Genomic DNA, 54,184 nt, shown 5'->3' on the forward strand with positions numbered 1-54,184 from the left:
ACCGCCATGCGCAGGGGCGCCGTCCCGTTGGGGAGGGTCACGGCGCGCTCCAGCACCGACAGATGGCGCCCGGCGGGGCCGACGACGCTGTGGCGGTGGATGTCGCCGTCGGCCACCTCGTCCGGCGGCAGGGCCAGCGCCTCGTCCCACAGGGAGCGGGAGCGGAGAACCGGCGCGTCCCCCGGCCCCACCTGCCAGTAGAGTCCCGACAGCGGCCGGCGGAAGCGCGGGTCGCTGAGCGGCTGGCGCAGCAGCGGCGCGCCGTCCGCCCCCAGCTCGGTCAGCGCGGCGAGCTGGTCAAGATGGTTGGTCAGCTCCGCCTCGAAGCGGCGGGCCACATGGTCGCGGAACAGGCCGGAGAGCACCAGCCCGGCCAGCGCCAGGGCCAGCGCGATCCACACCGCCGCCCCGGCCAGCAGGCGGAAGCGCAGCGACCCGGTCAGCCGCCGCGCCCCCCCGCTCACGGCGCCTCCAGCTTGTAGCCGAGCCCGCGCACGGTCTTGATCAGGTCGGCGCCCAGCTTGCGGCGCAGGCGGCCGACGAAGACCTCGATGGTGTTGGAATCGCGGTCGAAATCCTGGGCATAGATGTGCTCGGTCAGCTCCGTGCGCGAGACCAGCTGCCCCTTGCGGTGCATCAGGTAATCGAGCACGCGGAACTCGTGCCCGGTCAGATCCACCGTCTGCCCGTCCAGCGTGACCCGGCCCGAGCGGGTGTCCAGCACCACCCCGCCGCAAGCGATCTCCGCCGAGGCGTGGCCCTTGGAGCGGCGGATCAGCGCGCGGATGCGGGCGAGAAGCTCCTCCATGCTGAAGGGCTTCGCCAGATAGTCGTCGGCCCCGGCGTCGATGCCCTGGACCTTCTCCGTCCAGGCGCCGCGGGCGGTCAGGATGATGACCGGTGCCGTGATCCCGCCCGCGCGCCAGGAGCGCAGCACCGTCAGCCCGTCCACCCGCGGCAGGCCGAGGTCGAGCACGATGGCGTCGTAGGGTTCGGTCTCGCCGAGGAACTGCCCTTCCTCGCCGTCGGCGGCGCGGTCCACGGCGTAGCCCTCGCCCTCCAGCCGTTCGGCGAGCTGGCGGGCGAGCGCCGGATCATCCTCGACGACGAGCAGACGCATGGCGCTCACCTTTTCCCATGATGGCCGCCCTCGCCTTTTCCGTTGCGCCCGCGCACCCGCAGCAGATCGCCGGTCGCGGCGTCGTACTTCAGCTTCAGGACGCGGCCTTCGGCGGTGATGGTCTTGATCTCGTAGACGATCTGCCCGTCCTCATCCTCGAACTCGACGTCCAGGATGTCACCGGGGAAATCGGCCTGCGCGCGGGCCACGATGGCCTCCAGCGGCATCGCCCGGCCCGAGCGGAACGCTTCCCGCGCCCGCTCGTGGTCGCGGTCGTCGTCGGCGCCCGCCGGCAGGGCGGAGCCGAGGAGGACCAGGGACAGCAGGATGGTGCGGACGGCGTTCATGGTCGGAACCGGCGGGCGAATGGACGTTCCCAGTTAGCACAAAGCCGGCTGAACGGCACCTGAATGGGCCGAAGGGGGCAAGAGGGATGCGGGACAAAGCGTTGCCGCGACGGTTGTCTTCGGGAGCGATCAGAGAGGGAGGAGCATCATGGACCACGACACCTTCAACATGGGCATCCGGAAATACCTGAAGGTCGTCGGCGTCACCTCGCAGCGCGAGATCGAGCGCGCCGTGACCGAAGCGATGGAAGCCGGCAAGCTGAAGGGCAACGAGACGCTCCAGGCCCGCGTCGTGCTGACCGTCGAGGGCATCGGGCTGGAGCATGAGATCAAGGGGGAGATCGCGTTGGAGTAGCGGGGGAAGCGTCGGCAGACGATTGCCCCCACCCAAACCCTCCCCCGCTTCGCAGGGGATGGCTTAACTCCTCCCCCTGCGTCAGCGGGGGGAGGTCGGGAGGGGGGCAACCGCGCCCGCACTCTCACCCCATCACCAACCCCCCATCCACATACAGCACCTGCCCCGTCATGAACCGGCTCCAGCCGGACGCCAGGAACAGCACCGGGCCGGTCACGTCCTCCGGCGTGGCGATGCGGCGCAGCGGGGTCTGGGCGACGATGGCGTCCTTCACGTCCTCCTTCGTCGCCCGGCTGGCGTCGGTGGGGTAGACCAGCCCCGGCGCCACACAGTTGACGCGGATGCCCAGCGGCCCCAACTCCGCCGCCAGATTGCGGCTGAAGCCGACCAGCGCCGCCTTGGCCGTCGTGTAGTCGTGATAGGGCACGGTGGGCCGGGCCACGAGGTCGGTCGCCATGTTCACGATGCTGCCGCCGGGCCGCTGCCGCATCACCGGCAGCACCGCCCGGCAGACGTTGTAGGTGCCGAGCAGCGCGCCATCCACCTGCCCCCGGTAGTCCGCCCACTCGGTGTCCCAGAACAGCGTGCGCTTCTCTGGGTCGAAGGCGTAGGGGCGGAAGGCGTTGTTGACCACCACGTCGATCTTGCCGAACTCCTCCGCCGTGCGCTGCACCATGCGGTTCACCGCCTCGGCGTCGGTCACGTCGGCCTGCACCGCCCAGGCGTCGCCGCCCGCCTCGCGGCCCAAATCGCGGCAGGCCGCCACCGCCGCCGCCGCCGCATCGGCGTTTTGCAGGTAGTTGACGGCGACCGCCGCCCCCTCCGCCGCGAAGGCCTTGGCGATGGCGGCGCCGATGCCGCGGCTGGCGCCGGTGACGAGGACGGTCTTGTCGCGGAAATCCATGGCGGGCTTAAGCCTTCCTTATTCGGGGATCAGGTCGGACCGGACCAGCGTGCCCATGTCGAGGTCCGCCGCGATCAGGCCGAGCTGCTTGAAGGTGTCCGCCCCCTTCTGCATCAGTTCCGGATCGAAGTGGCCGAGGCCCTTCGCCTTGGTCGTCTCCGACACGCTGGAGGCGTTGCGCAGCTTGATGATGGCGAGGTTGGTGGCCTCGTCGCGGCCGTTGATGGCACGGGTCACGGCGAGGCGGGCGGCCTCCTCCGGCTCGGCGATCATCCAGGCGGCGCTGTCGCGGTAGGCGGCGAGGAAGCGCTTCAGAACGTCCTTCTTCGTGCGGTAGGTCTCCTCCGTCACCACGAAGATGTCGCTGGGCAGGTTCAGCGTGTCCTTGACCTCGATGACGTTGATGTCCTTCAGCCCCTTCTGCATCCCGACATGCAGGCCCGTGTCGGTCGCCGCGGTGGCGTCCACCTGACCCTGGATCACGGGGGCAAAGTTCAGCAAGCCGGTCACCTCGATGGTCACGTCCTTCTCGCTCAGCCCCACCTGATGCAGCAGCACCTGGAGGTTCTGGCGGGTGCCGCTGGACAGGCTGTAGACGCCGATCCGCTTGCCCTTCAGGTCCTCGGGCTTGGTGATGTTGCGCTCCTTTGGCGACACCACGTTGAAGACGTTCTGCGGGTAGATGTTGTAGATGGCGATCAGCTTCTCGCCCTTGTCGAGCGCCAGGTAGAAGGAGGCCGGGTCCGTAAAGGCCACGTCGGCCTGACCGGTCAGCATGTTCTGGATGGCCGATCCGCCGCCGGTCCCCGGCACATAGCCGAGATCGATCCCCTTGGCCTTGAAGAAGCCCTTGTCCGGCTCGGCCAGCAGGTTGGTGATCTCGCTGATCGGCTGGCTCCAGCCCGCCACGGTCACCTTGTCGAGCGCCAGCGCGGGGGAGGACAATAGGAAGGAGGAAACGGCGACGGCACCCAGGGTGCGCAGGAACCCGAACATCGTGTGATTATCCTTTCCACGGACGGCGCAGCAGCCACCGTTCGAGCCCGGCGGCGGCCTGATAAACGATCATGCCCAGCACCGTGATGACGATGAACAGGGCGAACATCATGGTCGAATCCATCATCCCCTGCGCCGCGATGATCGAGGCGCCCAGCCCCTGCCGGCCCCCGATGAACTCGCCGACGACGGCGCCGACCAGCGCCAGCACCACGGCGACACGCAGGCCCGCCAGGATCACCGGCAGGCCGGAGGGAATCTTGAGGCGCAGCAGGGTTTGCAGGCGCGTCGCCCGCAACATCCGGAACAGCTCCCGCTTGTTGGGATCGACCTGCTGGAGACCGGTCATGGTGTTTTCCAGCAGCGGGAAGAAGCAGATCAGCGCCGTGATGACGACGGTGGAGGTCATGCCGAAGCCGAACCAGACGATGAACAGCGGCCCCAGCGCCAGCTTCGGCACCACCTGGCTGGCGAGGATGTAGGGGTAGAACAGGCGGCGCAGCACCGGCACCTCGGCCAGCAGCAGCCCGGCGAGGAAGCCGACGGTGCAGCCGGCGGCGAGGCCCATCGCCATCTCCGCCGTGGTGACCCAGAGGTGCGGCAGCAGATAGCCGCCGGCCAGCCCGTCCCACAGCGTGCGCAGAACCGCCGAGGGCAGCGGCACGACCAGCGCCGACACCCCCGCCACCCGGCAATAGACCTCCCATCCCGCCAGCAGCAGGACGAGCAGCAGGGCGGAGGCGAGGCGCACCATCACGACGCGCGCTCCAGCGCCACGTCGGACTTCGAGCCATCCATGGCGTGGCGCAGCTCCAGGCACAGGGCGTTGAAGCGCGGGCTGTAGCGGACGTCGCGCCCGCGCGGGCGGGCCAGCGGCACCGGCAGGGCGTGGCGCAATTGCCCACCCTCCATCACCGCCACCCGGTCGGCCAGATAGACCGCCTCCGCGATGTCGTGGGTGACGAACAGCACCGTCGTGCGGTGCCGGGCGCAGAGTTTCAGCAGGTCGTCCTGCAACTCCTCGCGCGTGATGGCGTCGAGCGCGGCGAAGGGCTCGTCGAGCAGGAGCAGCGGCGGCTCGGTGACCAGCGCGCGGGCCAGCGCGACGCGGCTCTGCTGCCCGCCCGACAGTTGGCTGGGGAAGCGCCCTTCGAGTCCGGACAGGCCGACGAGGTCCAGCAGCTCCTCCGCCTTGCGGCGGTCCGCTGGCTGCGGACGGCGCGTCAGCGACACCGGAAGCAGCAAATTGTCGAGCACCGTCCGCCACTCCAGCAGCGTCGGCGCCTGGAAGACGAAACCGACCTGGGCGCCCGGCCCCTGCACCGGCTGCCCCTGGACGCGGACGGCTCCGGTCGAGGGGGCGAGCAGCCCGGCGACCAGCTTCAGCAGGGTCGTCTTGCCGCAGCCGCTGCGCCCGACCAGCGCGTGGAACTCGCCCTCCCCGATGGTCCAGTCGATGCGGTCCAGGATGGTGCCGCCGCTCGGGACGCCGTAGCCGGCCTGTTCGATGCTGACGAAAGGCATGGCCGGGCGCCTCAATCCGTGTAGGGGGCGAAGATGTCTGCCGCCCGTTCCGCCGAGCCTTCGATCTCGGTCATGGTGACGAGGTCCAGCAGGTTGAACCGCCCGTCATGGTGCCAGCCCGCTTCCGGCGCGGTCATGCGGCCGAGGGCGCAGAGGCGCGTCACCCCCACGGCCCCCAGCGCCCCGGCGAGCGCGAACAGCTCTTCCGGCGCGGCGGCGATGCCCACGGTCTGGAGGAAGGCGCGGTAGGGCGCCAGCCCCGGCACCGCGTCGGCCAGCCGGTCCACCGCCACCACCGTCACCGTGCGGTTCAGCCCGCAAGGACTCAGGCCGTCCGCCGCGTCGGTGTAGGCGACCGCCCAGCTTCCCGCCGGATCGCCGAGCAGGGCGCGGCTGGCGTCGGCAAAGCCCTTCGTCTCCTCCGCGTTGCGCCAGGACGCGACGCTGCCCGCCTCGCCCATCGACAGCGGGCGGCGCGGGAACTTGCTGCCCAGCGCGTCCAGCTCGTGCGCCAGATAGCTGGCGAATTCGCGCGGCGACACCCGCCCGCCGCGTTCTACGAAAAAAGTCTGGGGCGAGTAGCAGCCCTGCTGGTCGTAGCGCGCCACGTCGTAGGCCGCCTGCCGCGCCACCGCCCCCGCCTTCCCGGCGTCGAGCGCGGAGCGGGCGACCATGCCGAAGCTGATCTTGTGGCCGTAGGGCAGGAAGCGCGCGGTGATCGGCACCCGCGCCCGGATGGCCTCCAGCGCGTCGTTGCCGCCATAGGCGACCACCGTGTCGGCGCGGCCCAGCCACGCGCGCTCCGCCGCCTCATCGCCGCCCTTCCACCAGACGATGGCGATGCAGTCGGCCAGCTCCGGGTCGATCTCCGCCAGGATCTGCGCGAACCAGCCGGCGAACAGTGGCTCGGCGCTCGGCAGCTTGCCGACCGTTCCGGCCTTGACCAGCAGGCCGGAAATCAGGCTCCACAGCGGCAGGCCCGGCACGTTGCCCGCCCAGACATGCAGCAGCAGTTCCGGCCCGAAGGCGCGGGCGAAGCCGCCCTTGGGCATCGGCTGGAAATCGTCGAGCACCGCCGGGTTGGCGAAATCCTCGGCGATGAACTTCCGAAGCTCCGGCCCGCGGAAGGTTTTCAGATAGCCGGTTAGCCCCAGCCGGACCATCTCCGCGTCGTAGCCGGTGACCAGAGGCAGCAGCCGTTCCGCCCTTTGCCGCCACGGGTCGTCGCGGTCGAGCAGCCGGGCGACGGCGCGGTCGATGGCGGCGGCGATCTCCGCGACGGTGCGGCTTCTCAAATAGGTCCGCGCGTTCGTCCGCACCCGCGTTGCCAATTCAGCGACCTGTGCCTCGCTCAGCACCGGCACCGCCACGTCGAGCGTCTCGGCGCCGCGCCGGAAGGTCAGCGTCCGCCAGTCCACCGCGTCGGCGGACAACCCCGGCAGATGCCCGGCGCGCTCCATCAAGCCAACGGCCATTGGGCCCGCGCCGCTTTGAGGAAGTCCTCGACCGCCATGGAGCAGCCCTTGGCATCCGCCCCGTCCGCCCGGCCGAGAAGCTGGAAGCCGCCGTCCACCTCCACCCCCGCATCCTCGGTCAGGATGGCCGAGGCGCAGTTGAAATGGGCCAGATCGTGATGGACCAGAACGCCGACGCTGCCGTGCGGCACCTCCTGCCCGGTCAGCGGGTTGATGACCCGGCTGCGGATCCAGTGCGGGCCGGACTTCACCGACGGGCAGGCCTCGTTGCCGTCGTCGTAAAACTGGGTGCTCAGCTCGGTCATGCCGTACATGTTGATGCACAGCCGGCGCGGCACGCCGAAGGTGGCGGACAGACGGCCATAGAACTCCTCCGCCGCCATCTCGCGCGACTGGCCCTTGAAGCCGCCGGTGTCGAGGATGCGGCTGCCCGCCGGCAGGGCGAAGCTCCGCCCCCGCTCGGCCAGCGCGTCCATCAGATGCACGACGCTGAAGCTCGCCCCCAGCAGGGCGTAGGGTTCACCGGTCGCCTCGGCGCGGGACAGCGCGTCGATGGCCCCGTCCACGTCCAGCCCGGCGTCGGAGACGAAATAGCGGCTCTCCGCCGTCCCGAATTCGCTTTTCGCCAGCGCCAGATAATGGGCGAGCGAGGAGTTGGGCATCGCCTGCTCGGTCGGGAACAGGATGCCCATGCGCAGCCGTTCAAAGTCACCCATGAAGCGGCGGCGGAAATTGACGGTCATCGAGCGGTCGTAGACCGCCAGCGTCGGATGGTGGCTCTTGCCGCGCACGCCCTTGGTGGTGCCGCTGGTCATGAAGACGTGCGGGCACTCCTCCGGCGGGCGTCCGCTCAGCGTCAGGTCCTTGAAGGCGCTGATCGGCACGGCGGGCACGTCGCGCCAGCTCTTCACCGTGCGCAGGGTGCGCGCCCGCTGGGTGGCGAAGCGGCGGTAGGGGGCGTTGGTCTCGAACTGGTGGGCGAAGACGGCCAGCGCCATGCGGTTGAACGCCTCTTCGTCCGCCTCTCCGGCGGCGATGAAGGCCAGCAGCTCTTCGACAAGTCGGGCTTCGGTCACGTCCGGACACACCTTTTGCAGCGCCAACAAACTGTTGCCGGGACAAGCGGTGTCTGGATGGAATGGGGGTACGCCGTGCCGCCCTTCAGTCCCGTCCCTACGCCGGTATGACCCGGATCAGGTTCGATGGGTCACCGCGTTGTCCGGATGAAAGCGCCGGACCGGCGGAGTCTCAGCCTCCTAGCGAGGCCCCCCAGGGAACACTTTGCAAGCTAAGGGACCGGCCCCCGCCCGTCAAGGAGGTCGGGTTCGAGGGTAGGGTGATCGCATTTGAAATCCCCTCTCCCCTCCGGGGAGAGGGTTAGGGTGAGGGGGTTGCGCTTGTGCCGGACGTACCGCCACGCGCAACCCCCTCACCGGCCCCTCGGGCCACCCTCTCCCCAGGGGGAGAGGGCTATGAAAGTCAAATGCGATTGCCCTGGTTCAGGGAGGTCGGGTTCAGGCGGCGGCCTTCACCACCTCCAAGACCATGGCGATCTCGTCGATGACGTTGTTCTGGCTCTCCATCGCCTCCATCACCTCCTGGTTCGTGACTTCTCCGGACGCCAGCTTGTGGTGCCAGCGCGGAGTCGGGGCGTAGGTGATCGACAGCGTACGGAAATCGACGTTCAGATGCATGGCCAGCCGGGTGTTAGGCCAGCCGCGCTCGATGAATTTCCGGTTCTCCTCCATCGAGAACAGGCTCAGCACGTTGGGCGTGATCGGGCGGACGTGGGTCGGGTCGCCGAGATAGCCCTCGCTGCGCGGGTGCGGCACCTTGATGGTGATCCGCGCGCCGTGGCGGCAGACGCGGTACAGCTCCTTCATGATGTTCAGGAAGCCCTCGGTCGTCTGGCCCATATGCTCCAGCGCGTGGATGAGCTGGACGTCGGCGACGCTGCTCTCCTCGAACGGCCAGGGCACGACCTCCAGGTCGGCCACGATGTCCGGCCCAAAGGTGCCGTACTTGTCCACGTTCACGTAACCGGCAAGCCGCGTGTCGCCGCAGCCAAGGTTGAGCTTGAGGTCCGACATCGCGCGCGCTTCCCGCCAGCCGTTGTTGTTGCCACGAACGCGACCCTACACCTCCCGCCGCAACAGCGACAGGGCGGCCATCGCCATCACCTGCGCGGAATGGACCATGTCGTCGATGTCCACATACTCGTCCGGCTGGTGGGCGAGGTCGAGGATGCCGGGGCCGTAGGCGATGCAGTCCTTCAGATGCCCGACCCGCGCGATGTGCTTCTGATCATAGGTGCCGGGGGACACCACCTGCGCCGCCGGACGGCCCAGCACCGTCTCGATGGCCGCCCCCACCGCCCGCACCACCGGCGCGTCGGCGTCGGTCAGGGTGGGCAGGAAGGCCAGCACCTCGCGCAGCTCGTAGTCGAAGCCGGGGCGCTCGCGGCGCAGACCCTCCAGAATGCCGACGATCTCCGCCCGCACCTCCTCCGGGTCCTCCTCGATCAAATAGCGGCGGTCGATGACCATGCGGCAGCGGTCGGGCACCATCGGGCTGGGCAGGCCGCCATGATCCTCCGGCTGGCCGCCGTGGATGGCGTTGATGTTCAGGGTGGACTGCCGCGCCCCCTCCGGGACCACCGGCATGGCGGTGCGCTTGGCGGCCAGCCGGGGGATCAGCTCCGTCTCGATCCGGTGCAGCACGGCGCCCATGTGGCGCACCGCGCAGTTGCCGAGGAAGGGCATGGAGCCGTGGGCGACGCGACCCTTCGTCTCGATCTCCGCCCACCAGACGCCGCGGTGGCCGATGCACACGCGGTCGACGTTCAGCGGCTCGGGGATGATGACGTGGTCGACCCGCGGGCGGGAAAAGTAGCCGAGCTTCGCCAAGTGCCCGACCCCGCCGTAGCCGCCGGACTCCTCGTCCACCGTGCCGGAGATTTCCAGGGCACCGGGGAAGGGGATGCCCGCCTCCAATATCGCTTCAACGGCGATGATGGAGGCGGCGATCCCGCCCTTCATGTCGCAGGCGCCACGGCCGTAGACGCGCCCATCCTTCACGACGCCTTCGAAGGGATCGACCGTCCAGCCTTGGCCGGCGGGCACCACGTCGATGTGGCCGTTGAAATGCACGCAGGGGCCGGGCTCGCGCCCTTCGATGCGGGCGATCACGTTGGTGCGCGGGTAGCGGTCGCTGTCGCCCGGCGCCCCATCCGCCCGCACATACTCCACGGCGAAGCCGCGCCCGGCCAGCCGCCGCCCGAGGAATTCTGCGCAGTCGGTGTAGACGTCGCCGGGCGGGTTCACGGTCGGGATGCGGATCAGGTCGCGGGTCAGCGCGACAAGCTCGTCGCGCCGCTCCGCGATGCGGCGGAACAGCGACTCCCGGTGGTCGAGCGGCATGCCTCCCCCCTACGCACACTTCGTTGCGCGGAAGGATCGGTCATGCCGGCGCGCCTGTCGAGAGGTTCCGCGCCTCACTCCGCCGCATGATGCCGCAGCCGCCCGTCCTCGTTGGTGCGGCCGTTGCGGAGCTGCTCCTCGTACCAGCGGCGGTGATGGTCCTTGGCCCAGTTCTCGTCCACCACGCCGCGGCCCATGGCGTCGAAGGCGCCCTCCATGCCGATGGTGCCGATGTAGATGTGCCCGATGATCAGCGCGATCATCAGCGCGGCCACCACCCCGTGCGCCACATGCAGGATCTGCATGCCGCCGATCCCGGTGACGGCGAAGGGCATCATCAGCAGGAAGCCGGTGAGCGACAGCGCGAAGCCGCCGAACACCACCGCCCAGAAGACGCCCTTCTGGCCGGCATTGAAGCGCCCGGCCTCGGGATGCTCGCCGGACTTGCTCAGCACGCCGCCCAGCGTCTTCAGCCAGACCAGATCGGCCTTCTCCGGGATGTTGTCGCGCACCCACAGCACGAAGATCATCACCAGCCCGAGGACGAAGGGCACGCTGAAGAAATTGTGCATGTACTTGCTGGCCTCGGCCAGCATCGTGAAGTTGGGGTGGCCGATCAGCGGGATCAGCAGCATGCGCCCGAAGGTCAGGATCAGCCCGGTCAGCGCCATCAGCAGGAAGCTGACCGCCGTGGTCCAGTGGGCGAAGCGGTCCATGCCGCTGAAGCGCGGCACCGGACGCCCCGACCGGCCGCCGTGGATGCGGATGGTGCCGCGGATCAGGTAGAAGATCGCCAGCACCGCGATCGGCCCCAGGATCAGCGCGCCGGCGATGATCTTCAGCCAGACCATGCGGAACTCGCGCCATTCCCGCCCTTCCGGCTGAACCAGGACGCCCAGCTTTTCGTCGGGGATGCTGACCCGCCCGGAGAGCTTGCCGTCCGGCGTCTGGTAGAGCTGCACCTCGTCCTTCGAGGTCGGCGAGTTCGGCCCCGGCGTCTGGTAGAACTGCGCCTGCACCGCCGGTGCGGCGAGCAGCAGAACGAACAGGACCAGCAGGGGGCGCAGGAGCTTCGTCATGTCGCGTCCTTCCCTAGAGAGTATGCGCTTTGCGGGGTGCTTGATCGGGGGACGCTTGCCCCCACCCGCTCAGCTCCCGCCGGTGCCCTCGCGGCCCGGGCTGAAGGCGTTGCCACGGTCGTTCTCGCGGTAGGCGGTGGTCCAGCCCCAGGCGCCGGAGCCGTAACCGCGGCGCACCGTCCGCTCCTTGTAGATGTCGGCCAGGACGTCGCCGTCACCGGCCATCAGCGCGCGGGTGGAACACATCTCCGCACAGAGCGGCAGCTTGCCCTCGGCCAGCCGGTTGGCGCCGTATTTCTGATACTCCTCCAACGAGTTGTCCGGTTCCGGACCGCCGGCGCAGAAGGTGCATTTGTCCATCTTGCCGCGCCCGCCGAAGTTGGTCGCCTGCGGGTACTGCGGCGCGCCGAAAGGACAGGCGTAGAAGCAGTAGCCGCAGCCGATGCACAGGTCCTTCGAGTGCAGCACCACCCCGTCCGCCGTCTGGTAGAAGCAGTCCACCGGGCAGACCGCCGCGCAGGGTGGGTCGTTGCAATGCATGCAGGCCATGGAGATCGACCGTTCGCCGGGCACGCCGTCCTTCAGCGTGATGACGCGGCGGCGGTTGATGCCCCAGGGGATGTCGTGCTCGTTCTTGCAGGCGGTGACGCAGGCGTTGCACTCGATGCAGCGTTCCGCGTCGCACAGGAATTTCATGCGGGCCATGGTCGTGTGTCCTCCTTGCGGCGCGTCAGGCCGGTTCGACGCGGCACAGCGTCACCTTGGTTTCCTGCATGAAGGTCATGGGGTCGTAGCCGTAGGTCGTCACCCCGTTGGCCGGTTCGCCCAGGACGATGGGATCGGTGCCGGGCGGGTAGTTCTCCCGCAGGCTGTTGCCCTGCCAGTAGCCGGAGAAGTGGAAGGGCATGAAGACCGTGCCGGTGCCGATGCGTTCGGTCACCAGCGCGCGCATCCGCGCCTTGGAGCTGTCCTCCGGCCCGTAGACCCAGACCATGCCGCCGTCGCGGATGCCCAGACGCTCGGCGTCCTTGGGATTGATCTCCACGAACATCGTCTGTTGCAGCTCGGCCAGCCAGGGGTTGGAGCGGGTCTCCTCGCCGCCGCCCTCATACTCGACCAGCCGTCCGGAGGTCAGGATGAAGGGGAAGCGCTGGCGGATGTCGCTGTCCGCGATCTTGAACTGGAGCGAGCGGGCGAGCTGCGGCAGGCGGTAGTCGCGTCGATCCTCGATCGCCGGATACTCCTTCACCAGCTCCGGCCGCGGCGAATAGATCGGCTCGCGGTGCAGCGGCACCGGGTCGGGCAGGTTCCAGGCGACGGCGCGGGCCTTGGCGTTGCCGTGCGGCGAGCATCCATGCTTCAGCGCGACGCGGATGATGCCCATGGACAGGTCGGTCTGCCAGCTCACCTCGTCCACCTTGTCGCCGCCGATGGCCTGGATGACGCGCATCTCCTCCGCCGTCAGGTCCTTGTCCCAGCCCAGCTTCTTCAACATCGCCATGGTGAATTCGGGATAGCCGTCCTCGATCTCCGACCCCTTGGAATAGGAGCCGTCGGCGAGCAAGCTGACGCCGTTGCGCTCCACCCCGAAGCGGGCGCGGAAGACGCCGCCGCCCTCCATCACATGCTTGGAGGTGTCGTAGAGCACGGCGCAGCCGGGGTGGCGAAGCTCCGGATGGCCCCAGCAGGGCCAGGGCAGGCCGTAATACTCGCCCTTCAGCGGGCCGCTGGTCGCCTGCATGGTGATCTTGTCGAAATCGGCCTGATGCTTCATGTGCATCTTCAGCCGCTCCGGCGACTGGCCGGTGTAGCCGGTGGACAGGCAGCCGCGGTTGATCTCGCGCAGGATGTCCTCGGGCACCGGGCGGGTCTCCTCCACCGTGATGTGCTTGAACATCTCGTCGGCGAAGCCGAACTTGCGAGCCAGCAGATAGATGATGGTGTAGTCGTCCTTGGACTCGAAGATCGGCTCCACGACCTTCTCGCCCCACTGCATCGACCGGTTGGAGCAGGTGCGCGAGCCGTCCGTCTCGAACTGGGTGCAGGCCGGCAGGATGTAGGTGCCGTTCCGGCGTTCCTTGAAGGCGGCGAAGGTGGTCGGGTGCGGGTCGGCGATGACCAGCAGGGACAGCTGCTCCAGCCCCTTCAGCATCTCCGGCATGCGGGTGACGGTGTTGCCGCCGTGCCCGAAGACGACCATCGCCTTCAGCGGCGACGGCTGCTGGATTTCCTCCGGCTTGTAGGTGACGCCGTCGAACCAGCGGGTGGTCGGGATGCCCTTGGCCTCCATCAGCTCCTTGGAGGCGAAGCGGGCCTTCATCCAGTCGTAGTCGACGTCCCAGACGCGGCAGAAATGCTTCCACGCCCCCTCGGCCAGCCCGTAGTAGGAGGGCAGCGTGGAGACGTCGAGGCCGAAGTCGGTGGCGCCCTGCACGTTGCAGTGGCCGCGGTAGATGTTGGCGCCGCCGCCGGCCACCCCGATGTTGCCGAGCGCCAGTTGCAGGATCGACAGGGCGCGGACGTTGGCGGTGCCGGTGGTCTTCTGGGTGATGCCCATGCACCAGATGACGGTGGACGGCCGGTTCTTCGCCAGCGCCTCCGCCACGCGGTAAAGCTGCTCGCCGGGCACGCCGCTGACCCGCTCCACCGTGGCGGGGTCCCACTTCTTCACCTCGGCGCGGATCTCGTCCATGCCGTAGACGCGCTGGCGGATGTATTCCTTGTCCTCCCAGCCGTTCTCGAAGATGTGCCAGAGGATGCCCCAGGTGACCGGAATGTCGGTGCCGGGGCGGATGCGCACATAGTCGGTGGCGTGGGCGGCGGTGCGGGTGAAGCGCGGGTCGATGACGATGAAGGGCGCGCGGTTGTGCTCCTTGCCGCGCAGCATGTGGGGCAGCGAGACGGGATGCGCCTCCGCCGGATTGCCGCCGATGATCAGCAGCGCCTTGGAATTCTGGATGTCGTTGTAGCTGTTGGTCATGGCGCCGTAGCCCCAGGTGTTCGCCACCCCGGCGACCGTGGTGCTGTGGCAGATGCGCGCCTGATGATCGACGTTGTTGGTTCCCCAGAAGGCCGCCAGCTTGCGGAAGAGATAGGCGCCCTCGTTGGAGAATTTGGCGGAGCCCAGCCAGAAGGTGGCGTCCGGCCCGGACTGCTGGCGGATCTCCAGCAGCTTGGTCCCGATCTCCTCGATGGCCTGATCCCAGGAGATGCGCTGCCACTGGCCGTCCACCAGCTTCATCGGGTATTTCACCCGCCGCTCGCCCTTGGTCAGCTCGCGCACCGAGGCGCCCTTGGCGCAGTGCGCGCCCTGGCTGATCGGGCTCTCCCAGCCCGGTTCCTGCCCGGTCCAGACGCCGTTCTGCACCTCCGCGATCACCGTGCAGCCGACGGAGCAGTGGGTGCAGACGTTCTTGCGGGTGACGACCTCGACGTTGGGCAGGGTCGGCCCGGCCTCGGCCTTCTGGATCATCGCGGCGGGCAGCGCGCCCAGCGCCGCCATGCCCCCGGCAGCGAGGCCGGAGGTCTTCAGGAAGCCGCGGCGGTCGACGGTTTCTCCCAGCCCGGCGGTGCCCGCGGACAGTCCGTTGGCCGACAATCCGTTCAGGCGGCGGGACAGGGAGGCGCGGGTGGCGGCGGTTCCGGCGTTGCGCTTGACGAGCATGGGGCGGCCCTCTGGATCAAAGTCGCGGTCAGAGTCGGTTCAGCGCGTAGAAACGCTTCACGTGTTCGGTTTCGCGGTAGCGGGACTTCACCTGCTCCTGCCGCGATTCCATCGCTTCCGCCGGGGCGGCGCGCAGGGCCGCGGCCGCGGTAGCGGCACCCGCCGCACCGAGCCCGAGGCCCTTCAGCAGGCTGCGGCGTTCCAGTCCGGCCTTGCCGGCTTTCGGGTTGTCGTCACGGCGCATGGATCGTGCCCTCCCGCTGGTCGGCCCCGCGCGGCGCGCCCGGAGGGGCGGGCGCGATCATCGCGAAGGCGTTGGTCTCGATGTCCAGGAACAGCCGCCCGAAGGTGCCCAGGGGCCGGTAGAGATGCGCCGCCGACGCCTCCTCCAAATCCTGGAAGAAGCGGCCCGCCCAGGGAGCGAGGTGGCGCTCGAAGAAGCGCTTCTGGAGCGGCAGGTCCGGCTCGCCGTCCGCCGTGCCGATGGTCCCGGCGGCCAGCGCGCCCATGATCTCGGCGATGGCGGCGATGTGGTCCTCGGGCTCGCTGACGCCGGGAGCGCGCTCGATGCCCAGCGCCTGCATGTCCTCGCGCAGGCGGGCCAGCGGCCGGTCGATCAGGAAGCCGGTGCGGTAGTAGGAGGCGAAGGGAACCAGCTCGCCCCGCGTCACCCCGAGGAACAGCTCATGATACTCGCGCTCGGCCCGGTGTTCGCCGTCCGGGGCGCCGGCGAGCGTACGCGCACGTACGGCCAGATCGCTGATGGCCCGGCCCAGCGGCGAACCATCCCCGGTCAGAGCGCCGACCGTGGCCAGCAAGTCGCGCGACGGCGGACGCGCCAAGAGATGGGCCAGCAGGCCGTACGCCTGCGCCCGCAGCCGATCCGCGTCGTCGATGATGGCCGTTTCCGCCATGCCCTTGCCCCGCTTCGCCTTTCCCGTGGCCGGTTAAGGTCCGGCTCATCAGCGACAACAGCGGGAATGCCCAAAGGTTGCGCAGTCCGGGCGGGGTGGTGGGGTTGCCTTCGCACCTCGGTGCTGCCCCTCCCTAACCCTCCCCCGCTTTCGCAGGGGAGGGGACTGCCGCCACTTCGCGATCATCTCCCTCCCCTGCGCAGCGGGGGAGGGCCGGGGTGGGGGCAAGGCCCTCGCTTTCCTCAGACTTATCCATGTCAGCAACCACCACCTCTTCCGGCTTCTCCTCCTCCGGCGGCTTCTCGTCGGTGGCGATGCGGTCCAGCAGATCGGCGATGCGGTCGGTGTCGAGCAGCTTGCCGTAGCCGGGGGCGTTGCAGTCCCAGTCATACTCGGCGAAGCCGCGGAAGCCCGCGATCACCGGGTCGCTGGTCCAGGCCTTGCGCAGGGCCAGCCGTTTCAGCTCCTGCGGGACGTTGCTGGCGAGGAAGCCGGTGTAGTCGCTGTCCGCACCCAGGCTCTCCACCGGCGGCAGGCTTTCCGGATCGAAGGGTTCCGGAGGCGGAGCGGCGATGGCCTGCGGTTCCTCCGCCGCGTCCCGCTCCTCCGGCGGTTCGGGGACCTCGACGGGCGCCGTGCGCGCCTCCTGCTTGCGCCGCGACCAGCGGGACAGGAAGCCTTCCGACCCGTCATCCATGGCGCTGATCCTTTCCAGATTGAGCAACCGGGGAACGGCGGGCCATCGCCTCCGGGTCGGCGCGGTCGCGCTGGCGCTTGTAGAAGGGCCGTTCGGTGTGGTGGCGGGCCACGAAATCGCGCATCCACGCCGCGAGGTCGGGCGGCAGTGGAATCGCTTCGATCAGGTCGTCGCCCGCGTCGGAATGGGCGTCGACCTCGCCGGGATCGACGGTGACGGCGAGCAGCCGCAGCCCCGGCTCCTCCGCGCAGCGGCGCAGGATGACGTAGAGCATCGGGTGGCCGCCCTTCAGATTCTCGACGTAATTCTCCGTCTCGCCGGGATGGAGCACGATCTCCGCAGCGCCCGCGTAATAGCCGGTGCGCTCGCCATCCTGCGCCAGCACGGTCCAGGGCGCGCGGTCGGGCAGCGCCGGCAGGGCGCCGGTGACGCGCCAGCGGGCGTCCACCCACGGGTTGTCGATGCGCTGGCGCTCCACCGTGATCCCGACGCCGCGCCGTTCGGCCTGTCCGGTCATGACCGCGTCTCCCGTGCCGTGGGGATCAGCCGCCGTTCCCAGACCCTCCGCACCGGCTCGAACCCCGCGTCCATCCAGCGGTCGATCCAGGTCAGGAAATGCCGGGTGAAGCTCTCCAGCACCGCCACGGCGTCGGTGTCGCCGAAGCCCTCCTCGCGCAGCGCCGTGCGGTCGGGGTGGCGCCCCGGGTCGGGGTCGTCGGGGTCGCCCAGAACCTCCAGCTCCGCCCCGACCACGGCCCAGGCGGGAAGCCCGTCCTCGGCGCCGGGCCCGAGCGCGACGGTCACCCCGCCGGCCACCGCACCGTTCAGCAGCAGGCGGCCCGCGCCGTCGAAGCGGATACTCTGGTTCGGCGGCCCCAGCGCCTCCAGCGCGTCGGCCAGCGCGACCAGGGTGACGGCGGCGAGGCCGTCCCCCGCGTCCGGCCGGTCGGGGACCAGCACCACCGCCACGTCCAGCCGGTCGCGCCGGCCGCTGTGGACGAGCGTGCCGGGTGCCGCCCCCTCCGCGGCGAAGCGGCAGGCGGTGGCGAAGGGGCCACCCGCCTCGGCGGGCCAGGGCTGGAAGATGGGCGGCAGAGTCGGGGCGTCGGTCGGGTCCATGCCCCTGATAACGCGCGAACGGGAGGGTTGGTGCCAACGCCTGTTGGTGGGAGGGACGGCCTTGTCACCCCTTCATTCAAAAAAGGAGTCCGCCGCCTTGCTCGCCGCCCTCATTTCCTCCGGTCTCGTCTCCTCCGGCCTTGTCGCCGGGCTTTTGATGACCGGCAACGTCATCGCCCAGGAAGTCAACAAGGAGTCGCTGTCCAACGACATCAAGGTGCAGCAGAGCCAGGAGCCGCCGCCCAACGAACAGGGCGTGCGCGCGCCCAAGGCCACCACCAGCGGCGAAACCCAGGGGGCGGAGCTTCAGCAGGCCCTGGCCGACGTCCGCCGGGCGCCGCCCGACCTCCAGGGCAACCCGGTGCCGCGCCCCAACCAATGGGCCAGCGAACCCGACATGGGGCACGAGCCGACGCGCTCCGAGAACCCCTCCGACCTGAGCAGCCAGGAAGCCAAGTAGGACGAATCACCGACGTTCCGCACGACGCATTCTTTTCCGCTTGATATGCTCCAATCGAGCATTTATGGTTTTGCTCATAGCGAGCATTAAAGGAATGCGCCATGCGCGACACCACCGGCCTTGCCTACACGCCCGACATCGCCGCGGCGACGCAGCCGATCTACGAGCGCATGAAGCGCGTGGTCCCCGCCGTGGAATGGCCGTTCCACGCCCCCCTGGTCCACGAGATCAACCGCCTGAAGCGGGAACGCAACGCGGTGATCCTCGCCCACAACTACCAGACGCCCGAGATCTTCCACGGCGTGGCCGACATCGTCGGCGACAGCCTGGCGCTCGCCGCCCGCGCGACCGAGACCGACGCCGACGTGATCGTCGTGGCCGGCGTTCATTTCATGGCGGAGACGGCGAAGCTGCTGAACCCGGCCAAGACGGTGCTGATTCCCGACACCGGAGCGGGATGCTCGCTGGCCGAATCGATCACCGCCGCCGACGTGCGGTTGCTGCGCGAGCGCTATCCGGGCGTGCCGGTGGTCGCCTACGTCAACACCTCGGCCGACGTGAAGGCGGAGGTGGACATCTGCTGCACCTCCGGCAACGCGGTGGAGGTGGTGGAATCGCTGGGGGCGCCGCGTGTCATCATGCTGCCCGACGAGTATCTGGCGAAGTACGTCGCCACCCAGACCAGCGTCGAGATCATCGCCTGGAAGGGCCATTGCGAGGTGCACGAGCGCTTCACCGGCGACGAGATCCGCGAGTTCCGCGGGCGCTTCGACGAGCTGATCGTCATCGCCCACCCGGAATGCCCGCCCGACGTCCTGGAGGCCGCGGACTTCGTCGGCTCCACCGCGCGCATGGTCGATTTCGTGGCGGACCGCCGCCCGCCGCGGGTGCTGATGGTCACCGAATGCTCGATGAGCGACAACGTCGCCGCCGCCTCGCCGGAGACGGAGTTCGTGCGGCCCTGCAACCTGTGCCCGCACATGAAGAAGATCACGCTGGCGAACATCCTGGACAGCCTGCGCACGCTGGAACCGCAGGTGACCATCGCACCGGAGGTGGCCGACCGCGCCCGCCGTTCGGTGGAACGGATGCTGGCGGTGAAGCCGCGCTGACCGCTTATTCCCTCTCCCCTCCGGGGAGAGGGTCAGGGTGAGGGGGTTGCGCTTTTGCCGGACGCACGGCCATGCACATCCCCCTCACCGGCCCTCCGGGCCACCCTCTCCCCAGAGGGGAGAGGGCTCGATTCTCCATCATGAGAACCCGCCCATGCCCACCGCCTACACGGTCCGCGATTCGGAGGTGGTCGTCATCGGCTCCGGCATGGCCGGGCTGACCGCCGCCCTGCATCTGGCGCCGCGCGCCGTCACGCTGCTGACCAAGACGCCGGACCTGCCGGGCGGCTCCAGCAACCACGCCCAGGGCGGCATCGCCGCCGCCATCGGTCCCGGCGACGGGCCGGAGGCGCACGCCGCCGACACGGTGGCTGCCGGCGCCGGTTTCGTGGACGCGGACCGCGCCCTGCTGCTGACCCGCGAGGGGGCGGAGCGGGTGCGGGCGCTGCTCCTCGCCGGGCTGCCCTTCGACCGCGCCGCCGACGGCGCCCCCCTGCTGGGACGGGAAGCGGCGCACGGGGCGGCGCGCATCGTCCATGCCGGCGGCGACGCCACCGGAGCGACGCTGGTCGCGGCGCTGGCCGAGCGGGTGCGCGCCACCCCGTCGATCCGGGTGGAGAGCGATGCCTTCGCTGTCGATCTGGCGGTGCGCAACGGGCGGGTCTGCGGCGTGCTGGCCTGCCACCCGGAAGGCTGGGTGTTCCACCGCGCGCCGCGCGTGGTGCTGGCGACCGGCGGAGTCGGCGGGGCCTACGCCCGCACCACCAACCCGCCGGAGGCGACCGGCGACGGGCTGGCGCTGGCGGCGCGGGCCGGGGCTTTGCTCGCCGACGTGGAGTTCGTGCAGTTCCACCCCACAGCGCTCGCCGTGGACGCCGACCCCGCCCCGCTGCTGACCGAGGCGCTGCGCGGCGCCGGGGCGCGGCTGCTCGACCGGCGCGGGGTGCGCTTCATGGCGGCGGAGCACCCGCTGGCCGAACTGGCCCCGCGCGACGTCGTGGCCCGCGCCATCGGCGCCCGCGTCGCGGCGGGGGGAGCCGGTGTGGCTGGACATGCGCCCGGCGCTGGCCGCCAAGCCGGACGGCTTCCCCACCGTGCTGGCGCTGTGCGCCGCCCATGGGCTGGACCCCTGGCGGGAGCCGGTGCCGGTCGCCCCGGCGGCGCATTATCACATGGGCGGGGTGGTCACCGATCCCGCCGGGCGGACCAGCCTGGACGGGCTGTGGGCCTGCGGCGAGGTCGCCTGCACCGGGGTCCACGGCGCCAACCGGCTGGCCAGCAACTCCCTGCTGGAGGCCCTGGTGTTCGGCGCGCGGGTGGCCCGCGACGTGGCCGGGCGGGACCTGCCCCCCCTGCCGCCCGTCGCCCTGCCCGACGCCCCGGCGGTCGCCGGGGAGATCGGGGCCGGCCTGCTCGACGCCATCACCGACGAATCCCGCCGCACGCTCTACCAGGGCGCCGGGCTGGTGCGGGACGGGGTGGGGCTGCTGGCCGCCCGGCGCAAGCTGGATCGTCTCGCCGTGGCGCTCGACGCGCTGTGCGGCGTCGGCCCGGCGGACCTCGCCGCCGTTCGCCTCTGGGGCGAGGCGCGCAACCGCCTGCTGGCCGGGCGGCTGATCGTCCACGCGGCGCTTGCCCGCAGCGAAAGCCGCGGGGCGCATTTCCGCACCGATTTCCCGCAGGAAGACCCGGCGGCGCAGCGCCACCGCTTCACCCTCACCGACCTGACCGGGGCCGCCGGCCCCCTTTCCGGAGACGCCGCATGCTCCATCCTCTGACCTATGAACCGATCGTCCGCGCCGCTCTGGCGGAGGATCTCGGGCGGGCCGGCGACATCACCACCGACAGCATCGTCCCGGCGGACGCCGTGGCGACGGCGCGGGTGGCCGCGCGCCAGGACGGGCGAGTCGCCGGGCTGGAGGTCGCCCTGTCCGCCTTCCGCATCCTCGACCCGGCGGCGGAGCTGCGGGTGGAGCACGGCGACGGCGCCGACGTGGCCCCCGGCGCCACCATCGCCACCGTGACGGCCCGCGCCCGCGCCCTGCTGACGGCGGAGCGCACGGCGCTGAACCTGCTGGGCCGCCTGTCCGGAATCGCCACCGCCACCCGCGCGCTGGTGCGCGAGGTCGAGGGGACCCGCGCCCGCATCGTCTGCACCCGCAAGACCACCCCCGGCCTGCGCGTCCTGGAAAAGCACGCGGTGCGGCTGGGCGGCGGCTTCAACCACCGCTTCGGGCTCGACGACGCGGTTCTGGTCAAGGACAACCACATCGCCGTGGCCGGCGGCATCCGCCCGGCGGTGGAGCGCGTCCGCGCCGCCATCGGCCACATGGTGAAGGTGGAGGTCGAGGTGGACACGCTGGCCCAGCTGGAGGAGCTGCTGACCCTGCCGGTCGACGTCGTTCTGCTCGACAACATGGACCCGCCGACGCTGCGCCGCGCCGTCGCCATGGTCGACGGCCGCATGGTGACGGAGGCGTCGGGCAACGTCACCCTGTCCACCGTGCGGGCCATCGCGGAGGCGGGCGTGGACATGATCTCGGTCGGCTGGCTGACCCACAGCGCGCCGAACCTGGACGTCGGGCTGGACATGTAAGGGACTGAATGGGGAGGGGACGCGCTGTCCCCTCCTCCCGAAACGCCGTTCTCAGTGCCCCATGAAGTTCCGGTACTGCACGGTGTTGTCCTCGCTCAGCCGGACCGAGGGTGCGGCGTAGGTCTCGTCGGCGGTGCGGCCGAGCGTGCCCTCCAGGATCACGCTGGCGCCGATGGCGAGGACGACGGCGGTGGCCAGGGCCATTCCGAACGCTTTCATGAGGCTTCCCTCCTGCTGTGGACCGGAGCGGACGATGGGGCGGCCGGTTGGGTGGCGCCGATCCCGGAAATGCCGCGCGCGCCCTCCGCCACCGCGCCTTCGGCCTTGGCGATGCGGGTGTAAAGCGCCAGCGCCTGCGCCACCACCTGATCCATGTTGTAATAGCGGTAGGTCGCCAGCCGCCCGACGAAATGGACGTTCGGCGTGGCGTCGGCCAGCTCCTGGTACTTGCGGTAGAGGGCGGCGTTCTCCGCGCGGGGAATCGGGTAGTAGGGGTCGCCCTCCGCCGATGGGTACTCGTAGGTCAGGCTGGTCCGCGGGTTGGTCTGGCCGGTCAGGTGCTTGTATTCGGTGATGCGGGTGTGCGGCACTTCCTCGCCGGGGTAGTTCACCACGGCAACGGGCTGGAACCATTCCTGATCCACCGTCTCATGCCGGAAGGTCAGGGAACGGTAGGGCAGCTTGCCGAACCGGTACTCGAAATACTCGTCCACCGGGCCGGTGAAGATCAGGTTGCGGTAGCGCACGTCGCGCACCACGTCGCGGAAATCGGCGCCCAGGCGGATGGTGATGTTCGGGTGGTCGAGCATATTCTCGAACATCCGCGTGAAGCCGTGCAGCGGCATGTTCTGGAAGCTGTCGCCAAAATAGCGGTCGTCGTCGTTGGTCCGCGTCGGCACCCGGGCCGTCACCGCCTTGTCGAGGTCCGAGGGGTCGAGGCCCCATTGCTTGCGGGTGTAGCCGCGGAAGAACTTCTCGTACAGCTCCCGCCCAACCGCGCCGACCACCACGTCCTCCGAGGTGCGGACGTCGGCCACCGGTTCCGCGCGGCTCTTGAGGAACTCCGCCACGCCGGCCTCGTCGAGGTCCAAGCCATACAGTTGGTTGACCGTCGTCCGGTTGATCGGGATCGGGACGAGCTGCCCGTCGACATGGGCGAGCACCCGGTGCTCGTAGGGGCGCCACTTGGTGAAGCGGGACAGATAGTCCGCCACCGGCTGCGAATTGGTGTGGAAGATGTGCGGGCCGTAGCGATGGATCAGCACGCCCGCGTCGTCGTGATGGTCGTAGGCGTTGCCGCCGATGTGCGGGCGCCGGTCGATCAGCAGCACCCGCTTGTCCAGCCCCGCCGCCAGACGTTCCGCCAGCACGCTGCCGGCGAAACCCGCCCCGACGATCAGATAATCGAAAACCGCCGGCCCGTCCGTCCGCCCCACGTAGGCCGGTCCGGTGGGAGCCGGAGCGGCTCCATCGAAATCACGCATAAGCTCTGCCTTCCTCGTCCCGCCAAAAGGCGGACGAGCGGGGCAAGCCGTCCGGCGCCCCACCCGTCCGCACATCCTGCGAACGGTGGAACCCGCCGGTGGTTCCGGAGGAAGACAGTCGAGAAGGAGGTACCGTTGCAGGGTACCTCCCGTGGCATCAGCCTCCGAAGACGGTGTTCAGCTGCGCGCCGACGCGGACGAAGGTGGTCCGCTTCGACACCTCCTTCAGCTTGGTGGCGCCGATGTAGGTCATCATGCTGCGCACGCCGCCCATGATCTCCTGCATCGTGCCGTCGATCGGTCCGCGGTATGGGACCTCCACGGTCTTGCCCTCCGACGCGCGGTAGGAGGCGACGCCGCCCGCGTACTTGTGCATCGCCGTGTCGGACGACATGCCGTAGAAGGTCATCGCCACCGGCACCTTGCGTCCGTCGCGCTCCTCGTAGCGGATGTCGCCCTCGCACTCGTCATGGCCGGCCAGCATGCCGCCGAGCATCACGAAGTCCGCACCGGCGCCGTAGGCCTTGGAGATGTCGCCCGGCACCGTGCAGCCACCGTCGCCGCAGACCTGCCCCTTCAGCCCATGGGCGGCGTCGGCGCATTCGATGATGGCGGAGAGCTGCGGGTAGCCGACGCCGGTCATCTTGCGCGTCGTGCAGACCGACCCCGGCCCGATCCCGACCTTGATGATGTCGGCCCCGGCGAGCACCAGCGCCTCGGTCATGTCGCCGGTCACCACGTTGCCGGCCATGATGACCATGTCCGGGTTTTCCGTCCGCAACCGGGCGATGACGCGCACGAAGCGTTCCGTGTAGCCGTTGGCGACGTCCAGGCAGAGCTTGCCCACCGGGGCCTTGGCCTTCACCGCCTGGAACTTGTCGTAGTCGGCTTCCGTCGTGCCCAGCGAGTAGAAGACGTTGGCCGTGTCCTCGTCGCGGAAGAAGGGGATCAGGGATTCCGCCGGGTAGTGCTTGTGCAGCGCGGTCATCGCGCCGAAGCGCGAGAGGGCGCGGGCGACGGCCATGGTGCCAACCACGTCCATGTTGGCCGCGATCAGCGGGAAGCCCGTCCATTCCAGCCCGCTGTGGACGAAGCGGAAGGTCCGCTCGATGTCCACGTCGTTGCGGCTTTCCAGGGTGCTGCGCTTCGGGCGGATCAGCACGTCCTTGAAGTCCAGCTTCAGATCGTTCTCGATGATCACCGGCGGGTCGTCCTTATCCTGTAAATGCCTGCTTTCAGGCCCCCTCCCCAGCCCTCCCCCGCTTTGCGGGCGAGGGTGCCTTCCGCGAAGCGGCGGCAGTCCCCTCCACCTCGTAGAGGGGGAGGGTTAGGGAGGGGGCAACGTCAGCGCCGATGCGCCTTCGCAGAAATCGCTCACCCCTCGCCCAGCACCTCCAACAGCGACAGCGCCACAACCTCCGTCGCCTTGAACAGATCGGACAGCGGCAGGCGCTCGTCAGCGCGGTGGGCGTTGGCCTCCTCGATGGTGTGGGGGCCGGCGCCGAACAGGGCGATGGGCACGCCGGCGTCGGAGTAATGGCGCGCGTCGGTGTAGAGCGGCACGCCCTTGGTCTCCACCGGCTCGCCCATGACGCGGCTGGCGTGGGCGCAGAGAACGGCGGCCAGCCGGTCGGTGCCGGGCAGCGGAGTCAGCGGGCGCGCCAGCAGGATGCGGCGGACCTCGACGCGGGCCTTCGGGAAGGCCGTGGCCGCGTCGGCGATGAGCGCGCGCAACGTCTCCTCCACCGTCTCCGGCGCCTCCTCCGGGATCATGCGGCGGTCGAGGCGCAGGGTCACGCGGTCGGGGACGACGTTGGTGTTGATGCCGCCCTTGATCAGCCCGACCGTCAACTGCGGCGAGCCGATGCCCCCCACCGCCGACACGGTGCCGGCGTAACCCTTGCGGTGCTCGTAGAGCGCGCCGAGGATCGCCGTCGTCGCCTCCAGCGCGTCGATGCCGGTCATCGGCAGGGCGGCGTGGGCGGACTTGCCGGTGACCTCGACCTCCAGGTGCAGGCAGCCGTTGTGGGCGGTGACGACGCCGTAGCTGAAGCCCGCGGCGATGGCGAAGTCCGGCTTGGTCAGCCCCTCGTCGAGCAGCCATTTCGGCCCGATCTCGCCGCCCGCCTCCTCGTCGTAGGTCAGGTGCAGTTCCACCGTGCCGCGATCCAGACCGGCCTTCTCCAGCGCCAGCAGCGCATAGGTGTAGGTCACGAAGTCGGATTTCGAAACGGCGACGCCGCGCCCGTACATCCAGCCGTCCACCACCTCCGCCCCATAGGGATCGCGGGTCCAGCCCTCGCCCGGCGGCACCACGTCGCCGTGGGCGTTCAACGCCACGGTCGGCCCGTCGCCGAAACGGCGGCGCACGATCAGGTTGGTGGCGGAGATCATGCCGTTGGCCCGCACCAGCTCCGCCGGGACCGGGTGGCGCTCCACCGTCAGGCCCATGGCCTCCAGCAGCGCGGCGGCGCGCTCGGCGTGGGGGGCGCAGTCGCCGGCCGGGTTGTCGGAAGGCACCTTGACCAGTTCGGCCAGGAAGCGGACCTGCGCGTCGCGGGTCTGCTCCAAAAACGCGCGGATGGCCTGTTGGGCGGTGTCGGTCATGCTGTCGGGGTCTCGTGCTCGAAGTGGCGGATGATGTCCAGGAGGATCCGCACCGACAGGTCGGCGTCCTCCGCGGTGATGGATTCGGCGGGGTTGTGGCTGATGCCGCCCGCGCAGCGGACGAACAGCATTCCCATCGGCAGCACACCGGCGAAGGCCATGGCGTCGTGCCCGGCGCCGCTGGGCAGCGACAGGGGACGGACGCCGGCGCGGACCACGGCGGCCTCGATCTGCCGCCGGATGCCCGGAGAGCAGGGGGCGGCCGCCGCGTCGTGGGTGGTCTCCACCGACAGCTCGACGCCGCGGCGGGCGGCGATGCCCTCGAAGTCGGCGAGGATGGCCGCGCAGGCGTCCCGCCGCACGGCGTCCTCCGGCGCGCGGACGTCGAGGGTGAAGACGACCTCGCCGGGGATGACGTTGACGGCGCCCGGCTTCGCCTCGATCCGCCCCACCGTCGCCACCAATCCGGCTTCGGGGGCCCCGGCGTCCGAGGCCGCGGCCACCCGCTCCGCCGCCAGGGTCATCTCGGCGGCGGCGGCCAGCGCGTCGCGGCGCAGCGCCATGGGCACCGTACCGGCGTGGCCGGCCATGCCGCGCAGCCGGACGGCGAAGCGCGTGGCGCCGTTGATGGCCGTGACGATGCCGACCGGCAACCCTTCCGCCTCCAGCACCGGCCCCTGTTCGATGTGGACCTCCAGGAAGGCCATCGCCTCGCCCGGCTTGCGGGCCGCCGCCGCGATGGCCTCGGGGTCGCCGCCGAAGGCGCGCAGCGCGTCGGCCATGCGCACGCCGTCGCGGTCGCGCGTCTCCAGCGCCGCCCGGTCGAAGCGGCCGGCCACGGCGCGGCTGCCGGTCAGGGTCACGGGAAAGCGCACCCCTTCCTCGTCGCCGAAGCCCAGCACCTCGATGGCGAAGGGCAGGCGCTCGCCGCGCCGGTCCAGCTCCGCCACCGCGGCGACGGCGGCGAGCACGCCCAGATTCCCGTCATACCGGCCGGCGTTGCGCACCGTGTCGATGTGGGAGCCGATCAGCAGGGCCGGCGCGCCCGGCACGGTCCCCTCGTAGCGGCCGACCACCGTGCCCGCCGGGTCGAGCCGGGCGTTCATCCCGGCCTTGCCCATCAGCTCCATCAGCCAATCCGCGGCGGCGCGGTGCTGGGTCGTCAGGAACAGGCGGGTCAGCAACCCCGGCTCCTCCGTGAAGCCGGCGAAGGCGTCGAGCCGCGCCATCAGGTCCGCGCCGAAGCCGGTCATGACTGGATGTCCTTGGGAAGCAGGTCCTTCAGGCGCAGCCAAGTGATGCGCTCGACCTGGGCCAGCGCCGTGGCGAACTCCTCCTCCGGGCCGTTGGACAGGCGGGTCTCGAACGCTTCCAGGATGTCGGCGCGGCTGCGGCCCTTGACCGCCAGGATGAAGGGGAAGCCGAAGCGCGCCTTGTAGGCGTCGTTCAGTTCGGTGAAGCGGGCGAACTCCTCGGGCGTGCAGCGGTCCAGCCCGGCGCTGGCCTGCTCCGCCGTGCTGTCGGCGGTCAGCTCGCCGCGCAGCGCCAGCCGGCCCGCCAGATCGGGGTGGGCGTTCAGCAGCGCCAGCTTCCGGTCATGGTCGGCGGCGCGCAGGACGGCGACCATCGCGGCGTGCAGCCCGTCCGCGTCGTCCGGCGCGTTTCCGGCATCCCAGGCGCCTTCGGCGACCCAGGGCGAATGTTCGAACACGCCGCCGAATCGGGCGACGAAACTTGCACGGTCCATCTCGCTCGGTCGCATCCCGGCCTTCCCTGATCGGTCCTCTGCCCCGCAGCATACCCGCAATCGCCGAGGTCCGCTTTTTCGATCCGTTTGAAAGTCTTTTTGCGCAGGCCCCGTTCGGACCGCGCGGCGGTGCGGCATGGGGTGCGGTATAAGGTCTCTTAGCGGCATTCCACGGCGAGGAGAGAGACCCATGTCCGGAAGCGGGCGCCTGACCACCCATGTTCTCGACACGACGCACGGCCGGCCCGGCGCCGGGATCGCCGTCACCCTCTACCGCATCGACGGGGACCGGCGGGAGCGGCTGACGCAGACCCGCACCAACGCCGACGGGCGCTGCGACGCGCCGCTCCTCGCCGGGGCCGACCTGACGCCGGGCGTCTATGAGCTGGTGTTCGAAGCCGGCGCCTATTTCCGCGCCTCCGGCCTGGAGATCGTCGAACCCGCCTTCCTCGACGTGGTGCCGATCCGCTTCGGCGTCGCCAACGCGGACCAGCACTATCACGTGCCGCTGCTCGTCTCCCCCTACAGCTACTCGACCTACCGGGGAAGCTGATCGGTCCAGGCGGCGAGCAGGCGGCGCTCCTCCGGCGTGATCCCGGTGACGTTGCCGGGGGGCATCGCGTCGGACAGCGCCGCCCAGACGCGGATCTGGGCGGCGTGGCGGCCGATCGCCTCAGCGCTGTCCAGCATGACGCCGCGCGGCGCCACGCCGATCCCCTCCCACACCGGCTGCACCGCGTGGCACATGGAGCAGCGGGACAGCACCACCTCCTCCACCTGCGCGAATTCCACCCTGGCCGGTGCTGCGGCGCTCTCGGTCCGCGTGCCGGCGGCGCTCAGGCCCACGATGACGGCGACGCCCGCGGCGGCCACCGCCCAGGTCCACCAGGGCGTCGGCTTGCCGGCGTGGCGGCTGTTGAAGAAGTGGCGGATCACCGCCCCCACCACCAGCACCACCGCGACGATCACCCAGCTGTAGCGCGTGCCGAAGGCCAGCGGGTAGTGGTTGGAGATCATCAGGAAGACGACCGGCAGCGTCAGGTAGTTGTTGTGCAGCGAGCGCTGCTTGGCCTGCTTGCCCAGCGCCGGATCGGGCACCTGACCGGCCTTCATGGCGGCCACCGCCTTGGTCTGGTTGGGGATGATGATGCGGAAGACGTTGGCCGACATCATCGTGCCGATCAGCGCGCCCACATGCAGCATCGCCGCCCGCCCGCTGAAGAGGTGGCTGAGGCCCCAGGCGACCAGCACCAGGAAGACGAAGCCAGCCGCCGCCAGCTTCACGTCGTCCTTGCCCAACGGCGACTTGCACAGCCGGTCATAGCCGTGCCAGCCCAGCCCCAGGGCGCCCAGGCTGAGCAGCACCGCCCCCCACCAGGGGATGTCCAGCACCGCCGGGTCGATCATGTAGAGTGCGGCGCCATGGTAGTAGAGCACCGACAGCAGCGCAAAGCCGCTGAGCCAGGTGGCGTAGGCTTCCCATTTGAACCAGGTCAGCTTCTCCGGCAGCTCCGGCGGGGCGACCGTGTACTTCATCATGTTGTAGAAGCCGCCGCCGTGGACCTGCCACGCCTCCCCCGCCACGCCAGGGGGCAGGCCGTCGCGCCGCCGCAGGGACAGGTCGAGGTGGATGAAATAGAAGCTCGACCCGATCCAGGCGATGGCCGTGACGACATGCAGCCAGCGCACCAGAAAGTTGACCCACTCCCAGACGATCGGCTCCATGCGTCGCGGCCTCTTCCGTTCGGTGATCCTCACCCTGAACTCTACGGTTGCCGCAGCGCAGCGGGGAAGCGGATGCGTGCGCCAGCACTTTCAAAAAAAACGGAAAGGTGGGAGGATTCCCCATGGCGTGTGGGGAAAGGGCCAAGCGTGGCGCTGCTGGAGAACATGCGGGTGTTCGTGCGGGTGGTGGAGTTGGGCAGCCTGTCCGCCGCCGGACGCAGCCTGCGCCTGTCGCCCGCCGTGGTCAGCCACCGGCTGCAAAGCCTGGAGGAGCATCTGAACGCCCGCCTGCTCAACCGGACCACCCGGCAGGTTCAGTTCACCGAGGCCGGCAAGGTCTTCTTCGAGCATTGCCTGGAGGTGCTGGAGGCGGCCGAGCGGGCGGAGAGCAGCGTCGGCGCCATCGGCGGGGCGCCGGTGGGCAGCCTGCGGGTGACGGCGCCGCTGGGCTTCGGGCGGCGCATCCTGGCTCCGATGGTGCCGCGCTTCCACGCCGCCTACCCCCAGGTGGACCTGCGATTGCGTCTGTCCGACCATCTGCTCGACCTGCTGCGCGAGGCGACGGACGTCGCCATCCGCATGGCGCCGCTGAAGGATTCCAGCTTCGTCGCGCGCAAGATCGCCGACCTGCCGCGCGTGCTTTGCGCCGCGCCGTCCTATCTGGAGCGGCGGGGCGTGCCGGCCCGGCCGGAGGACCTGCTGTCCCACCACTGCCTGCTGCTGCGTTTTCCCGGATCGCAGCAGTTCCAGTGGACGCTGAACACCCCGCAAGGACCGATGACGCTGCCGGTGTCCGGCCAGTTCGACGCCGACGACGGCGACGTGCTGACCGGCTGGGCGCTGGCCGGTGACGGCATCGTGCTGAAGCCGCTGTGGGAGGTCGCCGACCATCTGCGCCGCGGGGAGCTGCGGGTCGTCCTGCCGCACTGCCCGCCGGAGCCGGTGACGCTCGCCGTGCTTTACCCCCACCGCAACCTGCTGCCCGCGAAGATCCGCGTCTTCATCGACTTCTTCGCGGAGCAGGCCCGCGCCGCCCTGGCGGATTTGGAAATGACCGGAGCGGAACCGAATGCCGCGCCCTGACCGTTCCCGCATTTCCCCCGCTTTTCCAACGGCGTGCTATGATGCCGCCTCGCCGCGCGGCGGGGTTCGCCGCAGGGAAGGACGAGAATGACCGCACAGCCGCCCGCCAAGCCGTTTCCGCCGAAACCCGCCAAACCCATCCGCAAGAAGACCCGCCGCGCCACGGAGCGGCTGACCATGACGGACGTGGCCAATGCCGCCGGCGTGTCGCCCAGCACCGTCTCGCTCTATCTGCGCAAGCCGGAGGCGGTGTCGGAGGAGCTGGCGACCCGTGTGCGGACGGTGATCGACCAGCTCGGCTACGTGCCCAACCTCGTGGCGGGCAGCCTCGCCGCGGCGAAGAGCCGGACGGTGGGGGTGATCCTGCCCTCCATCACCAACTCCTTCTTCGCGGAAACCTACAACACGCTGCAAAGCGCCTTCCAGACCGCCCATTACCAGACCCTGCTCGGCGTCAGCGAGTTCGATCCGGAGCGGGAGGAGGAGCTGATCCGCGCCTTCCTCGCCTGGTCGCCCGCCGCGGTGGTGGTCACCGGCCTGCACCACACCGAGCGGACGCGCGCCATGCTGCGCTCCTCCGGCGTGCCGGTGGTGGAGATGTGGGACATCCCCTCCGCCCAAACCCCGGCGGTGGACATGACGGTCGGCTTCTCCCACTTCGAGGTGGGGCGCCGGCAGGCCAGCCACCTCTACGACCAGGGCAGCCGCAAGGTCGCCTACATCGGCGCCGCCGTGCATCAGGACATGCGCGTGCGCAGCCGCACCGACGGCTATGAGGACGAGGTGCGCCGCCGCGGCCTGCACGAGCCGATCGCCTTCACCGCCCCCGACACCGCCTCCACCCCCGTCGGCATCTGGCTGATCGACGAGGTGTTCGCCCTGCATCCGGACATCGACGGGGTGGTCTGCTCCAACGACGCCATGGCGCTGGGCGTGCTGTTCGAGGCGAACCGGCGCGGGCTGAGCGTGCCCGACGATCTGGCGGTGATCGGCTTCGGCGATCTGACCTTCAGCGCCGCCTGCCTGCCGCCGCTGTCCACCGTCCGCCCGCCGCAGCGCGAGATCGGCGAACTGGCCGCCGGCCAGATCCTGGCCCGGCTGAACGGCACCACGGTGGCCCAGCCGCACCACGGGCTGGATTGCGAGCTGGTCGTCCGCGACAGCACCCGCCCGGACGCCGATGCGGGCGTGGAGCGGCAGACGGCGGGGTGAATCCTGGCCTGAAGGACAGGGCCGACGATTGTCCCTTGTCCATGGTTCGTTCCCCTGCTTCCTTCCGCTCCATCGTGATCAGCACACCGGAACAGGGCTATGGATGGAGCCGCGGTGATTCGCGCCACCCTGCCGACGCTGCCGGACACGCCCGGCGTCTATCGGATGATCGGGGCGGACGGTCGCATCCTGTATGTCGGCAAGGCGAAGAACTTGAAACGCCGGGTGGCCAGCTACACCCGGACGGACGGGCTGCCCAACCGCACCCGCCGCATGGTGGCGCTGACCCGCTCCATGGAGTTCGTCACCACCCACACCGAGGCGGAGGCCCTCCTGCTGGAGGCGAACCTGATCCGCCGCCTGCTGCCGCCCTTCAACGTGCTGGTGAAGGATGACCGGTCCTTTTCCTACATCGCGCTTGGCGAGGGTCACGAATTCCCCAGGCTGATGCACCACCGCGGCAGCGCTGACCGGCATGGCAGGAAACGCGACCTGTTCGGCCCCTACGCCTCCCCCGCGCTCGTCGGCATGACCATCGGCGCGTTGCAGCGCGCCTTCCTGCTGCGCAACTGCGACGATGCCACCTTCACCGCGCGCACGCGGCCCTGCCTCCAGCACCAGATCAAGCGCTGCTCCGCCCCCTGCGTCGGCCGCGTCTCGGCGGAGGAGTACGCCGCGCAGATGCAGGGCGTGCGCGACGTGCTGACCGGGCGCAGCGCCGCCGTCCAGGCGGAGTTCGCCCGCCACATGATGGACTGCTCCGACCGGCTGGCCTACGAGGACGCCGCCCGCTGGCGCGACCGCATCCGCGCCCTGACCGCCCTGCAAAGCCGCCAGGACATCAATCTGGAAGGCGTGCTGGAGGACGCCGACGTGCTGGCGGTCCACGCCGAGGGCGGAACCGCCTGCGTCCAGGCCTTCTTCTTCCGCGGCGGGCGCAACCAGGGCACCCGCGCCTTCTTCCCTCGGCACGATGGCGACGAGGAGCCGGCCGCGATCCTCGCCGCCTTCGCCGCACAGCTCTACGAAGGGACGCCGCCACCCCGCCACCTGCTGCTCAGCCACGCCATCCCGGAGCGCACCCTGCTGGCCGAGGCGCTGACCCTGGCCGCCGGACGGCGGGTGGAGGTGGAGTTTCCCCGGCGCGGCCCCAAGCGCCGCGTCGTCGAACACGCGCTGACCAACGCGCGCGAGGCGCACGGGCGGCGCATGGCCGAACGCTCCGCCCAGGGCAAGCTGCTGGCCGGGGTGGCCCGCGTCTTCGGTCTTCCGAAAACACCGGCCCGTATCGAAATCTACGACAACTCGCACATCCAGGGGGCCTTCCCGGTCGGCGCCATGGTGGTCGCCGGGCCGGAGGGCATCCAGCGCAACGCGGGGCGCCGCTTCCACATCAAGGACCCCGTGGCGGCCGGCGACGATTACGCCATGCTGCGCGAAGTGCTGACCCGCCGCTTCGGGCGCGCGCTGCGCGAGGACCCGCAGCGCAGCGGCGGCCAGTGGCCCGATCTGGTGCTGATCGACGGCGGCCTCGGCCAGCTGAACACCGCCCGCGCGGTCCTGGACGGGCTGGGCATCGCGGGTGTGCCGCTGGCCGCCATCGCCAAGGGCCCGGACCGCGACGCCGGGCGCGAGCGCTTCTTCCTGCCGGACCGCGAGCCCTTCCGGCTGGAGCCCAACGACCCGGTGCTCTACTTCCTGCAACGGCTGCGCGACGAGGCCCACCGGACGGCCATCGACGCCCACCGCACCCGCCGCCTGAAGGCGATGGACCACACCCGCATCGACGGCATCCCCGGCGTCGGCCCGTCCCGCAAGAAGGCCCTGCTTCACCATTTCGGCAGTTCCACCGCGGTGGCCTCGGCCGGGCTGAAGGATCTGGAGGCCACCCCCGGCATCAGCGCGGCGCTGGCCCGGAGGGTGTTCGAGCATTTTCATGGGTAAGCCGCTTGCCCCCACCCCGGCCCTCCCCCGCTATCGCAGGGGAGGGAGAAAAGTCCCCTCCCCCGCCCAGCGGGGGAGGGTTAGGGTGGGGGCAAGCGCGGCCCGAATTATTCCAGAGACACCGATGCAGCCGCCGCTCACCAGTCCTGCGTTTGCGCGGTTTTTTGGTTAGTGCTTCCTTAACCCGGCAGGATCATGGTCCGCGCACCGCAAACAGAGCATGCACGCAGGGCGCCTGACCATGGGCCAGAAGACCATCAAGTTCTCCGATAAGAACGGCTACCGCGACGTCGAACTCGACAGCCTGCCGCGCAACGTGCGCGCCGCTGTCACCGACATGGCCGCGAAGAACCCCGTCGCCAGCATCATCGTCGACCAGACGGGCATGCTGTACCGGATTCACCTGACCGAGCCGGCAAACGTCTATCTGGACGTACTCTCGGTCGCCTGAACCGCGGCACTCCATAAGGTTCAGGAACAACGGCGGCGCACCCGGTGCGCCGCCGTTTCCATTTCAGCGTGCCGTTATGAGTATGCCGTCACGAGCGTTCCGTCACTCCGGCAGGACGGACACCGTGCGGTCCAGGGCATCGCGCGGAACCGTCGAGCCGAAACCGGACAGGATCGCGCGGGCGTGCCCCGGTGCCAGACCGGTCATCCGGGCCAGATCGCCGGCGTCCAGCCCCTGCTGTTCGGCGGCGTGGCGGATGCGGGTGATGGCATCGCGTTTCTCCGAGCGGTCCATGGCGCTGCTCCGTTTGCGGACGTGATGGGTCATGCGGTCCTCCTGTGCCGGCGGGCAGGGAGAGGCGGGTTTGCGGCTTCTCAGTGCGGGCGGCCTTCCAGGCGGCGCAGCGCGCGGTCGAGCGTGCTCACGGGCATCATGAACACGGTGCCGCCGAGAACCGCCCGGACGTCCTCGATGTCCAGGCCGGTGGCGGATGCCACGCCACGCTCGTCCAGGCCGCGGTCTTCGGCGATCACGGCGATCCAGCCCGCTAGCGTGCGGGCCTGGGCCATCCGGGCCGGGTCCGCCGACGGGTGACGGCGCGCCGATGAGCTGCGGCCCCGGGAGTCCGCAAGGTCGGTTGGGGTTAGCATGGGCTCCTCCCAAAGAGCATTGGCCTAATCATATGGCCTTCTTTTTCGGGCTATGGTGCGCTTCCTCCGTCCTGCGCACAATCCATCCATCGGCGTAATGCCCTTCGCCCGATGCCCCCTGGCAAAAGGTTCTGCGACGAAAAGTCCCGACTCGGCGCCGCCACGTTCAGGCCCCCATCCAGCGCCGCGTCGGCCCGGTGTCCACATGGACGAAGTTCCGCTTGGCGTAGCAGCCCGCCCCGCCGTCGCCGAAGGATAGGGCGCAGCGGTAGAGGTCCACCGCGCGCCGCCCCTGCAGGCGCAGATCGACCGCCCGCCCCTGCAGATGCAGGCTGCCCGTCGCCGCCCCCTTGACGCGGCGGTTGGTTTCCTGGGAACGGAAAGCCGACAGCACTTCGAACGGATGCTGGCTGTCCAGCTTCTCCTGCATCTCCGACAGACGGTTCAGCAGGGCGAGATCGATGCGGTGGCAATCGTCGCTGCGATGATCGCGCAGCACCCAGTCGATGCGGGCCATTGCCTCCGCGACCGGACGCCCCTCCGCCCAATAGACGCCGTCGAAGCCCTCCCCCGTCAGGCAGTTGTAGATCCGCAGCGTGCGCTCCGGCGCCGGTTCCCACGCCGCGGCGCTGCGGCTGTTGCAGACGCCGACCGCCACGGCGGCCCCCAGCCCGAAGATGCCGCGGCGCGTCAGCGCGGCCGCGGCGGGCTGATCCATCGGGGATTTATGGGGAGATGTTTGAAGGTGCGGTGTCGGATAGCGGCGCGACGGAACGTTCAGAGACGACAAAAAAGACGACGACAAAAACGACATGGAACCACCGGTGCGTTGCGTTACCGAAGCCGAGAACAGGGAAAACCGGAAGATGTCGGCACGCCCTGATGACGGCGGGGCCGACGGCGGGGGATGCGCGTCGGTGAGCCGGGCGTGCCGCGGGGACGGGAGAAGCCTTCAGCCAGTGCTCGGGCTCTCCCGTGTCGAGTCCCCTGTCCGGCGGCGGGTAACCCGGACAACGGCCCGACCGTTCCGCCACGGCGGGTAGCATACGGTAGTTTACGCCCCGTTCGGCGGGGGTGGCTCCCGCCGCCTTCGGTCCGGCGCCCCCAGCCTTTGGATGACCGCCCTATCCCAACGATCAGAGAAACGGGCGGACTTCGGGAATAGGGCCCGTCCTAAAAGCACAGGGCCAATGGACATCAGTTTTTTCGGATGGAAGAATGCCGGCAACACATCGACCCACCCCTTTTGAGAAGGATCGTCCGTCGTCTTTCTCAACGTTCGGGAGACGTCACGAATGACCGAGGAAACTCCGCCCGCGCAGGGGTGGGCATTGGATGATCGTGCCGTCAGGACCCAGCTTGAGCGGATTTTGGCGAGCGACCATTTCGACGCATCGGACCGCAACCGCCGCTTCCTGCGCTATGTGGTCGAGGAGTGCCTGGACGGGCGGGCGCAGCAGATCAAGGCCTACTGCATCGCCGTCAGCGTCTTCAACCGGGAGCCGAGCTTTGACCCGCAATCCGATCCCATCGTGCGGTTGGAAGCCGGGCGGCTGCGCCGCAGCCTGGAGCATTACTATCTGACCGCAGGCCGCGAGGACCCGATCCGCATCGTCGTTCCGAAGGGCGGCTACGCCCCCCGCTTCGAGCGGCTGAACGACGATCCGCCCCCTGCCCTGCCCGACCCTCGTGCCGTTCCGACGGCGGACACAATGCGCAGGCCCGTCTCCCTGCGCATCGCCGGGTTGGCCGCCGTCGTGCTGATCGCGGTCGGGTTGGCCGGCCTGCTGGTCGGTCGGACGCTCGCCACGCCCGCCGACGTGGAAGAGGCATTGGCGCTCGGCCCGCATCCGATCATGGCCGGCGCGGAGCCGACGGGGTCAGGGCCGGCCACGCCATCCGCAGCGGCCGATGCATCGATGACCATCGTCGTCGGCCCCTTCCGGACCAGCGGCCAGTCGGTGGAGGACGGTGCCCTCGCCGCCATGCTCACCGACGAGATCGCCAGCGGCCTCGCCAACCGCACCGATCTCCCGGTGCGGATCGATCCGCCGGCGACCGCCGCCCTGCCCCACCAGGGGCTTCGCCTGTCCGGAAGCCTCCAGGGGCATGATGCGGCGGTGCGTCTGGTCGTGCACCTGACCGACCTCGCCACCGGGACGGTGCTGTGGACCAGCAGCCTGGACCGTCCGGCGGGGCCGCTGGGCACGCCCACGCCGCAATCCCTGGCAGACGGCATCATCGAGCCGCTCACCGCTGCGCAAGGCCCTCTCCTGCCGGCGGGCACCGCGCGTCTGCGCGCCAAACCGACCACCAGCCTGTCGCCGCGCGAATGCGCCTTTCTCGCCACCGGACGGCATGAAGTTCCGCCGGCCGAGCGAGCCGCTCTGAACGGTTGCCTGACCTCCGCGGCCAACGCGCTGACGACCAGCGCCGGCGAGTCCGCCCGCCTCTGGTCGGCGCTGTCCCTGCTGCAATCCGACGCCTATCGGGCGGAACGGAACGACGACGCCCTGAACGATGCCTTGGCCGCCGCCCTGCGTGCCACCGAACTGGAGCCGACGTCGCTGCGCCCGTTGACGGCGCTCTACACCGCCTATTGCCTAAGCGGGCAGTACGCCGCCTGCTTTGCCACCGGGCAGCGCGCCTTGCAGGCGTCTCCCGGGAACGCCCATGTGCTGGGTGACCTCGGTCTCTGGCATGTCGAGGCTGGACAATCCGCGAAGGGCCTGCCCTTGCTGGAGCAGGCGATGGAGCGCGACCCGGCGCAGCGGGAACGGCTTCTGCCCGCCTACAGCCTTGCCCTGCAGCGCCATGGGCACCCGGACAGCACGAAGCTGGAGTTCGAGGTGACCGCCGCCGCCCCGGCCCAGGCCGCTCTGGCAGTCGCCTTCGTGCAGATGGGCCGGATGGACGAGGCCAAGGCGGCGGCGACGCGGGCCCTGGCGGCGGACCCCGATTTCGCCCGCCGCGCCGCGCGGGAGCAGCGCATCCAGCCCCTGCCCCCAACGCTGGACGCGGCCATCCGCAGCAGCTATGCCATTGTCGGATTGGCCGCGCCCGCGGGCGAGAGCGTCACCCGGTAGCTCTCATACCCCGTCGCTCTCATACGACGTCGTATGATGAAACCGACGACGCCGACGACGCGTCAGCCGGTGCCCGGCTGGACGGACCCGTCATCCTCTTCCGCCCGCCGCCGCAGCTCGTCGGACGTGGTTCCGGCGGGAACGGCGTCCTGGAGCGTCCCATCACCGGGCGTCTTGGTCTTGTCCTCCAGCGGGGAGTCCTTCCCTGCCTCGCCCCCCGCCTGGGAAGGGCTGTCGGGCGTCTTCTCTTCAGCCATGGCGAACCTCCGCTTTGTTGTGGTTCCAGCGAACAACGTCCGCGGCGCCTGCAGGGTCCCCGTCACGGCCGGGGTGCGCTGTCCGGAGAGTCGTCCGTGCCCGGCGCCTTATCCTTTCTGGTGTCGGCGCCCGGTCCTTCGATGTTCTGGAAGCCCATCTTCTCCTCGTCGATGGCGGGGTCGGCGCGGGTGTTCTTGATGTCGAGCGGTTCGTCGCGCTGGTCGCCGTATCGCTTGTCGGTGCTCATGGTCCACTCCTGTCCATGGGAAAGGCTTGCGTCTAAGCCCTTCCCAACAGGGTGCCGGGACACCTGTTGCAACAGGCCCCTTGCCGAGAGCGGCCCGGCTGCACACATCACGGCGTCATAATCGCGTATAAAGTTGACCCCGACGGTCAGGCAATCCTTGACCGCGCCGCGGCACTTCCGTAGGGACTCGCGCGGTGGACCATGCCGGACATTGCCGGTATGAAACCGGCACCCGACCATCAAGCACCCCGCCCCGGCCGCGCGTCCCGCGCACCGGCGGCCCGAACGGAGAGCGTCATGCTCAACGAAGCCACGCCCACCGTCGCCGTTCCGGCGGCGCGGGACATCTTCTCCCTCCCCCGGCACCGGACGGAGGCCCGGCGGCCGGCGCCCTTCCTGCCGATGACCCGGGCGGAGATGGACCGGCTGGGCTGGGATAGCTGCGACATCGTGGTGGTGACCGGCGACGCCTATGTCGACCACCCCAGCTTCGGCATGGCGATCATCGGGCGGCTGCTGGAGGCGCAGGGCTTCCGCGTCGGCATCATCGCCCAGCCGGACTGGAGCAGCGCGGAGCCGTTCAAGGCGCTGGGCAAGCCCAACCTGTTCTTCGGGGTGACCGGCGGCAACATGGACTCGATGGTGAACCACTACACCTCGGACCGCCGCCTGCGTCACAACGACAGCTACACCCCCAACGACGAGGGCGGCAAACGGCCCGACCGTGCGGTGATCGTCTACAGCCAGCGCTGCCGCGAAGCCTACAAGGACGTGCCCATCGTGCTCGGCGGCATCGAGGCGAGCCTCCGCCGCATCGCCCAGTACGACCATTGGAGCGAGAAGGTCCGCCGCTCCGTCCTGGTGGACTCCAAGGCCGACATCCTGTGCTACGGCAACGCCGAGCGCGCGATCATCGACGTCGCCCACCGCATCGCCGCCGGGGAGAAGGCGCGGGAGATCGACGACGTCCGCGGCACCTCCATCGTCCGCAGCCGCGTGCCGGACGGCTGGACCGTCATCGACAGCAGCAGCATCGACGAGCTGACCCCCGCCGCCCCGCGCGCCGCCGGGGCCGACCGCACCGTGGTCCGCCTGCCCTCCTTCGAGCAGGTCAGTGCCGACAAGGTGCTCTACGCCCACGCCTCGCGGGTGCTGCACCAGGAGAGCAACCCCGGCAATGCCCGCGCGCTGGTGCAGCGGCACGGCGACCGCGAGGTCTGGCTGACCACGCCGCCGATCCCGCTGACCACGGCGGAGATGGACGGGGTCTATGGCCTGCCCTACGCCCGCGCGCCCCACCCGGCCTACGGCGACGCGCGCATCCCAGCCTGGGAGATGATCCGCTTCTCGGTGAACATCATGCGCGGCTGCTTCGGCGGCTGTTCCTTCTGCTCGATCACCGAGCATGAGGGGCGCATCATCCAGAGCCGGTCGGAGGGCTCGATCCTCAAGGAGATCGAGGAGATCCGCGACAAGGTGAAGGGCTTCACCGGGGTCATCTCCGACATGGGCGGGCCGACCGCCAACATGTACCGCATGGCCTGCAAGGACCCGGAGATCGAGAAGGTCTGCCGTCGCCCGTCCTGCGTCTTCCCGGACATCTGCAAGAACCTGAACACCGATCACAGCGACCTGATCCAGCTCTACCGCAAGGCCCGCGCCATCCCCGGCGTGAAGAAGATCAACATCGCCTCGGGCCTGCGCTACGACCTCGCCGTCCGCAGCCCGGAGTATGTGAAGGAGCTGGTGACCCACCATGTCGGCGGCTACCTGAAGATCGCGCCGGAGCACACCGAGCCCGGCCCGCTGTCCAAGATGATGAAGCCGGGCATCGGCACCTACGACCGCTTCAAGGAGATGTTCGAGAAGGCGGCCAAGGCGGCGGGCAAGAAGCTCTACCTGATCCCCTACTTCATCGCCGCCCACCCCGGCACCAGCGACGAGGACATGATGAACCTCGCCTTGTGGCTGAAGCGGAACGGCTTCAAGGCCGATCAGGTGCAGACCTACCTGCCCTCCCCCATGGCGCTCGCCACGGCGATGTACCACAGCGACCGCAACCCGCTGCGCCCGATCCGTCGCGAGGGCTCGGAGACGGTGTTCTCGGCCAAGGGACTGAAGCAGCGCCGCCTGCACAAGGCCTTCCTGCGCTACCACGACCCGGAGAACTGGCCGGTGCTGCGCGACGCGCTGAAGGCCATGGGCCGCAGCGATCTGATCGGGCCGGGCGAGCACCAGCTCGTGCCGGCCTGGCAGACGACAGGGGGCGTGGGCAAGGCGGACAAACCCGGAGCGGACAGGCCGAAGCCGGGCAAGACCTTCTACACCCAGCAGGCCGGCAAGGGCCGCCGGACGCCGGCCAAGGCCGGCAAGCCGACAGGACGGGCAAGGTAGCCCTCTCCCCGTCCGGGGAGGAGGGGACGGGGACCCACGCCTACGGCGTGGGGTTGCGCGTGTGCCGGACGTGACGCCACGCGCAACCCCCTCACCCTAACCCTCTCCCCGGAGGGGAGAGGGGACAAGACCTCAGCAGTCGTTGAGCGCGCGGATACGTTCGATCAGCGCCAACCCGTCCCGCTCGGCCAGCGCGACCTCGGCGGCGCCGTCGCAGTTGCGGCCGTTCACATAGACATAATGGTAGCGCACCCGCACGGCATTCCGGCCGATGGGCTCCGCGGCCAGCAGACGGACGGGAACGCTCATGTTGCCGTAAAAACGGTTCATGGACGCGATGTCGTAGGCCCCGCTGCCCCGCTTCTCGGGAATGACGTAGGTGTTGGCCCGCGCGGCGTCCGCCTGCCCCAAGGCGTCATAGAAGGCGCGCACCGCCGCGACCCCGTCGGTCGGTTGGGGGCGCGGCGTGGGCGGATGGATTTGGGCCGGGTCAGCGCTCGCGGCTGGCTGCGGGATGGGCGCAGGGTTGGCTGCGGGCTGACCCGGCCGGACCACCGTGGCCGCCGGGAACGGCTGCGGTGGAACGGGGACCGGCGGGGCAGGGGGCTGCTCCACCGCCGGAGAAGGAGCCGGAGAGGGAATGGGCTGCGGCACGAGCCGTAGGGGACCCTGGGTGGCCGCCTGGGGAGCCATCTGCGCGGCGGCCGCACCGGCCAGCAGACATGCCCCTGTCGCCGCCGCGAGTCCCAGGCGCCTCACACGGTTGCCCATCGCACTCTCCTGTCGAAAAGCGTCAAATCCATAGCAAATCCCCGTCTCCCGGAGGATTGTCCGGAACGGTCCTCTGGCTTGCATTCCGGCGGGGCGGGCTCTAGCGTGACCGGCATGACCGATGCACTGACCACCCCGATCCGCCGGCTCGCCGCCCCACTGGCCGTCCTGCTGGAACAGCCGAGGCACGGCGTCCCGCAAACCAGCGAGATGCTGTTCGGTGAAACATGTACGCCGCTCGACCGGGATGGCGACTGGGTGAAGGTGGAAAACCGCACCGACGGCCATGTCGGCTGGCTTCCCCCCGGCACGGACCTGACGGAGCCGGTCGCCCCGACCCACCGCGTGTCCGGGCGCGTGGCGAACCTGCACCCGGCGCCCACCCACAAGGCGGTGCCGATGGCGGCGCTGAGCTTCGGCAGTCTGGTGACCGTGGCGGAGCAAGCGGACGCCCAGTTTCCAGGGGGCTGGGTCCGGCTCGACAACGGGCTGTGGACCTTCGGCAAATTGCTGGAGCCGGTGGCCGTGCCGCTGGATCGCGTTCCGGTGGAGACGGCGCTGCGCTTCCTGGAGACGCCCTATGTCTGGGGCGGGCGGAGCGCCTTCGGCATCGACTGCTCCGGCCTCGTCCAAGTGGCGCTGCGCGCGGCGGGGATCACCACCCACCACAGCAGCGGGATGCAGCGCAACGACGACCGGCTGGGGCCGATGGTCTCAACGGACGGGCAGGGGGTCGACTACCGCCGTGGCGATATCGTGTTCTTCCCCGGCCATGTCGGCATCATGCTGGACGGCGCCACGCTGCTGCACGCCACCGTCTTCACCATGTCAGTCGTGACCGAACCTCTGGCCGACGTGGCCGCCCGCGCCGAGGGCATCACCGGCGTGCGCCGCCCCGTCTTCTAGCACCCGGCTCTCCAGCGCCCAGCCGATCAAAAGCAGCGTCGGACCGTCGCCCGCCGCTACGCCCCGCTCGGCCATGGCGCCCAGCGTCGTGCGGTGGTGGCGCTCGTCGGGACGGCAGCCGTTCTCCACCGCCAGCACCGGCGTGTCGGGGGAGAGGCCGCCGGCGGTCAGGCCGCGTCCGACGCGCCGGGCGGCCTCTCGGCCCATGTAGATCGCCAGCGTGCCCTTGGGGTCGGCCAGTCGCGCCCAGTCCGGCTCGGTCGCGTCGCCCTCGCGGGCATGGGCGGTGACGAAGGTGACGGCGCGTGACACGCCGCGCTTGGTCAGCGACAGCCCGGCGCTGGACGCGCAGCCGAGCGCCGCGGTGATGCCGGGGATCACCGACACGCTGATTCCGACACGCTCCAGATGCTCGATCTCCTCGCCGGCCCGGCCGAAGATCATCGGATCACCGCCCTTCAGCCGCACGGTGCGCCGCCCGCTGCGGGCCTGCGCCGCGATCAGATCGTTGATGGCCTCCTGCGAGTGGGAGTGCTGGCCCGACCGCTTGCCGACGCAGATCAGTTCCGCCCCCGGCGGCGCCAGGGCGAGGATGCCCGCCCCGACGAGATGGTCGTAGAGGATCACCTCCGCCTGCGCGATGGCCCGCGCCGCCGCGACGGTGAGCAGGTCGGGGTCCCCCGGCCCGGCGCCGACCAGCGTGACGTGCGGGGTCCGCGTGCCCGCCTGCGGGATGGCGCGGGCGACGCGGCGGGTCGTGTGCGGACGCAACGCGGAGCCCAGCGCGGCGCGCAGAGCGACGATGAAGTTGAAACGCTTGCCTCCGGACCGGGAGACAAGACCGTCAAGCCACATGGCTGCGCTGGGCATCGGCAAGGATCTCCTTGAGTTCGGGGATGCAGGAGCCGCAGTTGGTCCCGGCCCGCAGGGCCGCTCCGACCTCCTGGACCGTGGTCAGGCCTTGGCTCTGGATGGCGGCGATCAGGCGGTTGACGCCGACGCCGAAGCAGGAACAGACCGTCCGCCCCTCATCCGCCGTGGGAACCGGCGACCGGCCGGAGAGCAGGGCGCGGCGGGCGGGACCGTCCAGCGTCTCCGCCGACAGCAGCTCGACCAGCCAGCCACGGCTGGGCAGGGCGCCGGAACTGGAGAGGAACAGACAGGCCTCCAGCCGGTCGTGGGTCACCCAGGCGCGGCGCAGCACGCCGCGGGCCGTGTCGCTGTAATCGACCGTCGCCCCGGCGAAGCCGAACGCCAGCGCCTCCGGAGCGGGCAGGGCGCCCTCACCGGCCAACTCGATCAGGTGGCCGCCGGGGACGGCGCGGCGGGACCAATAGCCGCCGTGGGCGGGCTCCAAGGGCTCGCGGGCGATCAGGAAGCCGGTCCAGGCGGCGGGGTAGGGGACGACCGTCACCGGCATCCGCTTCAGGTCCGGCTGGCCGGATACGGGGTCCACGGCCAGATCGTCCACCAGCCGCCCGACGACGCAGGAGGCGGCAAAGCGGTCGGTCCAGTGCATGGGCAGGAAGGCGTCCCCCACCCGCTGCGTTTCGGTCACGCGCAGCCGGGCCAGCGCCGTACCGACGGGGGTTGAGAGGCTGACCAGAGCGCCGTCGGTCAAGCCGCGCGCCGCCGCGTCCTGCGGGTGGAGATCCAGGCAGGGTTCCGGCGCGTGGGCGGAGAGGCGCGGCGACAGGCCGGTGCGCGTCATGGTGTGCCACTGGTCGCGCAGGCGGCCGGTGTTCAACATCAGCGAACCCGGCTCGACCAAGCGGGGCAGGGGGCGGGAGGTGACCGGGACGAAGCGCGCCCGCCCGTCCTCGGTGAAGAAGCGCCCGTCGGTATAGAGACGGCGCGTCGGAGCCTCGCCGACCCGCCGCGGCCAGGGGGCAGGAGCGAGCGTTTCAAATTCAGCGTCGGACAGCCCGGCGAGGCCGCCAATGTCGAAGGCGCGCGTGCCGTCGTTCTCGAAGGCGGAGAGGGCGGCGTGCTCGCGAAAAACGTCGGCGAGCGTTTCGTAAGGGAAGGCGGCGGTGTGGCCCATGGCGCGGGCGACCTGGGTGACGATCCACCAGTCGGGCCGCGCCTCGCCCGCCAGGGGACGGAAGGCCCGCTGACGGGAGATCGTCCGATCAGAGTTGGTGACGGTGCCGTCCTTCTCGCTCCAGCCCGCGGCGGGCAGGCGGATGTGGGCCAGCCGCGCCGTGTCGGTGTCGGCGATGCAGTCCGACACGATGACGGTTTCGCAGTTTGCCAGCGCGCGGCGGACGCGGGCGGCGTCGGGCATGCTGACCGCCGGGTTGGTCGCCATCACCCAGACGGCGCGCACCGTGCCCGCCTCCACCGCGCGGAACAGGTCCACCGCCTTCAGGCCGGGCTTGTCCGCCACCCGCGGCGCGTTCCAGAAGCGGCGCAGCCGGTCCACCGACTCCGGCTCGAACCCCATATGGGCGGCGAGCTGGTTGGCAAGCCCGCCGACCTCGCGCCCGCCCATGGCGTTGGGCTGGCCGGTGACCGAGAAGGGCCCCATGCCCGGCGCGCCGATCCGCCCGGTCAGGAAATGGATGTTCAGGATGGCGTTCACCGTGTCCGTCCCCTGGGAGGACTGGTTCACCCCCTGGGAGTAGACGGTGACGGTGCGGCGGACCGTTGCGACTTCAGCGTAGAAGGCCTCGATCTCGGCCAGCGGCAGACCGCAGCGGGCGGCGACATGGGCGGGGGAGGGGGCGTCGGCGCGGGCGGCCTCCAGCGTTTTCGCCAGACCGGCGGTGTGCTGCGCGACGAAACGGGCGTCGATCAGACCGTGGTCGGCGAGATGGTTGTCAGCCAGATAAACAAGCAGCCCGTTGAACAGCAGGGCGTCGGTGCCGGGGCGGATGGGCAGGTGGCGGTCGGCCCCGTCCACCGTGGCGGTGCGGCGCGGGTCGATGGCTATGATGCGGGTGCCGCGCGTGCGCTTGGCCGCCAGCAGCCTCTGGTTCAGGATCGGGTGGCACCAGGCGAGGTTGGAGCCGACCAGCAGGACCAGATCGGCTTCGTCCAGGTCCTCGTAGGTCACCGGCACCGCGTCGGCCCCGAAGCCGCGCTTGTGGCCGGCCACGCTGGAGGCCATGCACAGGCGTGAGTTGGTGTCGATGTTGGCGGTGCCGAGAAAGCCCTTCGCCAGCTTGTTGACGGCGTAATAGTCCTCGGTCAGCAACTGGCCGGAGACGTAGAAGGCGACCGAGTCCGGGCCGTGCCTGGCGATGGTGTCGGACAGGCGTGTTGCGACGGCGGCGATGGCCTCGTCCCAGGCGACGCGCCGCCCGTCCACCTCCGGATGGAGCAGCCGTTCGGCGAGGCCCAGCGTGTCGGGCAGGTTGGTGCCCTTGGAGCAGAGCTTGCCGCGGTTGGCCGGGTGGTCGGGGTCGCCGGAGACGGAGACGGCGCCGTCGGCGGCGACGGAGGCCAGAACGCCGCAGCCGACACCGCAGTAAGGGCAGGTGGTGCGGACCGCTTCCTTTGCAAATTCCCTCTCCCCTCTGGGGAGAGGGGAGGGTGAGGGGGTTGCGCGTGGCGGTGCGTCCGGCACAAGCGCAACCCCTCACCCGACCCTCTCCCCAGAGGGGAGAGGGGGGATAGGGCCTTTCCTCACCCATGGCCGCACCCTCCGCGGCCCGGACGGAAGGCGGCCAGCCCGAGCTGCACCGTGCCGTCCACCACCCGCACTGGGCAATGGCCGGCGCAGCCCTCGTCCGGGCCGACCGCCTCGCCGCTGGCGAGGTCGATCACCCAGCTGTGCAACGGGCAGGTCACCCGCGCCCCGTGGACGATGCCCTGCGACAGCGGGCCGCCGGCGTGCGGGCAGCGGTCCTCCAGCGCGTAGACCTCGTCCGCCACGGTGCGGAACAGGGCGATGTCGCCGAAGTCGGTCCGCACCACGCGGGACCCCTGGCGGGGAATGTCCTCGACCGAGCCGACGGTGATCCAGGAAATGCTCTGATCCATCTGTCGTTACCCCACCTGAGCGAGCGGCGCGAATTCGTGACGGTCCACCGACCCGCTGGCCCGCTCGGCCCAGGGATCGTCCTGCGAAAAGCTCTGGGAGAAGAGGAAGCGGGCGTTGAGGGCCGCGCGGCCTTCCGCGTCGTCGACCAGCCGGCGCTTGATGTGGTCCAGCCCGACGCGCTCCAGCCACGGGGCGGTGCGCTCCAGGTAGCGGGCCTCTTCGCGGTAGAGCTGCATGTAGGCGCCGGTGTATTCCAGCACCTCCGCCTCGGTCTCCACCTTCACCAGCAGGTCGCAGGCCCGGACATGCATGCCGCCGTTGCCGCCGACATGCAGCTCATAGCCGCTGTCCACGCAGACGACGCCGAGGTCCTTGATGGTGGCCTCCGCGCAATTGCGCGGGCAGCCGGAAACGGCCAGCTTCACCTTGTGCGGGGTCCAGGTGCCCCAGGTCATCCGCTCCAGCTTGACGCCGAGGCCGGTGCTGTCCTGCGTGCCGAAGCGGCACCATTCCGACCCGACGCAGGTCTTTACGGTGCGCAGCCCCTTGGCGTAGGCGTGGCCGGACACCATGCCGGCGGCGTTCAGGTCCGCCCACACGGCGGGCAGGTCCTCCTTCTTCACGCCGAACAGGTCGATGCGCTGGCCGCCCGTCACCTTCACCGTCGGGATGGCGAACTTGTCCACCACGTCGGCGATGGCGCGCAGCTCCTTGGCGCTGGTCAGCCCGCCCCACATGCGCGGAACGACGGAGTAGGTGCCGTCCTTCTGGATGTTGGCGTGGACGCGCTCGTTGATGTAGCGGGACCGGCTGTCGTCCTTGTATTCGCCCGGCCATTCGCAGAGCAGGTAATAGTTCAGCGCCGGGCGGCAATGGTGGCAGCCATCGGGCGTGCGCCATTCCAGCCGCTGCATCACGTCGGGGATGGATTTCAGTTCCAGCGCGGTGATGGCCCGGCGCACCTCGTCGTGGGTGCGGTCGGTGCACTTGCACATCGGCTTGGCCTTCGCCTCGCCCGCATAGCCGTCGCCCAGTGTCAGGGCCAGGAGCTGCTCCACCTGACCGGTGCAGCTTCCGCAGGAGGCCGAGGCTTTGGTATGAGCCCGCACCTCGTCCAGGCTGGACAGGCCCTTCTCGGTGATCGCCGTGACGATGGTGCCCTTGCACACGCCGTTGCAGCCGCAGATCTCCGCACTGTCGGGGAGCGCCGCAACGGCGGCCTTAGGGTTTGCCGCCCCCTCGCCTCCAAAGCTCTGGCCGAAGATCAGGGTGTCGCGGACCGGCGCCACCTCGGTCCCGTCCTTCAGCATCTGGAAGTACCAGCCGCCGTCCTTGGTGTCGCCGTAGAGCACGGCGCCGAGGATGCGGTTCTCCTTGACCACGACGCGCTTGTAGACGCCGCGGGCGGCGTCGCGGAACACGATGTCCTCGCAGTCCTTGCCGCCGGTGAAGTCGCCGGCCGAGAAGACATCCACCCCCGTCACCTTCAGCTTGGTCGAGGTGACGGAGCCGGTGTAGGCGGCCTCCACACTCCCGGCCAGCCGGGCGGCGGCGACCTTGGCCATCTCGAACAGCGGGGCGACGAGGCCATAGGTCTGGCCGCGATGCTCCACGCACTCGCCGACCGACAGGATCGCCGGGTCGGAGGTGGTCATGGCGTCGTCCACCTGGATGCCGCGCCCGCAGGCCAGCCCCGCCGCCTTGCCCAGCGTCGTGTTCGGGCGAATGCCCACGGCCATGACCACCAGTTCGGCGGGAAGCTCCTGCCCGTTTTTCAGGCGAACCGCGGAAACTTTCTCGTTGCCCACAATTTCGGCAGTGTCGGCGCCGGTCAGCACGGTGATGCCGCGGCGCTCCAGCTCGTGCCGCAGCAGCGCCCCGGCGGAGCGATCGAGTTGCCGTTCCATCAGCGTGTCCATCAGGTGCAGGACGGTGACGTCCATGCCCTTGACCTTCAGGCCGTTGGCCGCCTCCAGCCCGAGCAGGCCGCCGCCGATGACCACGGCGCGTCCGCCCCGGGCCGCCGCCGCCAGCATCGTGTCGACATCGGCGAGGTCGCGGAAGCCGACGACGCCGGGCAGGGTGGAGCCGGGCACCGGGATGATGACGGGGGTGGAGCCGGTGGCGATCAGCAGCCTGTCGTAGGGCACGGTCAGGCCGGAGATGGCCGTGACGGTGCGGTTCGCCCGGTCGATCACCTCCACCCGGTCGCCGGTCAACAGCGTGATTCCGTTGGCCTCGTACCAGTCGCGCCCGTTCAGCACGATCTGCTCGAAGGTCTTCTCCCCGGCCAGCACGGGGGAGAGCATGATGCGGTTGTAGTTGGGGTGCGGCTCGGCGCCGAAGACGGTGATGTCGTAACGGTCCGGCGCCTTGGCCAGCAGCTCCTCCAGCGTGCGGATGCCGGCCATGCCGTTGCCGACGACGACCAGCCGTTCGCGCGGAGTCGGTGGATTGGTGTGCGTGCTCATGCTGTGTGCCCTCTTGCGAGGCCGCGAGGCCGAAAAGAAAAAGGCGCCCGAAGCCCTGGGGACTCCCGCGGGATTCCCAGGGTTTCGGACGCCGTTGTCCGGGTGGTTCGCCGTCGAACCGGCCATGGCGCCGTTGCCCTGGCCCTGATCTGCCCATCCTTCTGGCAAGCCGCGTGCCAACACCGGCACCAAGGTATGAGAAAGGGACCGGAACGGCGGATTTCCGCCGTTTGCGCGGCCCCGCCACCGTCGACGCGGGACGGGAACGCCGGGACTGGAACACGCGCTTTTGGCTCGCTTCGATCAAAAAGCGGTCCGAAAGCCGACAATTTGTGCAATGCGTCACCACCAAGGTACTAGCACAAAGAATAGGCAACTCGCGTCAAAGCCGCAGAAACAAAGACCTTTGGCTCTGTTTGGGCGTCCATTCAGCCTTTGGCATGGTCCTTGCGAGAGGAGCGGCGGGACGCGCCAACGGCGGTGCGTCCATCCCATACGCCCAAGGTTGGGCCCCTCGGCACCGTCGCTGACCCGGTTCGACAGCCCTTCATGGCTGGAGAGCCCTCAACGGCGCGTCGCCGGTGGGGCGTTGGATCGAGGTCGGGCGTGCCGCGGGGGTCCGGAACGAGAGATGGAGCGACCAACGTGACGCGAGACGTGACCCGAGACGTGATCCGACTTCCCGCCTCCCCCCGCACCGCCCTGCTGTCCGCCGCCGCCACGCTGGCGCTGATGCTCGGGTCCGCCCAGGCCGCTCCGCTCGACGTGGAGAAGGACCAGCTCAAGCTGGGCTTCATCAAGCTGACCGACATGGCCCCGCTCGCCATCGCCGCGGAGAAGGGCTTCTTCGAGGACGAGGGCCTGTCGGTGACGCTGGAACCGCAGGCCAACTGGAAGGTGCTGCTCGACCGCGTGATCTCCGGGGAGCTGGACGGCGCCCACATGCTGGCCGGCCAGCCGCTGGGCGCCACCATTGGCTTCGGCACCCAGGCCAACGTGGTGACCGCCTTCTCGATGGACCTCAACGGCAACGGCATCACCCTGTCCAACGAGGTGTGGGAGCGGATGAAGCCCAACCTGCCCAAGGGGCCGGACGGCAAGCCGCTGCACCCGATCAAGGCCGACGCGCTGAAGCCGGTCATCGCCCAGTACCGGGCGGAGGGCAAGCCCTTCACCATGGGCATGGTCTTCCCCGTCTCCACCCACAATTACGAGCTTCGCTACTGGCTGGCCGCCGGCGGGATCAACCCCGGCTACTACGCGCCCAACGACGTGTCGGGCCAGATCCAGGCCGACGCCCTGCTGTCGGTCACCCCGCCGCCGCAGATGCCGGCGACGCTGGAGGCCGGGACCATCTTCGGCTACAGCGTCGGCGAGCCATGGAACCAGCAGGCGGTGATGAAGGGCATCGGCGTGCCGGTCATCACCGACACCGAGATCTGGAGGAACAACCCGGAGAAGGTCTTCGGCGTCACCGAGGGCTGGGCCGCCAAGAATCCCAAGACCCATCTGGCGCTGGTCAAGGCGCTGATCCGCGCCGCCATGTGGCTGGACGAGAACGACAACGCCAACCGCGCCGAGGCGGTGAAGATCCTGGCGAAGTCGGAGTATGTGGGGGCCGACGCCAAGGTCATCGCCAATTCGATGACCGGCACCTTCGAGTATGAGAAGGGCGACAAGCGGGCGGTTCCCGACTTCAACGTCTTCTTCCGCTACAACGCCACCTATCCCTTCTACTCCGACGCCGTCTGGTACCTGACGCAGATGCGCCGCTGGGGCCAGATCGCCGAGGCCAAGCCGGACAGCTGGTACGACGAGACCGCCCGCAAGGTCTACAAGCCGGAGATCTACCTGAAGGCCGCGAGGCTGCTGGTGGAGGAGGGCAAGGCCAAGGAGGCCGACTTCCCCTGGACCAGCGACGGCTACAAGCCGCTGGACAACGGATTCATCGACGGCATCGCCTACGACGGCCGCAAGCCCAACGAGTACCTGACGAAGCTGCCCATCGGCCTGAAGGGCGGGCAGGCGCTGCAGGGCGGGCAACTGGTCGGCGGTTGAGACTGCGGACTTCCGATACTCGCGCCGTGGTCGCGACGGGCCCCCACCCTAACCCTCCCCCGCTCTCGGCGGACCAAAGGTCCGCCTGCCGCGTCAGCGCAAACCTCTGGTTTGCGCGAGAGCTGACGCAGGGGAGGGGACAGACACCCTCTCCCGCCCAGCGGGGGAGGGCCGGGGTGGGGCCGCGGCGCCCCGCGCCAAACAGAAAGATCACCCCATGACCAGCGTGACCGAAGCCTCCACCCTCTCCTCCGCCGAGGCGATGCGCGCCCGGCGCAAGGCCCGTCTCGCCCACGCGCTCAACCGCACCGCCGCCACCCTGCAGATCGTCGGACTCGGCTGGCTCAGCCCGCTGCTCCGCATGGCCGCAGGCGACAGCCCGCGCCAGCAGGGGCGGGAGCTGTGGCAGCAGATGGGCGTGCCGCTGACCGCCCTGATGCTGTTCCTCGCCGCCTGGGCGTGGCTGGCGCCGCAGGTGAACACCAGCCTGGGCGCCATCCCCGGCCCGGCCCAGGTGTGGGAGCAGGTGGGCGTCCTCCACGCTGACCATCAGGCCGAACGCGCCAAGGAGGCCGCCTTCTACGACCGGCAGGCCAAGCGCAACGCCGAGCTGTTGGCGAAGGACCCGGCGGCCGAGGTAAAGACCCGGCCCTACGCCGGCAAGCCGACCTATCTCGACCAGATCGTCACCAGCCTGAAGACGGTCTTCACCGGCTTCCTGCTGGGTGCGCTGATCGCGGTGCCGCTGGGCGTGGCCTGCGGCCTGTCCCGCACGGTCAACGCGGCGATGAACCCGCTGATCCAGATCTTCAAGCCGGTGTCGCCGCTGGCCTGGCTGCCGCTGGTCACCATGGTGGTCAGCGCCACGGTGTCGAGCGACAACCCGACCTTCGAGAAATCCTTCCTGACCTCCGCCGTCACGGTGACGCTCTGCTCGCTGTGGCCGACGCTGATCAACACGGCGGTCGGCGTGTCGTCCATCGACAAGGACCTGATGAATGTGGGCAAGGTGCTGCAGCTCTCCGGCCCGACGATGGTGCGCCGGCTCGTGCTGCCCTCGGCGCTGCCCTACATCTTCACCGGGCTGCGGCTGTCGCTGGGCGTGGGCTGGATGGTGCTGATCGCGGCGGAGATGCTGGCCCAGAATCCCGGCCTCGGAAAGTTCGTGTGGGACGAGTTCCAGAACGGCTCCTCCAACTCGCTCGCCCGCATCATGGTGGCGGTCTTCACCATCGGTCTGATCGGCTTCCTGCTCGACCGCGTCATGCTGGCCTTCCAGGCCGCCGTTTCCCACACCGGCACCCGCTGAGGAGTCCCCGAGCATGGCCATCCTTGAGCTGAAGACCGTCGCGAAGTCCTACGGCGGGACCGAGGTGCTGCGCGGAATCGACCTGTCCATCGCGGAGGGCGAGTTCGTCGCCATCGTCGGCTTCTCCGGCGCCGGCAAGACCACGCTGGTCAACCTGATGGGCGGGCTGGCCGCCCCCGACGCGGGGGAGGTGCTGTTCCGCGGCGAGCCGGTGCGCGGGCCGGGGGCGGAGCGCGGCGTCGTGTTCCAGAACTACTCGCTGATGCCCTGGCTCAGCGTGAAGGACAACGTGGCGCTGGCCGTGGACGCCGTGCACAAGGGCAAACCGTCGCCGGAGCGCGGCGTGCTCACCCGCCGGGCGGTGGAGACGGTGGGTCTGGGCCACGCCACCGACCGCCGCCCCAAGGAGCTGTCGGGCGGCATGCGCCAGCGCGTCGGCTTCGCCCGCGCGCTCGCCATGAGCCCGGAGGTGCTGCTGCTCGACGAGCCGCTGTCGGCGCTGGACGCGCTGACCCGCGCCAAGCTCCAGGACGAGATCGAGGCGATCTGGCGCAAGGACCGCAAGACCGTCGTCCTCATCACCAACGACGTGGACGAGGCCATCCTGCTGGCCGACCGCATCGTCCCGCTGACGCCCGGTCCGGGGGCGACGCTCGGCCCGGCCTTCGCGGTGGACCTGCCGCGTCCGCGCGACCGCACCGCCGTGAACCACGATCCGGACTTCAAGCGTCTGCGCGCCGAGGTCACGGCGTGGCTGATGGAGGCCGGGGCGAGCCGCGCCGCCGCCGCGGTGGACGAGACCTTACCCCTGCCGAAGGCAACGCCGATCACCGCCGCGCCACCGCCGAAATCCTATTTGGCCGGCCAGCCCGGCGGCCTGTCCGACGACCGCTATGTCGAGTTCAGCCGGGTCACCAAGACCTTCGCCACGCCGAAGGGGCCGCTGACCGTGGTGGACGGCTTCGACCTGAAGATGCGCAAGGGGGAGTTCATCTCCCTGATCGGCCATTCGGGCTGCGGCAAGTCCACGGTGCTGTCGATGGTCGCCGGGCTGGCCGACGTCTCCAGCGGCGGCATCGTTCTGGACGGCAAGGAGGTCGTCGGCGCCGGCCCCGACCGGGCGGTGGTCTTCCAGGCGCCCAGCCTGTTCCCCTGGCTGACCGCGCTGGAGAACGTCATGCTGGGGGTCGACCGCGTCTACCCGCAGGCCGGCCGGGGGGAGCGCGACGACATCGCCCGCTACTACCTGTCGCGCGTCGGGCTGGGCGACGCCATGCACAAGACGGCGGCGGAGCTGTCCAACGGCATGAAGCAGCGCGTCGGCATCGCGCGGGCCTTCGCCCTGTCGCCGAAGCTGCTGCTGCTGGACGAGCCCTTCGGCATGCTGGACAGCCTGACCCGCTGGGAGCTTCAGGAGGTGCTGATGGAGGTGTGGGCGCGCACCCAGGTCACCGCCATCTGCGTCACCCACGACGTTGACGAGGCGATCCTGCTGGCCGACCGTGTGGTGATGATGTCCAACGGGCCGAACGCCCGCATCGGCCACATCCTGGAGGTGGACATCCCCCACCCCCGGACCCGGCAGGCCCTGCTGGAGCACCCCCGTTACTACGCCTACCGGGAGGAGTTGCTGAACTTCCTGGAAGGCGGGCACCACGGGACGGTGAAAGCGGCGTGACGTGGGTGGCGTGAAGTGGGCTGCGTGACGGGGAGGGCGGAGCGGCCATGGCGAACAAACCCCTGACCATTCTGGTGGTCGGCCCCGACGCCGACGCCACGCGGCCGGTGGAGACCGGCTTGGCCGCGGCGGCGGGCCGCGACCGGATCGCCCTGCTCCATGGCGTCGCCGATCTGCCCGCCCGCGTCGCCGCGCTGGCGCCGGACGCCGTCGTCGCTGTTTTGGAAACATCGGACGCCGCGACGCTGGACGGCGTCTTCCAACTGGCCCGGTCTGCCGCCTGCGCCGTCGTCCTGTTCGCCGACCGGGCGCCGCCGGGGGCCGCGGCGCGGGC

At 70.0% G+C, this 54,184-nt stretch carries 53 protein-coding genes, 1 pseudogene and 1 riboswitch (2 of these 55 only partly in view); of the genes and pseudogenes, 18 read left to right on the plus strand and 36 right to left on the minus strand.

From position 1 onward, the window contains the following. The 3 genes in view from ABAZ39_RS15275 to ABAZ39_RS15285 are tightly spaced (at most 5 nt apart) and all read right to left on the minus strand, a layout consistent with a single transcriptional unit that may run on beyond the window. Window positions 1-464, minus strand: the 5' end (the start) of a protein-coding gene (locus ABAZ39_RS15275; RefSeq protein WP_040133883.1) for an ATP-binding protein. The gene continues 895 nt to the left of window position 1, outside the view; 464 of the gene's 1,359 nt are visible here — the first part of the coding sequence; it begins with the start codon at window positions 462-464; its stop codon lies beyond the left edge, outside the window. After that, entirely contained in the window at window positions 461-1,120 is a 660-nt protein-coding gene (locus ABAZ39_RS15280; protein WP_040133884.1) for a response regulator, read from the minus strand. The genes ABAZ39_RS15275 and ABAZ39_RS15280 overlap by 4 nt, the downstream gene beginning before the upstream one ends. A 5-nt stretch (window positions 1,121-1,125) precedes the next feature. Beyond that, a complete protein-coding gene (locus tag ABAZ39_RS15285; RefSeq protein ID WP_040133885.1) occupies window positions 1,126-1,467 on the minus strand; it encodes a PepSY domain-containing protein in 342 nt (113 codons plus the stop codon). 148 nt (window positions 1,468-1,615) lie between these two features. Here ABAZ39_RS15285 and ABAZ39_RS15290 point away from each other — a divergent pair, with 148 nt between their 5' ends. Then, window positions 1,616-1,822 (plus strand): DUF6494 family protein, encoded by a 207-nt coding sequence (locus tag ABAZ39_RS15290; RefSeq protein WP_014198035.1) that lies wholly within the window; start codon window positions 1,616-1,618, stop codon window positions 1,820-1,822. A gap of 124 nt (window positions 1,823-1,946) precedes the next feature. Here ABAZ39_RS15290 and ABAZ39_RS15295 read toward each other — a convergent pair whose 3' ends face one another. The 16 genes from ABAZ39_RS15295 to ABAZ39_RS15370 form a co-directional block, all read right to left on the minus strand. Next, on the minus strand, window positions 1,947-2,726 hold the full coding sequence (locus ABAZ39_RS15295; RefSeq protein WP_040133886.1) for a 3-oxoacyl-ACP reductase: 780 nt from the start codon (window positions 2,724-2,726) through the stop codon (window positions 1,947-1,949). A gap of 18 nt (window positions 2,727-2,744) precedes the next feature. Beyond that, complete coding sequence (locus ABAZ39_RS15300) at window positions 2,745-3,722, minus strand: ABC transporter substrate-binding protein (protein WP_040133887.1); 978 nt, start codon at window positions 3,720-3,722, stop codon at window positions 2,745-2,747. A gap of 7 nt (window positions 3,723-3,729) precedes the next feature. After that, window positions 3,730-4,476, minus strand: coding sequence for an ABC transporter permease (locus tag ABAZ39_RS15305; protein WP_040133888.1), 747 nt, complete (start codon window positions 4,474-4,476; stop codon window positions 3,730-3,732). Beyond that, window positions 4,476-5,246, minus strand: a complete 771-nt coding sequence (locus ABAZ39_RS15310; protein ID WP_040133889.1) for an ABC transporter ATP-binding protein — start codon at window positions 5,244-5,246, stop codon at window positions 4,476-4,478. The genes ABAZ39_RS15305 and ABAZ39_RS15310 overlap by 1 nt, the downstream gene beginning before the upstream one ends. An 11-nt stretch (window positions 5,247-5,257) precedes the next feature. Further along, window positions 5,258-6,721 (minus strand): acyl-CoA reductase, encoded by a 1,464-nt coding sequence (locus tag ABAZ39_RS15315; RefSeq protein WP_040133890.1) that lies wholly within the window; start codon window positions 6,719-6,721, stop codon window positions 5,258-5,260. After that, window positions 6,706-7,797, minus strand: a complete 1,092-nt coding sequence (locus ABAZ39_RS15320; protein WP_040135234.1) for a LuxE/PaaK family acyltransferase — start codon at window positions 7,795-7,797, stop codon at window positions 6,706-6,708. Before ABAZ39_RS15320 ends, ABAZ39_RS15315 begins: the two co-directional genes overlap by 16 nt. 76 nt (window positions 7,798-7,873) lie before the next feature. Further along, window positions 7,874-8,003, minus strand: a riboswitch (TPP riboswitch). Window positions 8,004-8,235: 232 nt separating this feature from the next. Beyond that, window positions 8,236-8,811: a class I SAM-dependent methyltransferase gene (locus ABAZ39_RS15325; RefSeq protein WP_040133891.1), complete on the minus strand. Its 576-nt coding sequence runs from the start codon at window positions 8,809-8,811 to the stop codon at window positions 8,236-8,238. Between the two features lie 45 nt (window positions 8,812-8,856). Beyond that, window positions 8,857-10,140 (minus strand): acetylornithine deacetylase/succinyl-diaminopimelate desuccinylase family protein, encoded by a 1,284-nt coding sequence (locus ABAZ39_RS15330; RefSeq protein WP_040133892.1) that lies wholly within the window; start codon window positions 10,138-10,140, stop codon window positions 8,857-8,859. Window positions 10,141-10,214: 74 nt separating this feature from the next. Next, on the minus strand, window positions 10,215-11,219 hold the full coding sequence (locus ABAZ39_RS15335; protein ID WP_051658145.1) for a formate dehydrogenase subunit gamma: 1,005 nt from the start codon (window positions 11,217-11,219) through the stop codon (window positions 10,215-10,217). A 69-nt stretch (window positions 11,220-11,288) separates the two neighbouring features. Next, window positions 11,289-11,924 (minus strand): formate dehydrogenase FDH3 subunit beta, encoded by a 636-nt coding sequence (gene fdh3B / locus ABAZ39_RS15340; protein WP_040133893.1) that lies wholly within the window; start codon window positions 11,922-11,924, stop codon window positions 11,289-11,291. Window positions 11,925-11,949: 25 nt separating this feature from the next. Then, the gene (locus ABAZ39_RS15345) at window positions 11,950-14,883 is read right to left on the minus strand and encodes a formate dehydrogenase subunit alpha (protein WP_040133894.1); all 2,934 of its coding nucleotides are present in this window, start codon (window positions 14,881-14,883) and stop codon (window positions 11,950-11,952) included. 28 nt (window positions 14,884-14,911) lie between these two features. Then, window positions 14,912-15,127, minus strand: a complete 216-nt coding sequence (locus tag ABAZ39_RS15350; protein WP_040133895.1) for a twin-arginine translocation signal domain-containing protein — start codon at window positions 15,125-15,127, stop codon at window positions 14,912-14,914. Beyond that, the gene (locus ABAZ39_RS15355; protein ID WP_040133896.1) at window positions 15,117-15,797 is read right to left on the minus strand and encodes a TorD/DmsD family molecular chaperone; all 681 of its coding nucleotides are present in this window, start codon (window positions 15,795-15,797) and stop codon (window positions 15,117-15,119) included. Before ABAZ39_RS15355 ends, ABAZ39_RS15350 begins: the two co-directional genes overlap by 11 nt. Window positions 15,798-15,930: 133 nt before the next feature. Beyond that, window positions 15,931-16,494: a DUF3306 domain-containing protein gene (locus ABAZ39_RS15360; protein WP_051658146.1), complete on the minus strand. Its 564-nt coding sequence runs from the start codon at window positions 16,492-16,494 to the stop codon at window positions 15,931-15,933. Beyond that, window positions 16,487-17,011 carry a DUF3305 domain-containing protein gene (locus ABAZ39_RS15365; protein WP_040133897.1) on the minus strand — a complete coding sequence of 175 codons (525 nt, stop codon included), beginning with the start codon at window positions 17,009-17,011 and terminating at the stop codon, window positions 16,487-16,489. The genes ABAZ39_RS15360 and ABAZ39_RS15365 overlap by 8 nt, the downstream gene beginning before the upstream one ends. Then, window positions 17,008-17,613, minus strand: coding sequence for a biotin/lipoate--protein ligase family protein (locus tag ABAZ39_RS15370; RefSeq protein ID WP_051658147.1), 606 nt, complete (start codon window positions 17,611-17,613; stop codon window positions 17,008-17,010). Before ABAZ39_RS15370 ends, ABAZ39_RS15365 begins: the two co-directional genes overlap by 4 nt. A gap of 97 nt (window positions 17,614-17,710) precedes the next feature. Between ABAZ39_RS15370 and ABAZ39_RS15375 the strand changes: the two genes are divergently transcribed. From ABAZ39_RS15375 to nadC, 5 genes and pseudogenes are all read left to right on the plus strand, one after another. Beyond that, window positions 17,711-18,073, plus strand: a complete 363-nt coding sequence (locus ABAZ39_RS15375) for a hypothetical protein (protein WP_014198016.1) — start codon at window positions 17,711-17,713, stop codon at window positions 18,071-18,073. A gap of 101 nt (window positions 18,074-18,174) precedes the next feature. Continuing rightward, entirely contained in the window at window positions 18,175-19,185 is a 1,011-nt protein-coding gene (gene nadA, locus ABAZ39_RS15380; RefSeq protein ID WP_040133898.1) for a quinolinate synthase NadA, read from the plus strand. Between the two features lie 208 nt (window positions 19,186-19,393). Beyond that, window positions 19,394-20,164 (plus strand): annotated as a pseudogene (locus ABAZ39_RS37530) (FAD-binding protein); the annotation flags it as partial. 61 nt (window positions 20,165-20,225) lie between these two features. Next, the gene (locus ABAZ39_RS37535) at window positions 20,226-20,963 is read left to right on the plus strand and encodes an FAD-binding protein (RefSeq protein ID WP_308217014.1); all 738 of its coding nucleotides are present in this window, start codon (window positions 20,226-20,228) and stop codon (window positions 20,961-20,963) included. Continuing rightward, the gene (nadC, locus tag ABAZ39_RS15390) at window positions 20,948-21,781 is read left to right on the plus strand and encodes a carboxylating nicotinate-nucleotide diphosphorylase (protein WP_040133899.1); all 834 of its coding nucleotides are present in this window, start codon (window positions 20,948-20,950) and stop codon (window positions 21,779-21,781) included. The genes ABAZ39_RS37535 and nadC overlap by 16 nt, the downstream gene beginning before the upstream one ends. Window positions 21,782-21,832: 51 nt before the next feature. On the opposite strand, the gene ABAZ39_RS36540 is transcribed toward nadC, so the two are convergent. From ABAZ39_RS36540 to uraD, 6 genes are all read right to left on the minus strand, one after another. Then, on the minus strand, window positions 21,833-22,000 hold the full coding sequence (locus ABAZ39_RS36540) for a hypothetical protein (protein ID WP_174451769.1): 168 nt from the start codon (window positions 21,998-22,000) through the stop codon (window positions 21,833-21,835). Next, on the minus strand, window positions 21,997-23,265 hold the full coding sequence (gene glf / locus ABAZ39_RS15395; RefSeq protein WP_040133900.1) for a UDP-galactopyranose mutase: 1,269 nt from the start codon (window positions 23,263-23,265) through the stop codon (window positions 21,997-21,999). The genes ABAZ39_RS36540 and glf overlap by 4 nt, the downstream gene beginning before the upstream one ends. A gap of 157 nt (window positions 23,266-23,422) precedes the next feature. Continuing rightward, complete coding sequence (locus ABAZ39_RS15400) at window positions 23,423-24,466, minus strand: GMP reductase (protein WP_040133901.1); 1,044 nt, start codon at window positions 24,464-24,466, stop codon at window positions 23,423-23,425. A 173-nt stretch (window positions 24,467-24,639) separates the two neighbouring features. Further along, a complete protein-coding gene (locus ABAZ39_RS15405; protein ID WP_040133902.1) occupies window positions 24,640-25,872 on the minus strand; it encodes a M20/M25/M40 family metallo-hydrolase in 1,233 nt (410 codons plus the stop codon). Next, window positions 25,869-27,125: an allantoate amidohydrolase gene (locus ABAZ39_RS15410; RefSeq protein WP_051658148.1), complete on the minus strand. Its 1,257-nt coding sequence runs from the start codon at window positions 27,123-27,125 to the stop codon at window positions 25,869-25,871. The genes ABAZ39_RS15405 and ABAZ39_RS15410 overlap by 4 nt, the downstream gene beginning before the upstream one ends. Continuing rightward, a complete protein-coding gene (gene uraD / locus ABAZ39_RS15415; protein WP_040133904.1) occupies window positions 27,122-27,619 on the minus strand; it encodes a 2-oxo-4-hydroxy-4-carboxy-5-ureidoimidazoline decarboxylase in 498 nt (165 codons plus the stop codon). The genes ABAZ39_RS15410 and uraD overlap by 4 nt, the downstream gene beginning before the upstream one ends. Before the next feature lie 190 nt (window positions 27,620-27,809). On the opposite strand from uraD, the gene uraH reads away from it, so the two are divergent. Continuing rightward, entirely contained in the window at window positions 27,810-28,172 is a 363-nt protein-coding gene (uraH, locus tag ABAZ39_RS15420) for a hydroxyisourate hydrolase (protein WP_040133905.1), read from the plus strand. On the opposite strand, the gene ABAZ39_RS15425 is transcribed toward uraH, so the two are convergent. Then, the gene (locus tag ABAZ39_RS15425) at window positions 28,157-29,344 is read right to left on the minus strand and encodes a urate hydroxylase PuuD (protein WP_040133906.1); all 1,188 of its coding nucleotides are present in this window, start codon (window positions 29,342-29,344) and stop codon (window positions 28,157-28,159) included. The genes uraH and ABAZ39_RS15425 overlap by 16 nt on opposite strands. Window positions 29,345-29,491: 147 nt before the next feature. Between ABAZ39_RS15425 and ABAZ39_RS15430 the strand changes: the two genes are divergently transcribed. The 4 genes from ABAZ39_RS15430 to ABAZ39_RS15445 all read left to right on the plus strand — a co-directional run bounded on the left by ABAZ39_RS15430 (window position 29,492) and on the right by ABAZ39_RS15445 (window position 34,034). Beyond that, window positions 29,492-30,427: a LysR family transcriptional regulator gene (locus ABAZ39_RS15430; protein WP_144243568.1), complete on the plus strand. Its 936-nt coding sequence runs from the start codon at window positions 29,492-29,494 to the stop codon at window positions 30,425-30,427. Window positions 30,428-30,514: 87 nt separating this feature from the next. Further along, the gene (locus ABAZ39_RS15435) at window positions 30,515-31,639 is read left to right on the plus strand and encodes a LacI family DNA-binding transcriptional regulator (RefSeq protein ID WP_051658149.1); all 1,125 of its coding nucleotides are present in this window, start codon (window positions 30,515-30,517) and stop codon (window positions 31,637-31,639) included. A 99-nt stretch (window positions 31,640-31,738) separates the two neighbouring features. Beyond that, window positions 31,739-33,583, plus strand: a complete 1,845-nt coding sequence (uvrC, locus tag ABAZ39_RS15440) for an excinuclease ABC subunit UvrC (RefSeq protein ID WP_040133907.1) — start codon at window positions 31,739-31,741, stop codon at window positions 33,581-33,583. A 220-nt stretch (window positions 33,584-33,803) separates the two neighbouring features. After that, window positions 33,804-34,034, plus strand: a complete 231-nt coding sequence (locus ABAZ39_RS15445) for a hypothetical protein (protein ID WP_236778257.1) — start codon at window positions 33,804-33,806, stop codon at window positions 34,032-34,034. Window positions 34,035-34,136: 102 nt separating this feature from the next. Here ABAZ39_RS15445 and ABAZ39_RS15450 read toward each other — a convergent pair whose 3' ends face one another. The 3 genes from ABAZ39_RS15450 to ABAZ39_RS15460 form a co-directional block, all read right to left on the minus strand. Beyond that, window positions 34,137-34,361 (minus strand): hypothetical protein, encoded by a 225-nt coding sequence (locus ABAZ39_RS15450; RefSeq protein ID WP_035677842.1) that lies wholly within the window; start codon window positions 34,359-34,361, stop codon window positions 34,137-34,139. 47 nt (window positions 34,362-34,408) lie between these two features. Continuing rightward, entirely contained in the window at window positions 34,409-34,684 is a 276-nt protein-coding gene (locus ABAZ39_RS15455; RefSeq protein ID WP_247875121.1) for a hypothetical protein, read from the minus strand. A gap of 166 nt (window positions 34,685-34,850) precedes the next feature. Further along, a complete protein-coding gene (locus ABAZ39_RS15460; protein ID WP_040133908.1) occupies window positions 34,851-35,402 on the minus strand; it encodes a YcbK family protein in 552 nt (183 codons plus the stop codon). Between the two features lie 577 nt (window positions 35,403-35,979). Between ABAZ39_RS15460 and ABAZ39_RS15465 the strand changes: the two genes are divergently transcribed. Beyond that, window positions 35,980-37,770: a hypothetical protein gene (locus tag ABAZ39_RS15465; protein ID WP_247881690.1), complete on the plus strand. Its 1,791-nt coding sequence runs from the start codon at window positions 35,980-35,982 to the stop codon at window positions 37,768-37,770. 62 nt (window positions 37,771-37,832) lie between these two features. On the opposite strand, the gene ABAZ39_RS15470 is transcribed toward ABAZ39_RS15465, so the two are convergent. After that, window positions 37,833-38,027 carry a hypothetical protein gene (locus tag ABAZ39_RS15470; RefSeq protein WP_079285656.1) on the minus strand — a complete coding sequence of 65 codons (195 nt, stop codon included), beginning with the start codon at window positions 38,025-38,027 and terminating at the stop codon, window positions 37,833-37,835. Window positions 38,028-38,089: 62 nt separating this feature from the next. After that, a complete protein-coding gene (locus tag ABAZ39_RS15475) occupies window positions 38,090-38,275 on the minus strand; it encodes a hypothetical protein (protein WP_040133911.1) in 186 nt (61 codons plus the stop codon). Window positions 38,276-38,572: 297 nt separating this feature from the next. Between ABAZ39_RS15475 and ABAZ39_RS15480 the strand changes: the two genes are divergently transcribed. Then, entirely contained in the window at window positions 38,573-40,669 is a 2,097-nt protein-coding gene (locus tag ABAZ39_RS15480) for a YgiQ family radical SAM protein (protein ID WP_051658151.1), read from the plus strand. Between the two features lie 132 nt (window positions 40,670-40,801). Here the strand turns inward: ABAZ39_RS15480 and ABAZ39_RS36920 are convergent, their stop codons facing one another. Further along, window positions 40,802-41,101 carry a hypothetical protein gene (locus ABAZ39_RS36920; protein ID WP_051658152.1) on the minus strand — a complete coding sequence of 100 codons (300 nt, stop codon included), beginning with the start codon at window positions 41,099-41,101 and terminating at the stop codon, window positions 40,802-40,804. 453 nt (window positions 41,102-41,554) lie between these two features. Here ABAZ39_RS36920 and ABAZ39_RS15490 point away from each other — a divergent pair, with 453 nt between their 5' ends. Then, entirely contained in the window at window positions 41,555-42,346 is a 792-nt protein-coding gene (locus tag ABAZ39_RS15490) for a C40 family peptidase (protein ID WP_040133912.1), read from the plus strand. Here ABAZ39_RS15490 and cobA read toward each other — a convergent pair. From cobA to nirB, 4 genes are read right to left on the minus strand one after another with little or no spacing between them, the layout of a single operon-like run. Then, window positions 42,269-43,222 carry a uroporphyrinogen-III C-methyltransferase gene (gene cobA / locus ABAZ39_RS15495; protein WP_063922667.1) on the minus strand — a complete coding sequence of 318 codons (954 nt, stop codon included), beginning with the start codon at window positions 43,220-43,222 and terminating at the stop codon, window positions 42,269-42,271. The two genes, ABAZ39_RS15490 and cobA, sit on opposite strands and share 78 nt — an antisense overlap. Beyond that, entirely contained in the window at window positions 43,191-45,917 is a 2,727-nt protein-coding gene (locus ABAZ39_RS15500; RefSeq protein WP_051658153.1) for a nitrate reductase, read from the minus strand. The genes cobA and ABAZ39_RS15500 overlap by 32 nt, the downstream gene beginning before the upstream one ends. Window positions 45,918-45,976: 59 nt before the next feature. After that, on the minus strand, window positions 45,977-46,333 hold the full coding sequence (gene nirD, locus ABAZ39_RS15505) for a nitrite reductase small subunit NirD (RefSeq protein ID WP_051658154.1): 357 nt from the start codon (window positions 46,331-46,333) through the stop codon (window positions 45,977-45,979). Window positions 46,334-46,339: 6 nt separating this feature from the next. Next, entirely contained in the window at window positions 46,340-48,805 is a 2,466-nt protein-coding gene (nirB, locus tag ABAZ39_RS15510; RefSeq protein ID WP_040133913.1) for a nitrite reductase large subunit NirB, read from the minus strand. 732 nt (window positions 48,806-49,537) lie between these two features. On the opposite strand from nirB, the gene ABAZ39_RS15515 reads away from it, so the two are divergent. The 4 genes from ABAZ39_RS15515 to ABAZ39_RS15530 all read left to right on the plus strand — a co-directional run. Continuing rightward, on the plus strand, window positions 49,538-50,863 hold the full coding sequence (locus ABAZ39_RS15515) for a CmpA/NrtA family ABC transporter substrate-binding protein (RefSeq protein WP_247881722.1): 1,326 nt from the start codon (window positions 49,538-49,540) through the stop codon (window positions 50,861-50,863). Window positions 50,864-51,080: 217 nt separating this feature from the next. Continuing rightward, the gene (locus tag ABAZ39_RS15520) at window positions 51,081-52,172 is read left to right on the plus strand and encodes an ABC transporter permease (protein WP_040133914.1); all 1,092 of its coding nucleotides are present in this window, start codon (window positions 51,081-51,083) and stop codon (window positions 52,170-52,172) included. A gap of 13 nt (window positions 52,173-52,185) precedes the next feature. After that, window positions 52,186-53,850 carry an ABC transporter ATP-binding protein gene (locus ABAZ39_RS15525; RefSeq protein WP_040133915.1) on the plus strand — a complete coding sequence of 555 codons (1,665 nt, stop codon included), beginning with the start codon at window positions 52,186-52,188 and terminating at the stop codon, window positions 53,848-53,850. 47 nt (window positions 53,851-53,897) lie between these two features. Then, window positions 53,898-54,184, plus strand: partial view of an ANTAR domain-containing response regulator gene (locus ABAZ39_RS15530; RefSeq protein ID WP_040133916.1) — the 5' end (the start) only. The gene runs 304 nt beyond the window's last position; the window shows 287 of its 591 coding nt (coding positions 1-287); the start codon lies at window positions 53,898-53,900; the stop codon falls past the right edge of the window.

Origin of the sequence: Azospirillum argentinense (genome assembly GCF_000632475.1) — a bacterium.
Classification (GTDB): Bacteria; Pseudomonadota; Alphaproteobacteria; order Azospirillales; family Azospirillaceae; genus Azospirillum; species Azospirillum baldaniorum.

Excerpts from the sequence above, each read along its gene's own strand:
- uraH (WP_040133905.1), top strand. The coding sequence starts at position 27,810 with ATGTCCGGAAGCGGGCGCCTGACCACCCATGTTCTCGACACGACGCAC.
- ABAZ39_RS15470 (WP_079285656.1), bottom strand. The coding sequence starts at position 38,027 with ATGGCTGAAGAGAAGACGCCCGACAGCCCTTCCCAGGCGGGGGGCGAG.
- ABAZ39_RS15345 (WP_040133894.1), bottom strand. The coding sequence starts at position 14,883 with ATGCTCGTCAAGCGCAACGCCGGAACCGCCGCCACCCGCGCCTCCCTG.
- ABAZ39_RS15475 (WP_040133911.1), bottom strand. The coding sequence starts at position 38,275 with ATGAGCACCGACAAGCGATACGGCGACCAGCGCGACGAACCGCTCGAC.
- ABAZ39_RS15425 (WP_040133906.1), bottom strand. The coding sequence starts at position 29,344 with ATGGAGCCGATCGTCTGGGAGTGGGTCAACTTTCTGGTGCGCTGGCTG.
- ABAZ39_RS15450 (WP_035677842.1), bottom strand. The coding sequence starts at position 34,361 with ATGACCCATCACGTCCGCAAACGGAGCAGCGCCATGGACCGCTCGGAG.
- nirD (WP_051658154.1), bottom strand. The coding sequence starts at position 46,333 with ATGGATCAGAGCATTTCCTGGATCACCGTCGGCTCGGTCGAGGACATT.
- ABAZ39_RS15330 (WP_040133892.1), bottom strand. The coding sequence starts at position 10,140 with ATGCCGCTCGACCACCGGGAGTCGCTGTTCCGCCGCATCGCGGAGCGG.
- ABAZ39_RS15445 (WP_236778257.1), top strand. The coding sequence starts at position 33,804 with ATGCACGCAGGGCGCCTGACCATGGGCCAGAAGACCATCAAGTTCTCC.
- ABAZ39_RS15280 (WP_040133884.1), bottom strand. The coding sequence starts at position 1,120 with ATGCGTCTGCTCGTCGTCGAGGATGATCCGGCGCTCGCCCGCCAGCTC.
- ABAZ39_RS15520 (WP_040133914.1), top strand. The coding sequence starts at position 51,081 with ATGACCAGCGTGACCGAAGCCTCCACCCTCTCCTCCGCCGAGGCGATG.
- ABAZ39_RS15315 (WP_040133890.1), bottom strand. The coding sequence starts at position 6,721 with ATGGCCGTTGGCTTGATGGAGCGCGCCGGGCATCTGCCGGGGTTGTCC.
- ABAZ39_RS15515 (WP_247881722.1), top strand. The coding sequence starts at position 49,538 with ATGCTCGGGTCCGCCCAGGCCGCTCCGCTCGACGTGGAGAAGGACCAG.
- uvrC (WP_040133907.1), top strand. The coding sequence starts at position 31,739 with ATGGATGGAGCCGCGGTGATTCGCGCCACCCTGCCGACGCTGCCGGAC.
- ABAZ39_RS15290 (WP_014198035.1), top strand. The coding sequence starts at position 1,616 with ATGGACCACGACACCTTCAACATGGGCATCCGGAAATACCTGAAGGTC.
- ABAZ39_RS15310 (WP_040133889.1), bottom strand. The coding sequence starts at position 5,246 with ATGCCTTTCGTCAGCATCGAACAGGCCGGCTACGGCGTCCCGAGCGGC.
- nadA (WP_040133898.1), top strand. The coding sequence starts at position 18,175 with ATGCGCGACACCACCGGCCTTGCCTACACGCCCGACATCGCCGCGGCG.
- ABAZ39_RS15490 (WP_040133912.1), top strand. The coding sequence starts at position 41,555 with ATGACCGATGCACTGACCACCCCGATCCGCCGGCTCGCCGCCCCACTG.
- ABAZ39_RS15360 (WP_051658146.1), bottom strand. The coding sequence starts at position 16,494 with ATGGATGACGGGTCGGAAGGCTTCCTGTCCCGCTGGTCGCGGCGCAAG.
- glf (WP_040133900.1), bottom strand. The coding sequence starts at position 23,265 with ATGCGTGATTTCGATGGAGCCGCTCCGGCTCCCACCGGACCGGCCTAC.
- ABAZ39_RS15455 (WP_247875121.1), bottom strand. The coding sequence starts at position 34,684 with ATGCTAACCCCAACCGACCTTGCGGACTCCCGGGGCCGCAGCTCATCG.
- ABAZ39_RS15285 (WP_040133885.1), bottom strand. The coding sequence starts at position 1,467 with ATGAACGCCGTCCGCACCATCCTGCTGTCCCTGGTCCTCCTCGGCTCC.
- ABAZ39_RS15370 (WP_051658147.1), bottom strand. The coding sequence starts at position 17,613 with ATGGACCCGACCGACGCCCCGACTCTGCCGCCCATCTTCCAGCCCTGG.
- ABAZ39_RS36540 (WP_174451769.1), bottom strand. The coding sequence starts at position 22,000 with ATGAAAGCGTTCGGAATGGCCCTGGCCACCGCCGTCGTCCTCGCCATC.
- ABAZ39_RS15460 (WP_040133908.1), bottom strand. The coding sequence starts at position 35,402 with ATGGATCAGCCCGCCGCGGCCGCGCTGACGCGCCGCGGCATCTTCGGG.
- ABAZ39_RS15435 (WP_051658149.1), top strand. The coding sequence starts at position 30,515 with ATGACCGCACAGCCGCCCGCCAAGCCGTTTCCGCCGAAACCCGCCAAA.
- nirB (WP_040133913.1), bottom strand. The coding sequence starts at position 48,805 with ATGAGCACGCACACCAATCCACCGACTCCGCGCGAACGGCTGGTCGTC.
- ABAZ39_RS15525 (WP_040133915.1), top strand. The coding sequence starts at position 52,186 with ATGGCCATCCTTGAGCTGAAGACCGTCGCGAAGTCCTACGGCGGGACC.
- ABAZ39_RS15325 (WP_040133891.1), bottom strand. The coding sequence starts at position 8,811 with ATGTCGGACCTCAAGCTCAACCTTGGCTGCGGCGACACGCGGCTTGCC.
- nadC (WP_040133899.1), top strand. The coding sequence starts at position 20,948 with ATGCTCCATCCTCTGACCTATGAACCGATCGTCCGCGCCGCTCTGGCG.
- ABAZ39_RS15365 (WP_040133897.1), bottom strand. The coding sequence starts at position 17,011 with ATGACCGGACAGGCCGAACGGCGCGGCGTCGGGATCACGGTGGAGCGC.
- ABAZ39_RS15300 (WP_040133887.1), bottom strand. The coding sequence starts at position 3,722 with ATGTTCGGGTTCCTGCGCACCCTGGGTGCCGTCGCCGTTTCCTCCTTC.
- ABAZ39_RS15405 (WP_040133902.1), bottom strand. The coding sequence starts at position 25,872 with ATGACCGACACCGCCCAACAGGCCATCCGCGCGTTTTTGGAGCAGACC.
- ABAZ39_RS15295 (WP_040133886.1), bottom strand. The coding sequence starts at position 2,726 with ATGGATTTCCGCGACAAGACCGTCCTCGTCACCGGCGCCAGCCGCGGC.
- fdh3B (WP_040133893.1), bottom strand. The coding sequence starts at position 11,924 with ATGGCCCGCATGAAATTCCTGTGCGACGCGGAACGCTGCATCGAGTGC.
- ABAZ39_RS15355 (WP_040133896.1), bottom strand. The coding sequence starts at position 15,797 with ATGGCGGAAACGGCCATCATCGACGACGCGGATCGGCTGCGGGCGCAG.
- ABAZ39_RS15335 (WP_051658145.1), bottom strand. The coding sequence starts at position 11,219 with ATGACGAAGCTCCTGCGCCCCCTGCTGGTCCTGTTCGTTCTGCTGCTC.
- ABAZ39_RS15350 (WP_040133895.1), bottom strand. The coding sequence starts at position 15,127 with ATGCGCCGTGACGACAACCCGAAAGCCGGCAAGGCCGGACTGGAACGC.
- uraD (WP_040133904.1), bottom strand. The coding sequence starts at position 27,619 with ATGGACCGTGCAAGTTTCGTCGCCCGATTCGGCGGCGTGTTCGAACAT.
- ABAZ39_RS15305 (WP_040133888.1), bottom strand. The coding sequence starts at position 4,476 with ATGGTGCGCCTCGCCTCCGCCCTGCTGCTCGTCCTGCTGCTGGCGGGA.
- ABAZ39_RS15410 (WP_051658148.1), bottom strand. The coding sequence starts at position 27,125 with ATGACCGGCTTCGGCGCGGACCTGATGGCGCGGCTCGACGCCTTCGCC.
- ABAZ39_RS15480 (WP_051658151.1), top strand. The coding sequence starts at position 38,573 with ATGCTCAACGAAGCCACGCCCACCGTCGCCGTTCCGGCGGCGCGGGAC.
- ABAZ39_RS15465 (WP_247881690.1), top strand. The coding sequence starts at position 35,980 with ATGACCGAGGAAACTCCGCCCGCGCAGGGGTGGGCATTGGATGATCGT.